Source organism: Streptomyces sp. NPDC055506, from assembly GCF_053643595.1.
Map to the genome: position 1 here is coordinate 1 of NZ_JBSHKH010000034.1, position 56,812 is coordinate 56,812.

Consider the following 56,812-nt stretch of genomic DNA (forward strand, 5'->3'; position numbering starts at 1 on the left):
CCCTTAAACGTCGGGTCCGGCCGTCCCCAACGGACCCGCCTCATACGGAGGTTCCATGGCCGACAACGTCACGTCGCTGTTCCGCAGTACCGCGGCACACAGCCCGTCGATGGCGGCTCTGACACGCGAGGGCGGCGAGGGAGCCGGCCCCGTGGACTTCTGTATCCCCTGCAACCCGTACTTCCCCACCCCGGCCATGTTCGACGACATGTCGGCCAGACTCCGCGACATCATCACGTACTACCCCAGCGGCGCCGACACCATCACGGCCGAACTGTGCAGCCTGCTCCAGCTGCCGCCGCAGTGCGTGGCCATGGGCAACGGCTCCACCGAGCTCATCACCTGGATCGACCACCTGCTGGTCCGCGAGTCCCTCGCCATCCCCGTCCCCACCTTCGGCCGCTGGACCGACCAGCCCATGGAGACCGGCAAGCGGGTCGACATGTTCCCGCTCCAGGAGTCCAGCGGCTTCGCCCTCGATCTCGCGCAGTACGCCGAGTTCATCCGCGCGAGGGGCACGCGCGTCGCCGTCATCTGCAACCCCAACAACCCCGACGGCGGCTTCCTCCACAAGCACGCCATCGTGCAGTTCATGGACGCCATGGCCGACCTCGACCTGGTCGTCATCGACGAGTCGTTCCTGGAGTTCGCGGACGCCGAGGCCGAGCCGTCCGTCGTCCAGGAGGCCATGCTGCGGCCCAACGTCATCGTGCTGCGCAGCCTCGGCAAGAACTTCGGCCTGCACGGCATCCGCTTCGGCTACCTCGTCGCCAACCCGGCGCTCGCGGGCCGCGTCCGGTCGATGCTGCCGAAGTGGAACCTCAACTCCTTCGCCGAGCACGTGGTGTTCATGCTCAAGGAGCACGGCGCCGAGTACGCGCAGAGCCTCCAGCAGGTGCGCCGCGACCGGCTCGACATGGCCAGCCAGCTCTCCGCCCTGCCCGGTCTTACCGTCTACCCGTCGCAGGGCAACTTCCTCTTCGTGCGCCTGCCCGTGGGCGCCGAGGGCACCGTGGTCCGGGACAGGATGCTCACCGAGCACCGGATCCTGGTCCGCGAGTGCGGCAACAAGATCGGTTCGTCCAGTCGCTTCCTGCGTCTCGTCGTGCGCCCCCAGGTGGACGTGCGTCGCCTGGTGTCCGGCCTGGAACAGGTGCTCTACGGGACGTCCAGGAGGGGAGCCGCCGTACCTGAGCTGGGCAACGGGACCAGCTACAGCTCGGGTACGGCGGCCGTGGACCGTCTGGTGAGCGAGACCAACGGGTCGGGCATGCGGGGGCTCGCCGCTCAGGCCACCGGTTTCGGTGGTCCGGGGCCCGCCGCGGCCCCGGCTGCCGCCGGCACCGGCATGCCGCTCCCCGCCACCGCGTCCGCCGCACCGGCGGGCCCGGGCGGAGGGATGCCGATGCCGGCGGCGGCCCAGCTGGGCCAGATGCCGCAGATGGGCCAGATGCCGCAGATGGGTCAGATGGGGCAGCAGCAGATGCCACAGGCGGTGCCGCAGCCCGTGCCCCAGCCGGTTCCGCAGCCCGCTCCGCAGCCCATGGCCGCACCGCTCCAGCAGCCACTGGCCCCCGCCGCCCAAGCCCCGACCCCCGCTCCGGCTCCGGTCCCCACCCCAGCCCCGGCGCCGGTCCCTGCTCCGGCGCCGGCTCCCATACCGGCCGCCGCCGGACCCACCCCGCCTGGCGTTCCCGCCCGGGGCGGCCTGACGGCCGCTCAGGTCAGGGGCACGAACGGCTTGTCCCCCGCCCCGGCCACTGGCTGGCCGGGCACCCAGGCGTGGCCCAACGCGGCGGGCATGGGGGCCGCGGGCTAGAAGCCTCTCGCCGTAGCGAGGTCAGTACGCGACGGGCCATCCGCTGCTCCAGTTCAGGAGGTTAATGCCCAGCTTGGGTGTGCCGTTGTCGTTGCCGTCGTAGTAGTGGTAGACGATCAGGTCGCCGTCGACGTCCTTCATGATCGACTGTCCGCCGGGGCCGATGACGTTGCCGTGCGACTCCAGGACGGGTGTGCCGCCGTTGTTCATCAGGTCGACGCCGTTCCTGTCGCGGTACGGCCCGGTGACGGCGGAGGCGCGCCCGACCTTGACCTTGTAGGTCGAGCTCGTCCCGTTGCAGCAGGTGTCGAACGAGGCGAAGAGGTAGTAGTAGCCGCCCCGTTTGACGATGAAGGGCGCCTCGACGGCCTTGGTCCCGGTGGGGCGGGAGGCGAGCGAGTAGCGGGTGGTGTTGGAGGAGAGCTGCTTCCCGGTGGACGGGTTGATCTGGATCATCTTGAGCCCGGTCCACCAACTGCCGAACGACAGCCACCACTTGCCGTCGTCGTTCACGAACAGGTTCGGGTCGATGGCGTTGAAGTCGCTGGACGAGCCGGATGTGTAGACGGTGCCCTGGTCGGTCCAGCTGCCCGGCTGGCCGGTGCTGGAGGTCGCGAGTCCGATGGCGGACGTGTTCGAGCCGAACTTCGAGACGGAGTAGTACATCAGGTACTTGCCGCCGTGGTACGAGATGTCCGGCGCCCAGGCCTCCGGCACGGAGGAGTAGTTCCGCCACCAGCTGGGCCTGCTGGAGAACGCGTCGCCGCCGTTCCTGAAGGCCGTACGGTCGCCGGACGTCTTGTTGGCGATGCCGCCGCCGGTGGCGTAGAGCAGGTACTGGCCGGACGAGGTGCGGATCATCGACGGGTCGTGGGTGACGATGTCACCGGTGACGCGGCCGGGGTTGGGATACGCGGACGCCGTGCCCGGGACGAGGGCGAGCAGGAAGGCGGCGGGGAGGGCGAGCAGGGCGGTTCTCTTACGCAGGACGGAGCGGCTCATGCGGATCCTCCTTGCGGTGGGGGTGCTTGCGGTGGGGGTGAGCACTGTTCGATATCTCGAATGGCGATCGCAAGTTCGAACGGGACCGTAGAATCGAACCCCTTGCGCGTCAATGGTCCGCGCAGCAAACAGGTGTGACCAGCCTGTGAGATCCGTTGAAGATCCGTTGATACGCCGTTTAGGCCCACGCCGGACGATCGAGGCTGGACAGGGGGAAGGACCAGGGCACTGCACGAAGGGGGGAGGCCCTGTGGAGTTCCGGTTGCTCGGGACCGTGGAGGCCCACCTGGGTGCGCGCCCGGCGGATCTCGGCCATGCCAAGCAACGGTGCGTACTGGCCGTGCTGTTGTGCGACGCGGGCCGGGTGGTGTCGGCGGAGCGGCTGATCGACCGGGTGTGGGGCGAGAACCCGCCGGGCTCGGTTCGCAACATCCTGTCGGGGTACGTCGGCCGGTTGCGTGCCGCACTGCGTTCCGCGGGCGCCCCCGGGGTGCCCCTGACGCGCAGCTCCGGCGGCTATCTGCTCGACGTCGACCCCGAGTCGGTCGACGTCCACCGCTTCCGCCGGCTGGTGGCCGAGGCCCGCCGTACCGCCGACGCCGGCCGGGCCGCCGAACTGCTGCGCGACGCCCTCGGCCTGTGGCAGGGGGAAGCCCTGTCGGGCCTGCTCGGCGCCTGGGCGCAGGAGACCCGCGCCGGACTGGGCGACGAGCACCTCACGGCGGAACTCCGGTACCACGAACTCGGATTACGGCTGGACCGCCACCCCCAGGCGCTGGAACGGCTACGGCAGCTCGCCGCGGCGCACCCCCTGGACGAGCGGGTCGTACGGCACCTGATGACCGCGCTGTGCCGCGGCGACCGCCAGGCCGAGGCGCTGGAGGCCTACGAGGACACCCGGCACCGCCTCGCCGAGGAACTCGGCGTCGACCCCGGACCCGAACTGCGGGCCCTGCACCGCCGGATCCTGCGGGGCCCGGCCGAACCGCCCGAGCCCGCCGGTGCCCGTGTGGCGCCGGAACCCGCCGCTGCCCGCGTCGTACCGGCCGAACTGCCCCACGACGTGGCGGGATTCAGCGGCCGTACGGAGGCCACGGCCCGGCTGGGCGCACCGCCGGCGGAGGACGGGCAGGCCGGGGTGCCGGTCGTGATCTCGGTGATCAGCGGCGCGGCGGGCGTCGGCAAGACCGCGCTGGCCGTGCACGTCGCGCACCAGGTGCGGGACCGCTTCCCCGACGGCCAGCTCTACGTCAACCTGCGCGGCTACGACCACGAGAGCGCCCCCATGGACCCGCAGCAGGCCCTCGGCCAGCTGTTGCGCAGCCTGGGCCTGACGCCGCAGCAGATCCCCTCCGACCCGGACGAACAGGCCCGCCGCTACCGCTCCCTGCTGGACGGGCGGCGGATGCTCATCCTGCTGGACAACGCCGCCTCGGTCCGGCAGGTCCGTCCGCTCCTGCCCGGCAGCCCCACCTGCCGCGTCCTGGTCACCAGCCGCCACCGGCTGACCGGCCTGGTCGCCCAGAACGGCGCCGAGCCGCTGCGCCTCGACGTCCTCGCCCCGCCCGAGGCCCGGGCGCTGCTGGCCGCGGTCCTGGGCGAGCGGCGCGTGGCCGCCGAACCGGAGGCGGCCGGGGAACTGGCCCGCCGGTGCGGGCTGCTGCCCCTGGCCCTGCGGGTGGCCGCAGCGCATCTGCTCGGCGACCGGGACCGCCCCCTCGCCGACCTGGCCGCCGAGCTGGCGGACGGCGACCGGCTGGCCACGCTGGAGCTGGACGACGACCGCTCCTCCGCCGTGAGCGCCGCCTTCGGCCTCTCCTACCGCGCCCTGGCCCCGGACGCCCGACGGCTCTTCCGCCTCCTCGGCCTGATCCCCGGCCCCGACCTCACCCGCCCGGCCGCCGCGGCGCTCCTCGACACCTCCGAGTCCCGGGCCGGGACCCTCCTCACCACCCTGGCGACGGCCCACCTGATCGAGTCCCCCGCACCCGGCCGCTACCTCTTCCACGACCTGCTGCGCGACTACGCCCGCGAGCGCGCCACGGCCGAGGAGCCCCCGCCGGAGCGGGCGGCGGCCGAGGAGCGCCTGTTCGCCTCCTACCTCCGCACCGCCGAGACGGCGGGCGGCGCCCTCCCCTGGCAGTACCCCCAACTCCCCCACGACCCGGCCGGCCCCGACGGATCCCCCGCCACCACCCCGGACGAGATCACCGAAGCCCGGAACCGGCTCGACTCGGAACGAGCCAATCTGCTGGCCGCCGTGGAACACACCGCCGACTCCGGCCCACGGCACATCGCCTGGCACCTGATGACCGCCCTCCTGCGCTACTGCTGGCTCGACCTGCCGCGCGGCGTCTGGCAGTCCGCCGCCCAGGCCGCGCTGCGGGCGGCTGAGGCCGACGAGGACAAGCGCGGCCAGGCCGCCATGCACCGCAGCCTGGGCATCGCCCACTGGGACATGGGCCACCACCCCCAGGCCATCGACCACCACACCCGTGTCCTGCGCCTGCACCGAGAGACCGGCGACCTGCTGGGCCAAGCCCTGGCCCTGGGCGGACTGGGCCTGGTGGACGCGGAGGCGGCCCGCCTCGACGACGCCCTGCGGCACTTCACCGAGGCTCTCAGGCTGTCCCGCGAGGCCGGACGCCTCGACGCCGAGGCACAGGCACTGACCGGCCTGGGCCTGGCCTACCGGGACCGGGGCCGGCTGGAGCTGTCCGCCGGACACCTGGAGCAGGCCCTGCGCACGCTCCACAGGGCCGGGGCCGATGACGAGCCCCACCGCCTGCCCGCGCTCAGCGCGGTGTACTGGGAACAGGGCAGGCTGCGGGAGGCGGCCAGGGCGCTGGGCGCGGCGGACGACGACAGCACCGGGACAGGTACCGGAGCAGGCATCGGGACAGGCACCGGGGCGGTGCCCTCCGAACCGCGGAACGCCAACCCCACGACCCTCGACATCACGGCCAGGATCGCGCTGGACCTCGGCCGCCACGAGCAGGCACTGGCGTACGCCGAACGCTCCCTCCGCCTCGCCGAGAACACCGGCCGGAACCGGCTGCTGGCGATCGCCCTCACCACACTCGCCGACGCCCGCCTGCGCACGGGCCACCCGGAGGAAGCCGCCCGCACCCACGAGCGCGCCCTGTCCATCGCCCGCGAGGTGGGCAACCAGCGCACAGAAGCCGAGACCCTGCTGGGCCTCGCCGAGGCCCACCGGGCACGTCGGCACGACCGCGAGGCACTGGCCCACGCCCGCCGGGCACTGGCCCTCGCCCACCGGGGCGGCTTCGACGTCGTCAAGGCCCGGACCCTGACGGAGCTCGCGGCGATCCACATCGCGCGGAACCGCCCCGTCGCCGGACGCACCCGCGCCCACTCGGCGATCACCCTCCACCGCCGCACGGGCCACCGCCTGGGCGAGGCCAGGTCCCTGGTCGTCCTGGGCCAGGCCCTGCACGCCCTGGGCGACCCCACCGCCGGCGCGGTCCGGCAGCGGGCCCGGGTCCTCTACGACGACACCGGCGCCCGCGCTCCCGGCGACCTCACGTGACGCCGGGAGGTACGGCAGCGGCGGTGGGGGCGGCGGCACCGGCCACCACCCCCACCGCGCTACCACCGGCAGGTCAGCACATCTCGACGCGAGGGCTGTACCTCTCACCGCCCGCGCTGTCCTGCGTGTAGGTGTAGTAGAAGCCCTTGCCCTTGCAGGTGCCGCGGGCGGTCAGGTCGACGTTGGCGGCGGACTGGGTGGCGGATCCGACCTTCACGTCGGAGCCGTTGTTGACCCACTTGTACGTCGTCACCGTGACGGTCTGGGAGTCGTCACCGGCACAGCCCCGGCGGCCTCCCGCGCCGGAGAGATCGTTTCCGGTCTGCACCACGTTGTCGGCGTACAGCTCGCAGGCCTTCACCTTCGTCTGCGGTGCCGAGGACGCCGCGGAGGACGGCGCGGCCGCGGCCATCGGGGTCGCCAGACCCGCCACCGCGACGGCGGCAAGGGTTCCGGTCAGAATCCGACGCTTGATCATGTTCAGCTCCCCGTGTCGTGTCGGGCTTTCACCGGGTACACGAACAGCGCCGCCGCCCCGCATGTCAGGCATCGCTGTGACGCCCGTCACTCACGAGGCCCGAGCAACCGACGGAGCCGCCGCACAGCCCGTGTCCGGTACCGGGCCGCGGTCCCCCGCCCTATCCCCAGGATCCGCGCCGCCTGCTCGGTCGTGTAGCCGTCCAGGTCGACGAGGATCACCACGCTGGCCTGCTGACGCGGCAGTTGATCGAGCAGCCGGACGGCCTCGATCTCGGCGGTACGCTGCTCGACACCGCCGTCCCAGACGCCGAGGGTTCCCCGGTGCGGCTCGCCTCCCTCCTCCCCGGTCGGCACCTGCCTGCGCTCACGCCGCCAGGCGTCCCGGGTCGTACTCGCCAGCGCGGAGAAGGCGTACGCGGCCGGCTCCGGATGCTCCAGGAACCTGCGCGGCCGCGAGGCCAGTTTCAGATACACCTCGTGGACGGCGTCCTCACCCCCCTGCGCGGCCCCACTGAGGGCGGCCGCGCGGGCGTACAGCTTGGGCAACATCCCACAGAACACCTCATCGAACGACGTGCTGCGGGCTTCGGCAGATGTCTGGCTCATTGATCCTGCAATCCCCGTGAGTACGTGCAGAGCGTTTGCAGGGGGACTCTTCTCCGCACTCGTGGAAGGGGGATTGAGGAAATGTTGAGCGCCGACTTCGGCGACTACGGGACGGCGCCCGGCAGATCGACCTCGGCGCGAACGGTCTTGCCGGGCTCCCGCCCCAGCACTTCCCACCGATCGGCGAGCGCGTCGACGAGAAGGAGACCCCGGCCGCTCTCGTCGAGCGGACGCGGAGGGCGCACTTCTCGCGGCCCGGGCGGGTGCGTCCCGGCCAACGAATCACTGACTTCCACCCGCACGCCACCGGTGCCGAGACTGAGTCGCAACTCGAAGTCCCGCCCCGGCACACGCCCGTGCGTCACGGCGTTTGTGGCCAACTCGGCGACGATCAGGACGACGGCCTCGGAGGCATCGGAGCCGTGGGGGATGCCCCAGCCGTGCAGCTGATGAGCGGCCAGACGCCGAGCGAGACGGGCGCCGCGCGGGGTGGCACTGAGACGCTGACTGAACACACGTACGGTAACCGGGGGTTGAGGCGAGGTTCTTGCTGTCATGCGCCCAATGTGGCGGGTGAGAGCCGAAGTTCTCCAGGTCGGCGCCGCGTACGCTGCGACAGCGTACGCGGTGACGGACTGGACAGTACTGGTGACGTCCCGTAACCATGCCTCCGGAGGTGACCGACAGTGGTCGATGAGCCGGAGTCGTCGGACAGTCTGCGGACGTTCGGAGCGGTGGTCCAGGGCTTGCGCGAACACGCGGGGCTGAGCAGGGAGGAGTTCGGAGAACTGGTGCGGTTCTCCAAACACACGGTGGCGTCCGTGGAGTTGGGGAGACGGATGCCGGATCCGGAGTTCGTTACTCGGGCGGAGGAGGTCTTCGGCAGGACGGGGGCGTTACGGAAGGCGGCGGGGTGTCTGGAGAGGCAGCCGGGGTTGGCGGCTTGGTTTCGGCGGTGGGCGCAGTTGGAGCAGGTGGCGATCACCCTCTATACCTACGAGTGCCGGATGATTCCGGGGTTACTACAGACGGAGGCGTACGCCCGAGCACTGTTCGCCAGTCAGTTGCCGCCGCTGGACGACTCACAAATCGACCAGCGCTGGGCCGCTCGGGCCGAGCGGCAGAGGCTGCTGCAGGAACGGCCGAACACCGCGTTCAACTTCATCCTGGAGGAGCACGTGCTCCTACGGTGCACAGGCGGGGTGGAGGTCACGAGGGAACTCATCGATCACGTTCTGGAGATCGCGGTGCTTCGGAACGTCGAGATTCAGATCATGCCGATGAGACAAGGGGCGCACGCCGGGTTGGCGGGACCCATGCAACTGCTGGAAACACCTGAGAACCGATGGTTCGCCTATAACGAAGGCCAGCGAGGCGGCCTCTTCATCTCCGACCCGAAAGAGCTCAGCGTTCTCCAAAGGCGTTATGCCAGGATGCGTTCACAGGCTCTCACCCTCGAAGACTCCGTGAGCCTGTTGCAGCGGATGCGAGGAGACCTATGAGCACCGTCGAACTCACCTGGTTCAAGTCCAGCTACAGCAGCAGCGGCGACGGCGACTGCGTCGAGATAGCCACCTGCCCCGAAGCCATCCACATCCGCGACTCCAAGAACAAGCAGGGCCCCCAGCTCACCCTCTCCCCCACCACTTGGTCGGCTTTCCTCACGCACGCCACCAAGTAACTGTCGGGGCCGCCCGCTTCTTTGGCAGTGTCGTGCTTCCACGGCCTGCCTCAAGGGCGCTTCGCGTCGCCTTCGGCGATGACCCTTCGGGTCCCCCTTGACCCAGTCCGTTCCAGCACGGGAGAGAAGCGAGCGAGCGGCCCGGAAAGACGGGTGGCCAGGGCGGTCGGACCCTACAGCCGACTCCATGGCCACTCGGCGATGCGGGACTACTCGTCCCCGCCACTCTGCTGTGAGCGGGAACCCCGGCTCGCACTACGGGTCAGTTCGCTGCCGAGCAGCGTCGCCTTGGCCACACCCCGTGCCCAGCGTGGGGCGTCGCCCCGTGCCGCCCAGAAGACGCAGACGCAGCCTCCGATGACGAGCAGAACGACGACCGACAGTATGAGCACGAGCATGCTCGACCCCTATTTCTTGTGATGGTTCCGCGCCATCCTCTCAGGCCACGCCACCGCCATAGGAGCACTTGGGCCTGCACCACCTCCACCCCAAGGCACCTGACCTGGCCTTTTCCCTCACAGGCAGCCCAAACGCTCCAACTGCCGCTCGCCCCGCCCCCTCCGCCCAGCCGGAGGCGCGCCACTGACCAAGAAGCGGGCGGCCCACCAGCACCTCACAACCCCCCTGTCCGACAAGGCACTTGACGGCCTATCACTTTGCCGAACTCACAGCTCATCAACAGCCTCCCCTTCTAATCTGCCGTGCTCATGACAGACAAAGACTCGGGCACCAACTCATCGGCACACACCCCCATCGGCCGCCGTACCGTACTGCTCGCCACCGGCGCCACCGCCGCCACCCTCGCAGTCGGTACCGCCACACCCGACAAGACGACCACCGCCCCCGCCCCCGTCGCCGCAGCAGCCGTCTGCACCCTCACCAAGGAGATGACCGAAGGCCCGTACTACCTCGACGGGCAGTACGTCCGCTCGGACATCAGCGAGGACAAGACGGGCATCCCCCTGAACCTGACGCTCACTGTCGTGGACGACGACACCTGCGTCCCGCTCAAGAGCGCCCTGGTCGAGATCTGGCACTCGGACGCGCTCGGCGAGTACTCCGGCTTCGTCGGCAACAACGGCCACGACGAGCCCGACAACGGCACGTTCCTGCGCGGCGGCGTCCTGACCGACTCCAACGGCATCGCGAAGATCACCACGATCTACCCGGGCTGGTACCGAGGCCGCTGCGTGCACATCCACATCAAGGTCCACACGGACGTGACCCTGACCCCCGACGGCTCCTTCACCGGCGGCGAGGAACTCCACACCGGCCAGCTCTTCTTCACCGAGACGATCACGACCAGGGTCGCGGCACTCGCCGCGTACAAGGTCAACACGGTCCCCCGCACCACCCTGGCCCAGGACTCCATCTACGACGAGGGAGGCGCCGCCTCAGGCCTCCTCACCCTCACACCCCTCGGCAGCACGACCTCCGCCGGTTACGCCGGCACGCTGACGTTAGGCGTGGAACAGGGCTGACGCCCGACGCACGGCCCCGGGCCGAAGAGGTCGGCAGTCCCCTGCCGGCCCGGGGCCACTCGTCACCGCCGCCCCCCGAACTCCCAAGCCCTCACCTCGACCTCCGCATACCGCCCTTCCCCCAGTACGCCACGCGCCGCCTCCGCATCCGAGGCCCGCACCAGCACCCCCGTACCCACCCACACCTCACCGTCGTCCGACAGCAGCGGCCCGTAAGCGATCAGCTCGTCCCGGGCCGCTCCAGAAGGCACTTCGAGGTCGATGGCCGGGTCCGGGCCGAGGCCGATGACCAGGTACCTGTTGCCGGCCGTCCGGCCGCCGGGGAAATCCCACATGGTGCGGCCCAGCAGGTTGCGCCAGCGGCGGAGCAGTACGTCCCGGTACACCCCTGCCTGGTAGTTGGGCTCGTCGAAGGCGAACGCCCGCGCGGCGGCGGAATCCGGCAGTTCCACGATGTGCACACTGCCGGTCGGTGTCTCCCCGTCATCCGCGAAGGTCGGGCCACGGGCGATCAACTCGGCCTCGTACCGGTCCATGTACGCCCAGTGCGCCTCCCCCAGTTCCTCACGGAGTTGCAGGGAGCCGACCCGGTCACGGTGGTAACAGAAGAACTCCATGACCCCAGAACCTTCCATCTCGACCGCTGGCTACGCTCGTCTCTCCACCTTGCTTGCCGGGCAGGGTGCCCGGTCCTTTAGGGCCGGGGTGAATGCCCGCTCCCGCGTAGCGGGGCAGGGGGGAAGCCGAATCGCCGTCAGGGCGACTCGGCGTCTCGGAAGAGACGGTGGTGAGGCCGGCCTGGAGCCGTTCGTGGTGCCGGCAGGTTGAGGGCCCGGTGGGCGGGGCGTCCTGGAAGGCAAGGGCGTGCCGGTCACTCGCACGGGTGATGTTGGTCGAAGTCGTGCGCGGGAGGGGAACGGGGTGTCTAGGTTCGTGGCATGTCACGTTTCCGGATGTATCCGTCGCGCGCGCAGGCCGAGCAGATGCTCACGCACTGCGCGCACGCCCGATACGTCTGGAACCTCGCTGTCGAGCAGCACGCGCACTGGCGCCGGTGGCGCACGTCGGCGCCCGGTTTCGCGGAGCAGTGCCGTCAGCTCACCGAGGCCCGGCGGGAGAACGAGTGGCTGGGTTCGGGGAACGCGGACGTGCAGCAGCAGGCCTTGAAGGACTTCGCCAGGGCCAAGAACGCCAGGTTCACGTCCGGGTTCGGTGAGCCGACCTGGCGCAGGAAGCACGTGCACGAGGGCTTCCGGGTCATCGGCACCGACCGTGTACCGGAATACCACGCGGACGGGTCGCCGAAGCTGAACGCGAAGACCGGCAGGCAGGTCATGGGCCGGTCGGTGGTCGTGCACAGGCTCAACCGGCGGTGGGCGCAGGTCAGGGTGCCCGGCTGCGGCTGGGTCCGCTTCCGCCTCAGCGCCCAGGGCAAAGGTGCGAAGCTGCCCGATGCCAAGACGTTCCGGGTCACCTTCCGCAACGGGCAGTGGCACATCGCGTTCGTCGTCATCCCCGATCCGGTCGAAGGGCCGGGCACGGGCGAGGTCATCGGCATCGACCGGGGCGTCACGGTCACCGCTGCCCTCTCCGACGGACAGAAGCTGAACTGTCCCCAGCTCACCACCCGCGAGCGGGCGCAGATCCGCAAGCACCAGCGGCGGGCTGCTCGCGCCCCCAAGCGCAGCAAGGCCAAGGCGGCCGAGTGCGCGAAGGCTGCCAGGCTCAAGGCGCGGGAGGCGAACCGGCGTAAGGACTGGTGCGAGAAGACCAGCACCATGCTCGCCCGCTGCTATGACCTTGTCCGGTTCGAGAAGCTGAACATCAAGACGATGACCCGCTCCGCGAAGGGAACCGTGGGGCGGCCCGGCCAGAACGTGGCGCAGAAGTCCGGCCTGAACCGGTCGATCCTGGCCCAGGGCTGGGGCCTGCTCCGACGACGCACCGAGCACAAAGCCCCCGGCCGGGTCGAAGACGTACCCGCCCCCTACACGTCTCTGCGGTGCAGTGCCTGTGGTTGGATCGACAAGAACTCGCGCAAGAGCCAAGCCGAGTTCGAGTGTTCCTCCTGCGGCTTCACCTGCAACGCGGACACCAACGCCAGTATCAACGTCGCGGCAGGACAGGGCGGGATCCCCCGCCCCCGGCGAGCAGCCGGTGCCGGAGGGACGACACCCCTCAAGGGGTCGAGCGTCCGTGAACCTCAGCCCGAATGGGCTGGAATCCCCCTCTTTTAAGAGGGGGAGGATGTCAACGATTCGTGACCGCAGGAGAACACGCCGTGCGCAGCGCCGCCGTAACGCCCGAGGGCGATCACATCCGCTGGGTCGAGTTGCCGGGGCAGGGGCCGCCGCGCGTCTACGTGCACGGGCTGGGCGCCACATCGCCCGCCTATTTCACGGAGGTCGCGGTCGATCCCCGGCTGGCCGGACGCCGGTCGCTGTTGATCGACCTGCTGGGGCACGGCATCAGCGACCGGCCGACCACCTTCGACTACACGCTGGAATCACACGCCGACGCCCTCGCCGACGCCCTGACCCAGGCCGGTGTCGAGGGCGCGGAGCTGATCGCGCACAGCATGGGCGGCTCCGTGGCCATCGTCCTGGCCGCCCGCCGCCCCCGCCTGGTGTCCCGGCTGGTCCTGATCGACGCCAACCTCGATCCGATCCCGCGTGTGCCCGGGTCGTCCGGCAGCAGCGGTATCGCCTCCTACACCGAGGCGGAGTTCACGCGGGGCGGCGGCTGGGAGGAGGTCCGCGACCGGGTCGGGGCGCACTGGTGGTCCACCATGCGGCTGGCCGGCCGGGAGGCCCTGCACCGCAGCGCGTCGCATCTCATTCGCGGCTCCGTCCCCACCATGCGGGAACTCCTGCTCGATCTGAAGATCCCGCGCGCCTTCCTGCTCCCCGAGGCCGACGGTCCGCTCCCGGGCGCGGACGCCCTCGTCGAGTCGGGGGTGTCCGTCGTCGCGATTCCCGACTGCGGCCACAACATCATGCTGGACAACCCGGAGGCCTTCGTGGAAGCCACCGCTGCGGCGCTCGAAGAGCGGTAGGAGCAGCCATAGAGGAGCAGACGAAGAGCGCGGCCCACCCCCACGGGTGGGCCGCTCCCGTCAGCGCGTCAGTCCGTCAGCCCGTCAGGACTACGGGCACTCCTTCCACGCCAGGTGGTACACCGTGCTGATGTCCCCGTCCGTCGAGTCCATCGTCATGAAGCTGACCTTGTCGGCCGACTGGGTGCCGGCGTTGACCCGGATCTCGGTGTTGATGTTGAAGTTGCGCTGGACTCCGCAGGGTGCGTAGACCAGTTGGGCCCAGTCCGTCTCGTCGGTGGCCTGCCAGTTGTCGTTGAGAGGGCCGCTGAAGGGGTGGTTCTTGTACACGGTGCTGGGCGAGCCCTGGAAGTAGTACGAGGCCCGCTGGGACGCGCTCGCGCCGCGCTGGAGGGAGGCGAAGCCTCGGTAGTCCGCGCTCGCGATGGCGTAGGTGAAGCCGCCGGGGACGTGGACCTTCAGGTTGAGCTGGCAGTTCCTGCGGAACGCGGTCGGGTCGGAGTTCCCGCCCGCCTGGGCGAGGTAGTCGCTGTAGGTCACCGTGAAGGCGGTGTTGTCCTCGGAGACGGCGACCGCCGCCGTGCCCTGCGGACAGCCGGAGCCGTTCACCGTGGCGACCTGGATGATGATCTTGTCCGGGGGCGGGTCGTCGAACCCGGAGGACGGGGATGTCGCGGGGAGTGCGCTGGTGAGGAGCGCGGCTACCGCGCCGCTCAGGAGCAGGCCACCGGCCATGGTTCTCCCATCGGTTCGTGGGGGGTGGATCATGAAGTGGGCATGCGCATGTCAAGATCGCATGTCAAGATCACAGCTGATGACCGCGCACGCACCCCCGGCCTGTGACCATTCCATGAAGGAGCTGTGAAGGCCGGGAGCGGTCGCATCGTACGCAGGGCGGGAGAGGTCGGCCAGGGCGCACTCCGGCCATTCACAGTGGCGGGATTTCGCACCGGGCGCGGGAGGGCGCATAGGGTGCCTTAGCCAGTGTCCAGTGCCTCAGCCCCAGGAGACTCCCCGAGGACGCGATGAGGATCATCCAGGGATTCGCCCACCGGAGCACCCGCGGACGCTGCCCGTCAGGGGTTCTCCCAGGCCGCCGGTTCCGCCGCCAGCCGCTCCACCTGCTCGGGCAGCGCGCCGGCCGCGAGGTCGGCGACCGTCACGCCCTCCAGGATCCTGCGCACATTGGCCCGCAGGGCGATCCACAGCGGCAGCAGCGGCTCGGCGGTGCCGCTGTAGGCGAGACCGGTCGGGCGCTCGCCGCGCACCGAGACGATCGGCCCGTCCACCGCCCGGATCACGTCCGCGACGGTGATCTCCGAGGCCTCCCGGGCCAGCCGGTAGCCGCCGCCCCCGCCCCGCCGGCTGTCGACGACTCCCCCGCGCCGCAGATCGCCGAGGATCCCCTCCAGGAACTTGTGGGGGATGTCCTGCGCGGTGGCGACGGCCTCCGCCTTGACCGGCCCTTCCTCCTGCCGGGCGGCCAGCTCCACGACCGCTCGTACCGCGTAGTCCGCACGTGCCGAGATCCTCATAGGACCATTGTCGCGGTCGGCCTGTGGACAATGACGCACAGCACCACCCGGGCACCACACACTCGGCACGACCCAGCCACCACGTAGGCACCACGCACGGCACGGCAGCACAACAGGAGGCGCTCCCTTGGAGCTCAGCAGGCGTACCTTCCACGCTCTCGCCGGCACGGCGGCGCTCGGCTTCGCGCTGACCGGCAGCGGGTCGCCGACCTCCGCCCATACGGCACGGACCGCGCCCACGGGCCCGCCGCCACCGGTGCCGAGCGCGGACGGCAAGCGGCACCGGATCGGCTTCGACCGGTACTCGCTGGTGGTCGACGGCCGCCGCCTGGTGCTCTGGTCGGGCGAGATGCACCCGTTCCGGCTGCCGAGCCCGTCCCTGTGGCGTGACGTGCTGGAGAAGATGCGCGCCCATGGCTACAACGCCGTCAGCGTGTACGTCGCCTGGAACTACCACTCCGCCGCTCCCGGCCGGTACGACTTCACCGGGGTGCGCGATCTGGACCTGTTCCTGCGGACGGCCGCCGAGACCGGCCTGTACGTGATCCTGCGGCCCGGCCCGTACATCAACGCGGAGGTCGACGCCGGCGGCTTCCCCGGCTGGCTGACCGCCACCGAGGCCAAGGCCCGGACCTCCGACCCGACGTATCTGAAGTATGTCGACGAGTGGCTGACCGCCGTCAACGCCGTCGTGGCGAAGCGCCTGTTCACCCGGGGTACGGGCACGGTCCTGCTCTACCAGATCGAGAACGAGTACGACGCGCACGTCGACGACCCGGCCGGGCGCGCCTACATGGCGTACCTGTACGAGAAGGTCCGCGCCGACGGCATCGACGTACCGCTGTTCCACAACGACAAGGGGAGGAACGGGTACTGGGCCCCGGGGTCGTTCGGCACCGGCGGGGAGAAGGGGCGCTGGCTGTACGGGTTCGACGGATACCCGGAGCCGGAGCAGGTGCCGCCCGACTGGGGGCACTTCGGGTCCGGCGGTGCGAAGGGCGGGGCCACGGCCAGTCCGCGCACGCCCGGGTTCGTGCCCGAGTTCGGCGGGGGCTGGTTCGACCCGTGGGGCGGGTCCTGGTTCGGCGGGAAGGGGTACGCCGAGTCGCGGCGGACCCGGGACGCGGCGTACGAGCGGCGCTTCTACCTCACCAACCTCGCCAACGGCATCACCCTGCACAACGTCTACATGACGTTCGGCGGCACCTCCTGGGGCTGGCTGCCCGCACCGGCCGTCTACACGTCGTACGACTACGGCGCGGCCTTCGACGAGGCCCGCAACGCCACCCCCAAGCTCGCCTCGATGCACCAGATCGGGCAGTCGGTGCGCCACCTGCCCGACCTCGCCAAGCTGAACCGGGCGAAGGCCGTGCGCGCCACCGACAAGCGGATCAAGGTCTACCACCTGACCAACCCCGACACCGGCGCCCACTTCTACGTCCTGCGCAACGACTCCGCCGAGGCGGTCTCGGTGACACTGCCGGACGCCGGGATCGACGTGCCGGTCATGGTCCCGGCGCGGGACGCCAAGCTGATCGCGGCCGATCTGAGACTCGGGAAGCGGACGCTGGTGCACGCCACCGTGCAGCCGATGCTGAGCCTGACCGCCGGACGGCAGGACATCGCGGTGTTCGCGGGCCGGCGGGGCGATCTCGCGCAGGTCGTGCTGGAGTGCGTCGACGAGCCGACACCCATGCGGCTGGACGCGGAGCCCGCGTGGTCCTGGAACCTCAACAAGCTGAACATCACCGCTCCGCTCGGCGCCGGCGGGCTGAGCCGGGTGCGGGTCGAGGGCGACGGCGTGGACACGCCGATGCTGGTGCTGTTCGCCGACGACGCGACCTCCCTGCGGCTGTGGCCGTACGAGACACCGTCCGGTCAACTCCTCGTCTACGGCCCCGCCCTGCTGCGGTCGGCGACCCTGCGCGGCTCGACGGCCCACCTCACCGGCGACACCACCGGCGCGACCGGCCTGGAGGTGTGGGGGCCACCCGGGATCACCCATGTGACGTGGAACGGGCGTGCGGTACCCACGCGGATCAGTGCCTCCGGAAGCCTGCTGGCGCTGAAGCCGCTCCCCGGGGTGACCCGGCCGGCCCTGCCATCGCTCGACAGCTGGCGGCGGCGGACCGAGAACCCGGAGGCCGAGCCCGGTTTCGACGACTCGGGCTGGACGGTGGCCGACAGGACGACCTCCTTCAGCACGACACCCGTCCCCGACGGGCAGCCCGTCCTGTTCGCCGACGACTACGGCTTCCACTACGGCGACGTCTGGTACCGGGGCGAGTGGAACGACGAGAACGGCGTCGAGTCCGTCTCCCTCGCGTACAGCACGGGCACACAGGGTCTGCTCATGGCCTGGCTGGACGGCGAGCCGCTGGGCACGCACCGGATGCCCGTACCGGACAAGAGCCGCGCCCGGCAGGGGACGTGGACCGCCAAGGCCACCTTTGCCCTGCCTGAGGAACTGCGGGAGCGGTTCCGTGAGGCGCGGGACGGGAGGCGCGACCGGCATGTGCTGTCCGTGCTCGTCCGGCCGATGCAGCACGACATGGACGGCAAGGCGCTCGACACGCACAAGGCGGCGCGCGGACTGACCGCCGTCACCTTCGAGGGCGCCTCCGCCGAGGTGAAGTGGCGTATCCAGGGTGCGTCCACGCCCGACCCCGTGCGCGGGCCGATGAACAACGGCGGGCTGTACGGGGAGCGCGAGGGCTGGCATCTGCCGGAGCACGAGGCCGGGGCCGGGGACTGGAAGGACGTCGAGCTCCCCCGGGCCGATCGGCGCCAGGGCGTCACCTGGTACCGGACGAACTTCCGGCTGGACGTCGATCCTGGCATCGACGCCTCGATCGGGCTCGTCCTCGACGACGAACCGGACCGGGCCTACCGCGTTCAGATCTTCCTCAACGGCTGGAACATGGGCCAGTACATCAACGACGTAGGTCCGCAGCACACCTTCGTGCTGCCGAACGGGATCCTCCGCACACGTGGGGCCAACACACTGGCGCTGGCGGTGCTGTCGGACGGCACCACACCTGCCGGGCCGAAGGACGTACGGCTGACCCTGCTGGGCGCGGCTGCGGGAGGAGTGCCGGTCAAGCCCGTGTGACCGGATCGAGCCGTCCGGGCGCATTGCCTTCTCCGGCGGGCTGGGCCACCGTGTTGCCTCGCATCCGCCGAAGAGGGAGGGGAACCTCGTGCGAAGACGGCGTTTCATCAGCGGATTAGCCGGTGCCGGAGTGGGGCTGGCACTCGCCCCGGCCGCGATCGCCCGGGACACCGGCGCGCCCCGTGAGTGGCAGGCCGTTCCGGTGCCGGACGGCACACCGGCCGCGCAGCTGCGGGACGTCGCGGCCGCCGGAGCCGGTCTCGCGTGGGCCGTGGGCGAGGAGGGCCGCAGTGGGAGCACGCTGGGTTCGCCGCTCGCCCTGGCCTGGGACGGCGCGGCATGGGCGCGCACCGGCCTCGGTCATCTGGGCTGGCGCGGGTATCTGCAGTCCGTCGCCGGTACGTGTGCCCGCTCGGCGTGGGCCGTCGGCACCGACACGGCCGGGGCCACGCACGTGCTGCGGTGGGACGGGCAGACCTGGCGGGAGACCGACTTCCCCGGCCGGGGCCAGTCCGGCACGTCCCTCACCGGCGTCGCGGTCGACCCCGGTGGCGGAGCCTGGTTCTCCGGTCGCGCTTCCGACGGCCGACTGCTCCTGCACCGGGACGGCGGCACCTGGACCTGGCTCCCCGCGCCCCCGAGCGCGACCGCCGCCACGCCTTCGGGTGTCCAGCTCACCCCGGCCGGTGACGTCTGGTTGTACGGCGTCGGGATCGTCGCCCGCTGGGACGGCTCCGCCTGGCGCGAGCTGCCCGCCTACCAGGGCATCCGGGCGAGCATCACCGGGCTGCTGCCGGTGGCGGACGACGACCTGTGGCTCGTCGGCTACGACTACGGTGTGGGCGGCCCGATCGGTAAGCCCCCCGGCGTCCTGCTGCTGCACGGCGACGGCAGCACCTGGCGGGGAGTGACCGGGCCGTTCGGCGTCGGCATGCTCAACGGGATCGTCGCCGACGCCCAGGGACAGCCGGACCGTATCGCCGGCTGGGACTTCTGGGACCAGACCCGGGCCCACTACCTGCGCTGGGACGGCACGGCCTGGGTGAGCGAGCGGGGGCCGGTGGCCACGACCCCCGTCGTCATGAACGCCCTTGCCTCCGTGCCGGGTTCGGCGGACGGCTACTGGGCGGTCGGCACGACGTCGACCTCGGCGTCCTCGGCCGCCCTGTTGCGGATCGAACGCTGATCCGCCCGTCCGGCTGTCACGCCAGCCGGATGACGTTCCAGGACAGCGGCTCCAGGACGGTGCTCAGCGTGCCGTCCTGGAGAGCCGTGCCCTCGACCTGGTGCGGCGCGACCCGCTCGGGGTCGTCGAGGGTGTTGCGGGCGTCGGGGTCGGCGTCCGCGAGGGCGCTGTGCTCGACGACCGTCGACAGGCCGAGCCCGCTCAGGGCGACCTCGAGCGGCAGCGCCTCGGTGCGGCCGCGGTTGACGGCGAACACGGTGACCGTGCCGTCGTCGGCGCGGACCGCCGTGGCGTGCAGGAGGTCCGCCTCGCCGTACTTCTTCGTCTCGTACGTGGGAGAGTCCACGCGGACGTCCAGGACCTCGCCGCGGCCGTACTTCGACGCCTGCGCGAACGGGAAGAACGTCGTCTGCCGCCAGGCCGCGCCGCCCGGCTCGGTCATGATCGGGGCGATGACGTTGACGAGCTGGGCGAGGCAGGCGACCGTGACGCGGTCGGCGTGCCGGAGCAGGGCGATGAGGAGCGAGCCGAAGACGACCGCGTCCATGACGCTGTAGTTGTCCTCCAGGAGGCGGGGGGCCTCCGCCCAGTCCCGCGCGCCGGAGTTCTCGATCTCGTGCCACTCCGAGATGTACCAGACGTTCCACTCGTCGAAGGAGAGGTTGATCTTCTTCTTCGACTTCAGCTTCGCGCCGATGTGGTCGGCGGTGGCGACCACGTTCTCGATGAAGGACTCCATGTCGACGGCGGAGGCCAGGAAGGAGTCGACGTCGCCGTTCTCGGGCTGGTAGTAGGCGTGCAGGGAGATGTGGTCGACGAGGTCGTACGTCTCCTCCAGGACCGTCGCCTCCCACGCGGCGAAGGTCGGCATGGACTGGCTGGAGGAGCCACAGGCGACGAGTTCGACGCCCGGGTCGATCTGCCGCATCGCGCGGGCCGTCTCGGCGGCGATCCGGCCGTACTCCTGGGCGGTCTTGTGGCCGGTCTGCCAGGGGCCGTCCATCTCGTTGCCCAGGCACCACAGCTTGATGCCGAAGGGGTCCTTGTCGCCGTGCGCGGCACGCAGGTCGGACAGGGCCGTGCCGGCCGGGTGGTTGGCGTACTCCTGGAGTTCGAGGGCCTCGGCGACGCCCCGGGTGCCGAGGTTGAGAGCCATCATGGGCTCCGCCTGGGGGCCGATCTTCTTCAGGAAGGCGATGTACTCGGAGAGGCCGAAGCGGTTGGTCTCGGTGGAGCGCCAGGCGAGGTCGAGGCGGCGGGGGCGGTCCTCGACGGGGCCGACGGAGTCTTCCCACTTGTAGCCGGAGACGAAGTTTCCGCCGGGGTAGCGGATGGTGGTGACGCCGAGTTCTTTCACGAGGTCCAGGACGTCCTGGCGGAGGCCGGCTTCGTCGGCTGTGGGGTGGTCGGGTTCGAAGAGGCCGGTGTAGACGCAGCGGCCGAGGTGTTCCACGAAGCTTCCGAAGAGGCGGGGGTTTACTTCGCCGATGGTGAAGGCGGGGTCGAGGGTGAAGCGGGCGGTGTTCATGCTTGCCTTTCGAGGTTCGGTTCCGGCTGCGGGTGATTCGTGGCTGGTCGCGCAGTTCCCCGCGCCCCTGGGTTGGGCTCCTACTGACCTGCCAAGCCTGTGTGGGCGACGCCCGCCACAATCTGGCGTTGGAAGAACACGAAGACGATGATCAGGGGCAGGCCCGCCATCAGGCCGCCGGCCATGAGTTGGGCCCATTGGATGCCGTAGGAGTTCATGACGGTCGCGATGCCGTTCGGCATGGTCATCAGGTCGGGGTTGTTCGTCACCATGTAGGGCCAGAGGAAGTTGTTCCAGGAGGCGATGAAGGTGAAGATGCCGACCGCCGCGAGCGACGGACGGGAGAGCGGGAGGACGATGGTGAAGAAGACCCGCCAGCGGCCCGCGCCGTCGATGAACGCGGCCTCCTCCAGTTCGCGCGGGATGCCCTGGAAGAACTTGTAGAGGATGTAGACCATCGCGGCGGGCGCGCACTGGGGCAGGATCATGCCCCAGTAGGTGTCCACCATGCCCATCTGCTGGACGGTGGTGAACAGCGGCACGCCGAGGACCGCCGGGGAGATCATCAGGCCCGCCATGACCAGCCCCATCAGGGCGTTCTTGCCGCGGAACTCGGTGCGGGCGAAGCCGTATCCGGCGAGGGCGCTCACCAGCAGGACGACGGACGTCACGCAGACCGAGACGACCAGGGAGTTCACGAACCAGTTGGTGATGTTGCCGGTCTCGAACAGGGCCCTCCAGGCCTGGCCCGTCCAGTCCTCGGGGAGCCAGTGCGGGGGGACCTCGACCGCCTCGGTCTCCGACTTGAGCGAGGTGAACAGGCCCCAGGCGAAGGGGGCCAGGAAGACGGCGGAGACGGCGGTGCCGAGGAGGGTGAGCACGATCTGGCTGGGCGTCCACGGCTTGCGGGGGTGCGCGGCTGTGCTCATCGGGCGGCCTCCTCACGGCCTCGCAGCAGCCACATCCGGGCGAGGGCGACGGCCGCGATGATCACGAAGAAGATGACGGAGATGGCGGAGGCGTAGCCCACGCGGTAGCTGGTGAAGCCCTCTTCGAGGGTGTACTGGACGAAGGTGCGCGTGGATCCCTCGGGCCCTGGGAGGAAGTCCATCATCACGACGGCCTGGTCGAAGACCTGGAGCGAGGCCAGGATCTGCAGGGCGATGACGAGCCCGGTGATGTTGCGCAGCATGGGCAGGGTGATGTGGACCATGCGGTGCCAGGCGTTGGCGCCGTCCAGTTTGGCGGCCTCGTAGAGGTGGCCGGGGATGCCCTGGAGCGCGGCGAGGTAGAGCAGGAAGCTGAAGCCGACCGTCCACCACAGGGTCTGGATGACGATGGCGAGCATCGCGTAGGACTTGTCGGTCAGCCAGGGCGTCTCGATGCCGAAGACGTGGTTGATCATTCCGGTGCCGGGGTTGAACAGCCACTGCCACAGGTTGGCCGCGACGGTGGACGGCAGCAGGAACGGGGCGAAGAAGCACAGTCGCCACAGCCACTTGCCGCGTTCGATGTGGTGGGCGAGCATCGCGAGGAGGAAGGCGAGGACCGTGATGCAGGGGACGACCAGGAGCGTGAAGTACGCGCTGTGGCCGAGGGAGTCCCACACCAGGGGGTCCTCGATGGCCTCGCGGTAGTTGTCGAGTCCGATGAAGCTCGCGCCTTCGCCGGAGATGTTGGCGTCGGTGAGGCTGAGCCAGACGCCGCGCAGCAGCGGCCAGATCACGAACAGGGCGAAGAGCGCGAGGAACGGGGCGACGAACCAGCCGCCGTGCTGGAAGCCCTGGCCGCGGCGGAGGCGGGCGCTGGCGGCGGCGGTCTTCACGCGTGCGGGTGCGGCGATGCTCTGGGCGCTGGTCGCCGTCATGCGGCCGCACCTCCCTCGGCGGCGGTGCGGCCGTCCATGGGGTTCTTCATGGCGAGCAGTTGGGTGAGCGCGCTGTTCATCCGGCGGGCGGCGGTCCCGGGGTCGGCGGAGCCCACCGTGGCGGAGACGACGATCGGGCCGACGCGCTGGGCGAGGATGCCGGTGGAGCCCGCGAACCAGACCTTCGGTTCGGTGGCCTGGTGGTCCATGGCCGAGGCGTACTCGCTCTGCGGTTTCAGCTCCTTGTACGTGGCCGTGGACAGGGTGGGCGTGTAGGCGGGGATGTGTCCGCCGGCCGCCCACTGCCGGGCGTGCCGGACGACGTAGGCGGCGAGTCGGTGGGCGGCCTCGTTGGTGGGGCCGCCGCGGTCGGACTGGTGCGGCAGGACGAAGGCGTGCGACTCGGCGTGGGTGGCCTGTTTGCCGAAGACGGGCGGCAGCGGGGTCGCGCCGTAGTCGAGCTTCGCTCCGGAGTAGACCGGGACCGACCAGTTGCCCTCCCAGGCGAAGGGCGCGCCGTTGACGAACTGTTCGGCGCCGACGGAGCCCATGCCGGGGTCGGCGTAGCCGTCGGCGGTGTGGCGGCGCAGGAACTCCAGGACCTGGGTGGCCTTGTCGGTGTCGAAGGTGACCTCGGTGTGGGCGGCGTCGAACCAGGTGCCGCCGAGCTGGGTGTAGAAGGCGACGAAGAACCACCACTGGAAGTTCTGGTCGTTGGCCCACAGGCCGATGGTCTGGAGGCCCTTCTTGGTGGCCTTTTTGGCCTCCTTGAGGACGTCGAACCACTCGTCGGGGGAGGTGACCGGCACGATCCGGCCGTCGTCGCCGAGCAGCCCCGCCTTCTTCAGCACGTCCTTGCGGTAGAAGCAGAGCTGGACGTGGATGTCGAGCGGGAGGGCGTAGAGCTTGCCGTCGATGACGGCGCGCTTCCACAGCGCGGGGTTGAAGTCCTCCTCCCGTACGCCGTACTCGGCGAGCAGGCCGACGTCCCAGGGGTCGAGGAAGCGGCCGGGCGAGAAGCCGGTGACCCGGCCGAGGTGCATGACGCCGAGGTCGGGTGCGCGGTTGCCCGCGGCGGCCATGGCGAGCTTGGTGTAGAAGGGGCTGCCCCACTGGAGCGTGGAGTCCTTCACCGCGATGTCCGGGTTGTCCTTACGGAAGGCGTCCAGCATGGCGATCATGTTGGAGCCGTCGCCGCCGCTGAAGAGGTTCCAGTACCGGACGCGGGTGTTCGCACTCGAGGCGAGCGCGTCGGCTCCGGTGCCGGCCGCGGCGAAGCCGAAGCTGCCCGCGACCAGGAGTCCTCCGAGTCCGCCCAGTAGCTGTCTGCGGTTCAGGTCAGGTCGTCCCATTCCCTGCCCTTACTGTCGGTGTGCCCTAACTGTCGACACGTTCGTTCGGTATTTCGAAACTCGCTCGTCACTTCGAACGGGACCGTAAGTTCGAAGCGCTTGCGCGTCAATGGCGCCGCCGGACTGTGGACACGACGTTCCGTACAAGAACGGTCGTTCTCCGTTGAACTACGGGCGTCGGATCGCATGACGTGGACACTTTCGGGCGCGTAGTCTCGGACCCGCTGCCAAGCCGTCGGCCGGCGGTGAGAAGGGGGAGCGATGGACATCGCGGGCGCGCGGACGCTGGCCGCCCGAGTCACCCGTGCGTTCGGGCGTTCGCGCAGGAGCTCGGCCATGCGCGGCCTGGCCGCCGAGCTCGTCACCGCGGTCCGGGCGAGACCCCGGCCCCCCACCGGCGTACGGTCGTTGTGCCGGGCACTGTGCGAGGAGATGAGCGTGCGGCGCGGCGGGCGTCCCGTCGAGCTGCGCTTCGAGCGCTTTCCCGAAGAGATCGAAGTGACCGGGCTGTGGGTGGAGTTCCAGGAATTCGACCTGGTCATTGTCGAGGAACGGGCCGAGGCGGTGCAGCAGTTGGTCATTCTCGGGCATGAGCTGTGGCATCTGCACGCGGGACACGGCCATCACCATGTCGCCGGTACGGCGGCGGTCCGGACCCTGGACCGCGAGCCCGGCTGGAAGTCCCTGGTGCTGACGGTGGCCGCCCGCGACGGCTCGCGTGAGCGGGACGAGGCCGAGGCCGACGCGTTCGGGCACCGGCTGGCGGCGGCGTTCCGCTCCTTCGCGGACGGCCCCCCGCGCGATGCGGACGCCGCTCTCGATCCGGTGCGGCGGTCGATGGGCTACCGGGGACGCGGAGGCAGCGCGCGATGACGAACGCCCGGGATGTCCTCGACGGCTTCTCCGTCTCCTTCTGGCTGCCGATCGGGGCGTTGACCGTCGCCCTGGTCATCAAGCTGCCCAGCCTGGTGAAGATGTGGCGGGACCCGATGCTGCGCGCGGTCGGCGGGCTGCTGCTGTTCGCCTGCGCCGTGTTCGTCTTCGCGTCCCCGGCCGTCATCGGCTGGACCAACCGCGTCACCGGCGTGCCCAACATCGCGGCGCCGCTGGTGTACTCGCTGCTCACCGCGTTGTGCGCGTCCTGGCTGCTGCTGATCGTCGCCTGGCGCAACGGCCTGTCCGACCGCTCGGACTCGACGCGCCGCGCCGCCCGGTGGGTCGTGTTCGCCTACGCGGGTGTGGTCGTCGCCCTGTGGGTGCTCTTCTGGCTCGCGGACGTCCCCGTGGAGCGCCGCCAGGACCTGGACACGTACTACGCCAACACGCCCTTCATGCGCGAGGAGATCCTGCTCTACCTCCTGGCGCACACCGTGGCCTGCTCGATCACGGCCCGGCTGATCTGGAACTGGGTCCGCACCGACGGCCTCGACGCCTGGCTGCGCTGGGGTCTGAGGTTCCTCGGCGTCGGCTACGCGACGAACCTGCTCTTCGACGCCGCCAAACTCACCGCCGTCATCGCCCGGTTGACCGGCAACGACCTGGACTGGCTGAGCACCTACCTGGCCCCCTCGGCCGCCTGTCTGTCGGCCACCATGGTCGCGATCGGCTTCATCATTCCGCACGGCGGCCAGTACCTGCACGAACGCTGGCGCATCCGGCTCGCCCACTGGCAGCTGCGCCCCCTCTACCTGCTGCTGCGCACCGTCAACGGCGGCGGCACCCCCTTCGCCCCGCGCGCCACCGGAGAACTGCGCCTGATCCGCCGCGAGACGTACATCCGCGACGTGCTCCTCCAGCTCTCCCGGCACCTCGACGAGGAGCTGCGGGAACGGTCGTACGACGCGGCCCTGGGCCTCGGCTTCGAGCCCGGCCGGGCGAAGGCGCTGGCCGCCGCCGTCATGATCCTGGACGCCGTCGCCGCCCGGGAACGGGCGCCGCGGAGCGACAGCGCCGCCTCCCCCTCCGGCCCCGACACCACCTATCTGCTGCAGGAGATCCAGGCGGTGTCCCTGGCCCTGCGGCACCGCGACCACATCGAGGCGGTACGCTCGCGCGCGGCCGCCCCCGGGAGAGAGAACGCCCGCGCATGACTGACAGCTCCACCCCCGCCAGAACCGCCGTCGTCCTGGGGGGATCCCACTCCGGCATGCTCGCGGCACGAGCGCTGGCCGATGTCGCCGACCGGGTCGTCGTCGTGGAGCGCGACGCTCTGCCCACCGCTCCCGGCCCCCGCAAGGGACTGCCGCAGGCACGGCACGCCCACATGCTCTGGTCGGGCGGGATGCGGGCCATGGAGGAGCTGCTGCCGGGGATCACCGTGGCGCTGAGGGAGGCCGGGGCGAACCGGCGGCCGGTCACGACGGACGTCGTCGCCCTGGGCACCCGGGGCTGGTTCCGGCGCTGGCCCGAGTCCCACCACGTGATCCTGGCCGGGCGGGACCTGCTGGACGCGACGGTCCGCGCGCGGGTCCTGGCCGACGAGCGGATCGAGGTCGTCGAGCGCGCGGAGGCGGTGGGCCTCACCGGCACGGACACGGCGGTCACCGGCGTACGGATCCGGCCCGACGACGGCCCCGAGCGGATCCTCGGGGCGGACCTGGTCGTAGACGCCTCGGGCCGCGGCTCCCAGGCCGCCCACTGGCTGGCCGACCTCGGGCTGCCCCTGGTGGAGCGGCGCGAGGTCGACGCGGGCCTGGCGTACGCCAGCCGCCTCTATCTCGCCCCCGCCGCGGCCCGCGACGGCTTCCCGGTCGTCAACGTCCAGCCCGACCGGCGGGACGGCGGACCCGGCCGGGCGGGGTTCCTGCTGCCCGTCGAGGAGGGCCGGTGGATCGTCACCCTGTGCGGCACGCGCGGCGGCCGGCCGTCCCGGGAGAACGGTGACTTCGTCCGCTTCGCCCGTGAGGACCTGCGGCACCCGCTCATCGGCGACCTGCTCGAACAGGCCGAGCCGCTGACCGACGTGTCCTTCACCCGCACCACCGTCAACCGCCGGCACTTCTACGAGCGGATGCCGGCGTGGCCCGAGAACTTCGCCGTCCTCGGCGACGCGCTCGCCGCGTTCAACCCGGTCTACGGGCACGGCCTGGCGGTCGCCGCGCAGAGCGCCCTGCTGCTGCGGGACACGGTACGGCGGCACGGCTGGGCCGCGCCCGGGCTGGCCCGGCGGATCCAGAAGGCCGCCTCCCGCCCGGTCGGCGCGGCCTGGGACCTCGCCATCGGCCAGGACGTCTTCTACCCGGGCGCGACGGAGCAGGGCCCCACGCTCCGGGACCGGCTGGTGACCGCGTACGTGGACCGGCTGATGTACACGGCGACGGGCAACGGCCGTATCGCCCGGCGGGTGACGGACGTGACGTCACTGGAGCGAGGGGCAGGGGTGTTGCTCACTCCGTCGGTGCTGCTGGCGGCGGCGGTGGGCCCGCTCAAGTCGTCCCTGAGCGGACCGCCGTTGACGGCAGCGGAGCGGAAAGCAGCGGGGCTGGAGTCCTAGCCGGCCGGAAAGTGGCCGGTTCGGAGCTCTAGCCCTCGAACGCGGGCTGTGCCACGCCCTTTCCTGCCCCCGGCACCACGAACACGGAACCCGCCAGGGCCGGCGGTTCCGTCAGTCCCACCCGGGCCGTCGTGATGTACAGGTCGCTCAGGCCGGCCCCGCCGAACGCGCAGGCCGTCACCAACGGCACCGGCAGCTCGATCACCCGGTCCAGCTCGCCGTCCGGTGTGTAGCGCCGTACCGCCGAGCCCTCCCAGAGCGCCACCCACACACAGCCGTCGGCGTCGACGGTCAGCCCGTCGGGAAAGCCCGCGCCGTCCTCGATCTCGGCGAGGGTCCGGCGGCCGGACACGCGCCCGTCCGCGTAGTCGAAGACGTCGACCCGCCGGGTCGGGGAGTCGATGTAGTAGAGGAGCCGGCCGTCGGGGCTCCACCCCGTGCCGTTGCTGACGGCCACGTCGTCCAGGACGACCTCGACCGTGCCGTCCCCGCCGACGCGGGACAGCGAGCCGCCGCCCGGTGCCTCGTCGTAGCGCATGGTGCCGGCCCAGAGCGTGCCGTCGGGTGCCACGGCGGCGTCGTTGGCGCGGCGGCCGGGCACGGGCTCGTGGTGCAGCCAGCGGAACCCGCCGCCGTCGGCGTCACCGTCCAGGAGGCCGATCCCGTCACGCAGGTTCAGGACCAGTCCGCCCCCGGCACGCGGCTTGACCGCGCCCACGTGCTGCTCGGTGCGGCGGACCGTGCGGCGGCCGGTGACCGGGTCGTAGGTGTGCACCCGGGAGCCGAGGATGTCGATCCAGAGCAGACGACCGGCCGCCGCGTCCCAGGTCGGGCCCTCGCCGAGCTCGGCCTCGGCCCGTACGGCGACCTCGTACGGCTTCGTCGTCATGCCACGCTCCGGTGGCCGAGGTGCTCGGACAGGTCGGCGGCGCCCTTGGCGGCGAGCTGCTCCAGCTCGGCGCGGCGCTCCTCGCTCCAGCGGATCATGGGCACGGAGATCGACAGGGCGGCGACGACCTGGCCGGTGCGGTCGCGGACCGGCGCGGCCACGCAGCTCACGTCCGGGTTGGACTCGCGGCTCTCCACGGCGATGCCCCGCTCACGGATCTCGGTCAGGGCCTCGCGCAGGACGGCCGGGTCGGTGATGCTGTTGGGGGTCATCGCCACCAGCGTCGCGTCGTCGGGGATCCGCGTGGCGAGTTCCTGCTCGGGAAGGGAGGCCAGCAGCATCTTGCCGACGGAGGTGCAGTGGGCGGGCAGCCGGCGGCCGGCCGCCGACACCATCCGCACGGCGTGCGTGGAGTCGACCTTGGCGATGTAGATGACGTCCGTGTCCTCGAGGATCGCCACATGCACCGTCTCGTCGCAGGTCTCGGCGACGGACCGGGCGACCAGCTGCCCCTCGGCGGCCAGGTCGAGCTGCTCGGCGTAACGGGCACCGAGCTGGTACGGGCGCACGCCGAGCCGGTAGCGTCCCGGCTGGCCGGGCACCTGCACGATGTACTTCCGGGCGGCGAGCGTGGTCACCAGCTCGTGCACGGTGGTACGCGGCAGCTGCAGCTTGCGCACGATGTCGGGGGCGGACAGCGTCCCGTCCCCGTCGAGGAAGAGCTCGAGAATGTCGAGAGCCCGGGTCACGGCTGGTACGAGTCGTCCCACGACCGGCCCCTCCCTATGTGTCTCAGGCGCCTGTGTTCGAGATACCAACAGGCGATCGGCATGACGAACACAGGCTAGCCATAGAGGTTTGGCCGGGCAATGGGCAAAGGCAGAGCGGGCGGAAACCGGCGAGCCCGCCCACGGGCACGTCGATGATCACCGGGCAGGCCGCCGGAGGCTCACCGGCGCCCCCGCGCCGCCCCCAGTTCCCCCCGTAGCCGCTGGGCGCGCAGGACCAGTTCCAGTTCGAAGCGGCGGTCGGGGTTGTCGATCTCGTCGCCCCAGAGTTCTCTGATCTGGCGCAGGCGGTAGCGGACCGTCTGGGGGTGGACGCCTAGGCGGGTCGCGACCTCTGGGGCTCCGCCTCTGGTCTCCAGCCAGGCCAGGAGTGTTTCCGCGAGGCGGCGGCCGTGGGTGGGGCCGCAGTGGGTCAAGGGGGCCAGGCAGCGGAGGGCCAGGTCGTCTATCAGTTCCTCCGGCTGGAGGAGGACCAGCGCCTCGGTGTGCTCGGTGCAGTGGAGGACCTCGCCGGAGGGGAGGAGGTTGCGTTCCATCAGGCGGACCGCCGCCTCCGCCCAGCGCAGGGACTTCGCCGCGTCGGTGAGCGGGACCGGCGGACCGATCGCGCCGGACCAGCCGGCCAGGGCCCGGTGCAACAGCTCGGGGCGGCCCGCCGCGCCCGGGTCGGGCACGACCATGCGGGGCTGCTCGTACTCCATGTCGAGCAGCACGCCCTGGCCGACCGCGGGGGCCATGGCCTCCCGGGCGGGGCGCAGCAGGACGCCGACCGCGACCTTCGCCGGTAAGGGCCAGCCGATGCGGGCGGCGCGTTCGGTGAGGGCCTCGGAGGGGTCGCCGCGGTGGTGCTCGGCGAGGAGCAGCTCCATCAGCCGGCGTTGCAGGCGCAGGCGTTCACCGGCCTGGCGGGCCGCCGCCTCGGCGTAGCCGCGTACGGACTGGTCGACGAGGCCGTCCAGGTACTCGTAGCCCGCGTCGACGAGTTCGTACATCGCCGGGGGCGGGATCTCCACGCGCTGGCCGATGTCGGCGAAGCGGCGCCAGGCCAGGCGTACGCCCATGCGGTAGATGGCCTGGAGGGAGTCGAGCGAGCGGCCGTTCAGGCCCTCGCCGCGGCCGAAGTCCTGGAAGACGCCGGGCGGGACGGTGGGCCGGCCCTCCGAGTGCTCCAGGTGCTGCACGAAGACCTCGATGGCGCGGCGGATGCCGACCAGGGCCATGGGCTCGCCGGAGTCGTCGAGGACGAAGGGCAGATGGGGGTACTCGCGCTGTATCTCGCCGAGGATCTCCTCGGCGAGCGCGGGCGCCTCGGCCATGGCGATCGCCGCGAACCGGCGCACCTGGAAGCGCGGTACGTCGTGCCAGGCCGAGCGTGTGGTGACGGTTCCGGTGCGGGCGGCCGTCACCGTCAACTCCCCTGGCCCGCTTGCTCGTACGTGATCAGGGGCGTGTTCGGCTGGTCGGGTGTGGCCTGGAGCAGCGCGACCACGCCCAGCGCGGCGCCCACAGCGAGGGCGGCGGCGAGCGCGACGGTCAGCGCGGCAGCGAGCAGTCTGGACATCGCAGGGTCAGCCTCTCTGTCCGGATTCGTCCGGCGTTCGTCCGGAGGTCGCCCCACCTTGGCGTCCCGTCCCTGCCTGTCGCGCCCAGTCTCGACAAGCATTGACACCCCGTCAAGAGCAGCCTACGGTTCCCGGCCCAACCGCATGCGCGCGCTTCGCCGCCGTGCCGGTCTTCTCGTACGTCGAGCCGTCCCAAGCCACTGGAGTGCCCGGATGCGCCGTACAACCTCTCCGTTTTCCCTGGTCCTGCTGGGTCTCGGCACGTTCCTGCTGGTGCTGGCGCCCCTGCTCGCCTGGTATGTGCAGCCGCGTGCCGCGGTGAATCCGATCGACATCGACACGACCGCCGTCTACACCGGCCGGGGCAGCGTCTTCGACACCGACCGGATCGAGACGGTTCCCGACCGGAAGATCACCGTGACCCAGCGGGTCCGGGGCAATGTCGAGGACAGCGAACGCAGCGGCAAGGCCGTCTGGGACGTGATCACCACGGTCGACACGGACAAGTCGCTGCCGGCCGCCGATCCGCACGACGCGCTGGACTTCACGCCGCACCGCTGGGTGATGGACCGCGAGACCAACCGGCCCGTGCACTGCTGCGGGGAGAAGCCGTACATCGAGGGCGAGGCCTATCTGAAATTCCCCTTCGACGTGCAGAAACGCTCCTACCAGTGGTGGGACAACACCCTCGGCGACACGGTCGTCCTACGCTACCGGGGCACCGAGAAGGTCCAGGGCTACACGGGCTACAAGTTCACCGGCTCGGTCCCCCCGACCAGGACCGGCACGCGCATGGTGCCCGGCAGCATCGTCGACCAGCCGGGCCGGCCGCAGGTGCTCGCCGAGGAGTGGTACTCCAACCACGGGTTCGAGCTGGTCGTCGACCAGGCCACCGGCCGCGTGATCTACGCGCAGACCGGGCCGAAGCGGACCCTGCGGGCGCCGGGCGGGAAGAAGGACGCGGCGGTGCTGCTGGACAGCCGGAAGGTCTCCTTCACGACCGCGACACAGAAGGAAGCGGTGCGGCAGGCGAAGCGGGACAGCGGCCAACTGCGGCTGGTGGGCGTGACGTTGCCGATCGGGGCGGGCGTGACCGGTTTTGTGCTCGTGGTGATGGGTGGTGTTCTCGTGGTGCGTGGGCGGAAGGAGCCGGAGCAGCCTGTTCCGTCCGAAACACCCGATACGCCCCAGCCCACCCTCACGATGTGATGTGACGTCAGCTCTAACAAAGCCCGAAATTGTCACGCCGGTGAGTAGCCCTGGCGATCGTCCGGGCGAAAACTGTCCAACCCCACCCGAGCACATCCCGTCCACACTCCCCTCCCAGGAAGAGCTCAGGCCCCCCACAGGCCGGCCTCTTCAAGACTCCCCTTCAAGACTCCCCTTCCAGACTCCCCTTTCGTACAGACCCCCCACGTTCTTCCCACGCTGAGTTCCGCACCCCGAGACGAGTTGGAGCACCCATGCCCCAGCACGTACCGTCCCCGCTGCGCGCCGCTTCCCAGGGCACGCAGCGACCCCTTCCGGCGCTCCCCCCACATCCGCGCCGGATCGTCTTCCTCGCCCATCGTGATCTGGACAACCCCTCCGCCGGCGGCTCCGAGCTGCTGGTGGACAAGCTCGCCGACGGGCTGACCCGGCTGGGCCACCAGGTGACCCTGCTGTGCGGAGGGCCCGCGGCCTTCCGTGACTACCGGGTCGTGTCGGCGGGCGGCCCGTACGGGCACTATCTGCGCGCCCGTTCCGCCTTCGCCCGCCAGATCGGCGACTGCGATCTGCTGGTCGAGGTGTGCAACGGCATGCCGTATCTGGCGCCGTTGTGGCATCGCGGTCCCACGCTGTGTCTGGTCAACCACGTCCATACGGATCTGTGGAAGATGCGCTTCGGCGGGCCGCTGGCCCCGGCGGCACGCATCGGCCGAAGACTCGAACACTGGGCGCTGACCGGCGCGCAGCAGGGCAGCCTGATGGTCGCCGTGTCCTCCTCGACGGCCCATGCGCTGCGGGCGATCGGGGTCGAGCGGGACCGTATCCGCGTCGTGCACAACGGGGTCGAGGAGCCGGGGCCGAGAGCCGAGCGCTCGCCCGAGCCGTTGTTCGTCGCCGTCGGGCGGCTCGTCGAGTACAAGCGGATCGATCTGCTGCTGCGGTTGTGGGAGCGGGTGCGGCCGGTGACCGGCGGGCGGTTGGTGATCGTCGGGGACGGGCCGGAGCGTGAACGGCTGGAGCGGCTCGCCGGGCCCGGTGTGGAGTTCACCGGGTATGTGTCGGAAGCCGAGAAGCATCGACTGCTGTGTGCGGCCTGGCTGTTGCTGCATCCCTCCGCCGTGGAGGGATGGGGGCTGGTCGTGACGGAGGCCGCGACGCGGGAGACGCCGAGTGTGGCCTTCGATGTGCCCGGGCTCAAGGACTCCGTCGTGGACGGTGAGACCGGAGTCCTCGCGCGGGGTGAGTCGTCGTTCGCCGCGGCGTGGTGTGCGCTGGCCCTTGCCGGGCGGGAGAGGGAGTTGATGGGGAAGGCTGCGCGGGATCGGGCCGCCTCGTATCGGTGGGATCGGACCGTGCGGCAGTTTCGGGTGGTGGCCGCGGAGGCGGTGAGGGGCTGGGGGTCGTGAGGCGGCAAGCGGTGAGTCGTGGTTCATCGCGCAGTTCCCCGCGCCCCTATGGCAGCGACCCTTCGTTTCGAAGATCTGTTGCCCTGTTCCGTGCCTTCCTCCGTGAGCAGGACGATCCCGAATACTGCTACTCGCTGCTCGCCCGTGACGCCGCCGACCAAGTCGAGGCCTACGACGGGCCCGTCCTCGGGCGTACGGTCCTGGACGTCGGCGGCGGCAGTGGCTACTTCACCGAGGAGTTCCGGCGTCGCGGTGCCCATGCCTATTTGTTCGAGCCGGACATGGCCGAGTTGGGTGAGAAGCCGCCCGGCGGCGCGGTGGTCGCCGACGGGTATTTGCTGCCCCTGCGGGACGGCATCGCGGACGTCACTTTCTCCTCCAACGTGCTGGAGCACGTGGCCGATCCGGAGACCTTTCTCAGTGAGCTGGCCCGGGTGACGCGCCCGGGCGGGCTGATCTATGTGTCGTTCACCAACTGGCTGTCGCCGTGGGGCGGGCACGAGTGGGCCCCGTGGCACTACCTCGGTGCCGAGCGGGCCCGGGCCCGCTATCTGCGGCGGACCGGCCGGCCCGCCAAGCACACGCTCGGCGAGAACCTGTTCGCGGTGCACATCGGCTCCACCCTGCGGCAGGTGCGTGCCCGCGACGACGTCACGGTCGTCTCGGCGCGCTCCCGCTACTGGCCCTTCCTCGCGGAGACCGTCGTCAAGGCGCCCGGCATCCGCGAGTTCGCCACCTGGAACCTCCTCCTCATTCTGCGGCGGTGTCCCACATGACAACCACGGTCCAGGCTCCTCCACCGGCGGCCGTTCCCACCACCGCGACCGCGGCGGGTCCCCCCGAGGGCCCGCGGTCGCGGCGCTGGCTGCTGGGTTTCTGGGCCGTGGTGTTCGTGTTGTTCCTGGTGGTGCAACCCGGGCGGCAGACCTTCGACACCAAGCTGGGCGTCACCGTCGATCCGGGGCAGTTCCTCGCCGACCTGGGCCAGTTGTGGCACGACCGGGCCGGGTTCGGCGGGATCCAGGACCAGTACGTCGGCTATCTGTGGCCGATGCTGCCGTTCTACTGGCTGTGCGATCTCGTACAGCTTCCGGTGTGGCTGGCGGAGCGGCTGTGGCTGTCGGTCGTCGTGTCCGTCGCCTTCTGGGGTGCGCTGCGGCTGGCCGAGCGGCTGCGGGTGGGCAGTGGGGCTTCGCGGTTGCTCGGGGCCGTGGCGTATGCGCTGTGGCCGGTGTTCACGACCGTCATCGGGTCGACGTCGGCAGCCGCGCTGCCCGGCGCGTTCCTGCCGTGGGTGCTGCTGCCGCTGACGAACGAGCGGTACGCCGCCCGGGTCGCCGCGCTGCGCTCGGCGCTGCTCGTGCCGTTCATGGGCGGGGTGAACGCCTCGGCGACCCTGGCCTCGCTGCTGCCGGTCGGGCTCTATCTGCTGTCCCGGCCGCCCGGGCCCCGGCAGCGCAAGCTGATCGCCTGGTGGGCCCCGGCGGTGATCGTGGTGACGGCCTGGTGGTGGGTGCCGCTGCTGCTCCTCGGGGTCTACGGCGAGAACTTCCTGCCGTACATCGAGACGGCGCAGACCACGACGGACACCATGTCGGCGACCGAGGCGCTGCGCGGCGCCGGGAACTGGGTCGCCTATCTGCACTTCGGTGAGGCGTGGCTGCCCGCGGGGTGGGCGGTGGCCTCGTCGGTCGTCGTGATCGTGAGCTCGGCGCTGGCGGCCGGGCTGGGGCTCGCCGGACTCGCCCGGCGGGACCTGCCCGAGCGGCGGTGGCTCGTGCTGACGGTGCTCGTGGCGGCGCTGGTGCTGCTCGCCGGGTACGGCGGGGCGTTCGGGGCGCCGTTCCACGGGGTGGTGCAGGGCTGGCTGGACGGGTGGCTGTCGCCGTTCCGGAACATCTACAAGTTCCAGGCGGGGCTGGCGCTGGCCCTCGTACTTGGCCTGATCCACTTGGTGGGTGTCGCCGCCGAGCCGCGCGGGGCCCGCCCGGTGCGCGGCCGGCGCCTGGCCCCGCTGGTCGCGGCGGTGCTGATCCTGCCGGGGCTGCTGCTGCCGTACCTCAACGGCTCGATCCTCAACCCGGGTTCCTTCCAGAAGCTCCCCACCTACTGGCAGGCCACGGCCGACTGGCTGGAGAAGTACTCCCCCGACTCCCGGGCCCTGGTCGTCCCGGCGACCGCGCACGGCATGTACACCTGGGGCTCCCCCATCGACCAGCCGCTCGACGTGCTCGCCGAGTCGCGCTGGGCGCAGCGCGACTACGTTCCCTTCGGCACGCCCGGCAACCGGCGCGCGATGGACGCCGTCGAGCAGGCGCTGCTGACAGGCAGCGAAGTCCCGGGGCTCGCCGACTACTTGAGCCGGGCCGGGCTGTACTACGTCGTCGTACGGAACGATCTCGATCCCGACCAGATCGGAGCGGTGCCGACCGCGACGGTCAAGCGGACGCTGGAGCAGTCCGGGTACGAGCGGGTGACGGGGCTCGGCCCGGTGATGACGGGCGGGCGGATCGCGCAGGACGCCCCGCTCCAGGTCGAGGGCCTGTACGCGCGGCAGCGGGCGGTGGAGATCTACCGGCCGGCCGACGCGGACGTGCTGCGGCCCGGCCAGGCGGGACTGGCCCCGGTCTCCGACACGGCCGTGGTGTCCGGCGGCCCGGAGGCGCTGCTGCCGCTGGCGTCCCGGCTGCGCGGGCGGGCGGCCGTCCTGACCGGCGACAACCATCCCGGGCTCGGCACCCCCGCCGTGCAGGTGGTGGGCGACGGGATGCGGCGCGCCGACACCCGGTTCGGCCTGGTCAACGCCGGTACGTCGTACACGTACACGCGGGACGAGCGCAACGCGCCCGACGCCCAGCAGGACCCGGGCGAGAAGCCGCGCCAGATCCTGCCCGCCGAGGGGACCGACCACCAGACCGTGGCCGAACTGCGCGGCGCCGACTCGGTGACGGCCTCCTCGTACGGCAACTGGCTCTTCCATCTGCCGCAGTACGACCCGGTGAACGCCTTCGACGGCAACCCGGACACCGCGTGGGCGGAGGGCGCGCCGGACACGCCGGACGGGCAGTGGCTGCGCGTCGGCTTCAACGGCCCCTACGACATGCCGTCCTCCTTCAAGGTCACGCCGTTGCCGCAGGAGAGCGTGCGCGCGGCGGCCACGAAGGTACGGGTGGAGACCGAGAAGGGCTCGAAGACCAGCTTCCTCCAGCCGAACGGCAAGACACAGCGGATCAAGGCGCCCGAGGGCACGAGCCGGTGGATGAAGCTGACGATCGTGGACTCGGTGGAGCGCCGGGCCGGTCTGACGGGCGCGGGCTTCTCCGAGATCGACCTGCCGGACATCCAGGTGACCCGGCTGCTGAAGCTGCCGGCCGACGCGGACAACGCCACCGCTCCCGCCACCCTGGTCTCCCTGCACCGCGCCTCCGACCCGACCGGCCTGTCCGCCGTCGGTACGGAGGCCGGCCTGCACCGCCGCTTCACGACACCGGCCGCCGGGACGTACGAGGTGAAGGCGAACGCGGTGCCGGTGCCGGGCGAGGAACTCGACCGGCTGCTCTACGAGGTCGCGCCCGAACAGCAGACCAGGATCGTCGCCACCGCCGACTCCACGGCGAGCCTCGGCGCGGGCCTGACGGCGCGCAACCTCACCGACGGCGACCTGACGACGGCGTGGATCGCGGGCGACCGGCCGACGATCCATCTGAGCTGGGAGGGCAAGCAGGCGGTGGGCGAGCTGGTGCTGGCCCCGGCGGGCGGCCTGTCCACCCGTGCCTCCCAGGTGCACATCAGCTCCCCGGACGGCGCGACGATCGCCGGGGTCGACGAGAACGGCTGGGTCCGCTTCCCGCCGATCACCACGGACCGGCTCGACATCACGGTCACCGAGACCGCCCCGCTGACCCTGCACAACCCGGTCGCCGACGAGGACCTGCGCCTCCCGGTGGGCCTGACGGAGGCGTATCTCCCGGCTCTCGACCAGTACCGCACCCCGCAGCCGGACGGCACCCGGAAGTTCTCCCTGCCGTGCGGCAAGGGCCCGGACGTGGCGCTGGACAGCGAGCTGTACCAGACGAGCGTCAAGGGGACGGTGCGGGATCTGGTGGAGCGGCGGGGTGTCGAGGTGACGCTCTGCCAGGAGGGCCGGGGCGACGCGGAAGTGCGGCTCCCCGCCGGCGAACACCGGCTGGAGGGCGGTGACGCGGGCCCGCTCGCTCTCACGGACGTGACCCTGAGCCGGGGGACGATTCCCGAGGCCGCGTCGGCCGGGCGTGAGCTGGAGATTCGGGACTGGCTGGGCGACCGGCGCGAGGTGACGGTCGGCTCGGGCGCCGCCTCGTACTTCACCACGTACGAGAACTTCAACGACGGCTGGAAGGCCACCCTGGACGGCAAGGAGCTGACCCCGGTGCGGCTGGACGGCTGGCAGCAGGGCTGGCGGATCCCGGCCGGGGCGGGCGGCGCGGTCAAGCTGTCGTACGAACCGGCCACCACGTACGACGCCGGGCTGATCGGCAGCGGGGCCGGTATCGCGGTGCTGCTGGGCCTCGCGCTGTGGCGGCGCCGCGCCCCCAACCCCGACGCGCCTCAGCCGGTCCCGCCGCTGCCCGGGCTGTGGCTCGGCACGGTGGCGCTGACGCTGGTCGGAGCGGTGATCGCGGGCTGGTTCGCGCTGCTGGTCCCGGCATTGGCGCTGCTGGCCTCGCGGCGGCACGCCCTGTTGGTGCCGATCGCGTTCGTGGCGCTGGCGGGGGCGGGGATCGCGGCCGCGTTCGGGGCCGGGGAGCCGGTGGGCGCGGGCGCGGGAGCGTTCGGCCGGGTGGCCCAACTCCTCGCACTGATCGGCCTGTTCGCGGGACTTGTGAGCCTGCGAGAACCGGGGAAGGACAAGCCCGCATGACGGCACCGGTACGCATCCCGTTTCCGGTGGTGGACGAGGTGTCCCGGCACTGCCTCCAGGAGGAGGAGCCGGAAACGGTCCACATCGAGGTCCACCTCCCCGGCCCCCTCGACGAGCCCCGCCTGCGCAAAGCCTTCACGGAGGCCCTGCACCGGCATCCCCGCATCCTGATGCGAGAGGCGAGGGGGGCGTGGTACCGGCGGCGCTACGAGTGGGAGCTGACGGGCGAACCGGACACGGAGGTGGTGACCTTCACGCCCGCGGGCCCGAGGGCGCTGCAGGACGCCAGAACCCGGGCCCTGGCCGAGGCACCGCCTCTGTCGATGTCGCCGCCGATCCGACTCGAAGCAGTGGGCTTAGCTGCGGGCAATCGTGCCGCTGAGGGCGGCACGGGTGGGCGCAGCGGCACTCCGCTCCGCCGGGCTGCGCACCCACCCGCCCCCAGCCCCAACACCAGCACCTACCAAGGCACAGTCCTCCTCCTCACCATCAACCACACCGCCCTCGACGGCCCCGCCTGCCTCCGCATACTCGCCACCGCCGCGGAGCTCTACGGCGGCAGGGACAACAACCCCGCCGCACCCCCGACCCGCCCCGCGGAGCCCGCACAAGAGCCCCCGGATACCCCGTCCACCTGGTCACCCCCCGCGCGGGTAGCGCAAGGCACACCCGACCCCTCCCCCGGCAACGGCATGCTCGTCACCGAGCTGCCCCTCCCGCACCGCCCCAAGGGCTCCCCCTACACCGTCAACGACCAGCTGATGGTGACCACGGCCCTGACCATCGCCCACTGGAACAGGGAACACGGCGCCCGCCCCCGCCCCCTGCGCATCACGATGCCCGTGGACGACCGCCCCCGCGACACCACGATGCCCATCGGCAACGGCACCCGCCTGGTCGAAGTACCGTTCGCGCCAGGTGAGTTGAAGGCCGAGATGCCCACCCTGCTCCGCCGCACCGCGGAGCGGACCCGCGCGCTGAAAGCCCTGCCCCGCCCCCAACTGGGCCACGGGGCCGCGCTCCTCACCACCCCCTGGGCCCCGGTCGCCGCCCGCGCCGCCCTCACCCGCGGGCTGCGCAGGGCGGCCGCACCCTGGACCTCGACGACCCTGCTCAGCAACATCGGCCGTATCCCGTACCCGCTGGACTTCGGCGAGGAGGCGGGCCGCGCGCACGCTGTGTGGTTCTCGGCCCCGGCCCGGATGCCGCGCGGTCTGACCGTCACCACCGCCTCCACGGCCGGCCGTCTCCATCTGGCCCTGCGCTGGTCCCGGGCCCTGCTCAGCCACGGTGACGGCGCCCACCTCCGCGACCTCTTCGAGCACTATCTGCACACCACGGAGGTCGCCCCATGACACAGACAACGGCAACGACCAGCACCGGACGACGCCCGCCCCGCGACCTGCGCGACTTCTACGAGAACCCCGCCGTGCCCGTCGCCTCCGGCACCCCCCGCAGCCTCCGCCAGGCCCGCATGCTGGCCCGGGCCCTCGGCCCGGCCGCCGAAGGCACCCGCACCGTCCTCGACATCGGCTGCGGCGACGGCACCGCCGCCGCCACCGCCGCGCCCCTCCTGCCCGGCCACCGCGTCATCGGCGTCGACTGGTCGCAGGACGCCCTCAGACGCGCCCGCACCCGCATCCCCCACGCGGTTCGCGGTGAACTCACCGGCGGTGGGCTGCCGTTCGCCTCCGAGTCGGCCGACGCGGTGCTGTTCAGCGAGGTGATCGAGCACCTCGTCGACCCGGACGCCGCGCTCGACGAGATCCGCAGGATCCTGCGGCCCGGCGGGCATCTCATGCTGTCCACCCCGAACCTGGCCGCCTGGTACAACCGCGCCCTGCTGCTCGCCGGCGTCCAGCCGGTCTTCTCGGAGGTCAGCCTGCGCGGCATCCACGGCCGCCCGGGCAAAGAGGTCGTGGGACACCTGCGTCTCTACACCGCCCGCGCGCTCACGGAGTTCGTCGCCGCGTCCGGATTCACGGTCGTACGGCTCGAAGGCGCTCCCTTCCACGGCGTACCGCGCCCGCTCAGGCCGCTCGACCGGCTCGCCTGCGCCCGGCCGCGGCTGGCGTCGATCCTGCTGCTGCACGCCAGGAGGACGTAGCCCATGTGGTGGGGAGTGGCCGCGGCCCTGCTGGCGAACGTCCTGTACAGCACCGGATTCGTCCTGGAGAAGCGCGCGCTCGCCGCCCTGCCGGAAGTAACGATCCGGCAGCCCGCCCGGCTGCTGCGCCTGGTGCTCGGCAGCCCGCTGTGGATCGGCGGTTCGCTCTCGCTCGCGGCCGGGTTCGCCGCCCAGCTCGCCGTGTACCGGACGCTGCCGATCGCCGCCGCGCAGGGCATCTTCGTCTCCGGCCTGGTGCTGCTGGTGCTGCTGTCGGCGCGGCTGCTCGGCGAGGAGACGACCGGCCGGGAGCGGTACGCGCTGGGCGCGATCCTGCTCGCGCTGCTGATGGTGGTGCTGTCCCTGCGCGAGGGCTCGGACTCGGTCAGCCAGGAGGCGCCCTACCCGCTGATCCTGCTGGTGTGCGTGCCGTCACTGGCGGCCGGGGTGTGGCTGTACGGCTCCGCCGAGCGGCGCACCCGCAACCGGCACCGGCGCCCGACGACCGGCGTCGAGTACGGCGTGGCCGTGGGCCTGCTGTACGGCGTCAGCTCGCTGGCCATCAAGGGCGTGTCGAGCCATCTGACGACCAGCGGGATCGGCGGCGCGGTCCTGGACCTGCTGGCCTCCCCGTATCCGTATCTGCTGCTGTTCACCGGCGTGTTCGGCCTGGTGATGTCGCAGGCGGCGCTGCAGCGCTGCCGGGCCTCGCTGATCGTGCCGGTGTGCACGACCGTGACCTGCCTGTTCACGGCGGTGCTCGGCACGCTGTCGTTCGGCGAGGCGCTGCCGGACGAGCCACTGCGGCTCGCGCTGCGGGTGGCGGGCACCACCCTGGCCGTCGCCGTACTGCTGACCATGCCCAAACACGACTCCGCTCCCCAGGAGCCCGCCCCAGCCAAGGAGTTGGCATCCCCATGAAACCCGACGACCCGCTGCTGAAGATCCTGGCGTGCCCGCTCGACAAGGGCCCGCTGCATCTGCTGGCCGAGGATGCCGAGCAGGAGGAGGCCCTGTACAACCCGCGGCTGCGCCGCCGCTATCCGATCCTCGACGGCATTCCGCAGCTGCTGCCGTCCTCGGGCGAGCAGGTGCCGGACGACGAGCACGAGGAACTCCTCAAGAGGATGGCACCGTGACCAGCCTGGCGGCCCGCCTCGCTCCCCTCCTGCCCACCCGGCTGGTGGCCGCGACGGCCCGGGCCCTGTATCCCCGCTTCGAACCGGAGCTGGCCCGGCTCGCCGAGCTGTGCCCGCCGGACTGCGGTACGGCGGTGGACGTCGGCGGCTGGTACGGCCCCTGGACGCACCGGCTGTCCGGCCGCGCCGAGCAGGTCGTGACGATCGAGCCGGTGCCCCATCTGGCCCGGCTGCTGGCCGCCGCCGTCCCGCCGAACGTACGGGTGGTGCGTGCGGCGGCCTCGGACCGCCCGGGTCTCGCCCGCCTGTGGCTGCCGTCGGACGACTCGGGCGACCGGGGCGTGTCCTCGCTGGTCCGCCGTGACATCCACGGCCGGGCGCTGGACGTCCCCTGCGTCACGCTGGACGAACTGGGGCTGCGCGACGTCGGCTTCATCAAGATCGACGTGGACGGCAACGAGCCGGCGGTCCTGCGCGGGGCGACGGGTCTGCTGGCCCGTGACCGGCCGGCCCTGTTCGTGGAGCTGGAGTCCCGCATCCAGCCGATCGCCCCGGTGGTGACCTATCTGGCCCTGCTGGGCTACGACGGCTGGGTGCTGCCGGGCGACACCTGGGTGCCGCTGGCGGACTTCCCGCTGGAGGACCACCAGGCCGACGCCTCCTACGTCGTCTCCCACGGCCTGCTCCGCCGCGTCCTGCCCACCCCCCTGCTCAGGGGCCCGCGCTACGTCAACTCCGTGCTCTTCCTGCCCGACGGCCGCCGCCCCGGAACGGCCCCCGTGGGCGACGATGGTTCCCATGCCCTCCGGAAAGCGCCCCGCTAGCCCCTTCACCCCGCTCGATTTCCAGCTGGTGCTGCTGCGCCGCATGGCCGACCACAACCCCGGCCTGGTGGAGGACGCCCGGCACGAGCTGGGGGTCTCCCTCGCGGACATGCGCGAGGCGAACAAACGCTGGCAGGCGATGATCCGCTCCCCGCGCTCCCGCCCGCCCCTGTCCCGCTACCGCTCGGTCCTCGGTGAAGCGGAGTCTTGGACGCCCCGCCGCATCGGCGACCTGGACTGCGAGGCGTGGCTGTGGCCCGTGCCGCTCTGGCCCGCCCTGCGCTTCGAGGTCCTGGCCGCCCCGAACGGCGCCGTGTGGAACGAGTGGCTGGTCCGCGCGCCGGGCGCCGAGGGCCCCGAGCTGCGCACCCTCGACGATCTCGCCCCCTGGTCGTGCACGGTCGACGAGGCGGCCCGCGTCTTCGCCCCGGCCCGTCCCCTGGAGGGCACGGCACCGACCCGGTGGGGGCTGGCGTTCACGGCGCCGGACGCGGCGGGGGTGCGGCGGGACGTCGTCGCCGAGTTCACCTGGGGGCTGCTGCAGCGGGTGGCCGTCACCGGCCGTCAGGACTGAGAGGGCTCCGGCCTCGGGGCCGCGCTCTTCGCGGGAACGCACCGCCAGGCGAGGCCCGCGGCGGCCAGATAGGCGAGGGCGCCGATGAGCATGCTGGTGCGGATCCCGGTGCCGTAGTCGGTGGCCGAGGCGAGCAGGCTGCCGCCGAGGGCCACGCCGGTGGCGCTGCCGATCTGGCGGGTGGTGTTGAACAGGGCGGAGGCGGCCCCCGAGTACGCCTCGGGGGCGGCGCCCATCACGGTGGTGGTCGAGCCGGTGAGGGCGAAGGACGTACCGAATCCGGCGGCCATCATCGGGGCCACCAGCAGCGCGTAGGCGGGGTCGGCGCCGGCCGCGGCCCAGCCGGCCAGCCCGAGTGCGGCCAGGAGCATGCCGGAGACCACCAGCGGACGGTCGCCGGTGCGGCGGGTCAGCCGGCCCGACAGGACGGAGGCGAACATGGTCATCGCCACCGCCGGGAACAGCGCGAGCCCGGTGCCGAGGGCGCTGAAGCCGCGCTGGTGCTGGAACTCCAGGCTGGCGGTGAACACCATGCCGTAGAAACCGAAGTTGAACAGCAGGCCGATGACGGCGCCGCCGCTCATGGCACGCGACCGCAGCAGGCCGAGGGGCAGCACCGGGGAGCGGGCCAGCCGCTCGCGCAGCGCGAAGGCCGCGGCGGCCAGTACGGCCAGGCCCGCACCGGCGAGCACGGCCGGGTCGGTCCAGCCCCGCCGTCCGGCCTCGTTGAGCGACGCCGTCAGCAGGGCCACCGCCGCCACGACCGCGCACTGCGCCGGCCAGTCCAGGGGCCGGTCGGCACGCCGGGGCGAGCGGCCGACGTGCCGGAGGGTCAGCGCCAGACAGGCCGCGCCGACGGGCAGGTTGATGAGGAACACCCAGCGCCAGCCCGCCGTGGAGACGAGCAGCCCGCCCAGCAGCGGCCCGGCGGAGGCCGCGATGCCCGCCATCGAACCCCACAGCCCGAAGGCCCGCGAGCGTACGGCCTTCTCCGGGTAGGCCTGCTGGAGCAGCGCCAGGGAACCGGGCACGATGAGCGCCGCCCCGAGCCCCTCGGCCAGCCGGGCCGCCACCAGGAAGGGCGCGTCGGGCGCCAGCGCGCACGCGGCCGAGGACAGGGTGAACACCGCGACGCCCGTGCAGAACACCCGCCGGTTGCCCAGCCGGTCCCCCAGCGCACCGCCCGTCAGCAGGAACCCGGCGAAGACCAGGGTGTACCCGTCGGTGATCCACTGGATGCCGGTCAGCGAGGCCGACAGCTCCCGCCCGATCACCGGCACGGCGACGTTGATGACGGTCACGTCCAGGATCACCATGAAGTACCCGGCACACACCGCCAGCAGCGGTGCCCAGGACCGTCGCTCGGAGGGCATGGCCCTACCAGTACACCAAAAGCCTCACTGTGGGATGTATGCCCCACGCGTCGCAGCGATCAGCCGGCGGCTGCGAGCACCGCCTCCACCACCCTCGGCAGCGAATCCGGGTGCAGCCACAGGAACAGATTCGGCTCGATCAGCTCCAGTTCCATCACGCACGGCTCCCCGTCCGGCCCGGTGACGAGGTCCACGCGCGCGTACAGCAGCTCCTGATCACCGGACAGGGGCACCGCGGCCAGGGCCCGCTCGGCGACGGCCCGTTCGGCGGGCGTCGGCTCCCAGGGCTGAAGGTCCGGGTGGGCGATCTTGTCTGCGTCGTACGGGGTTCCCGGCGCGAGGACGGCGCCCTTGCGGCTGGCGTGCAGCAGATGCCCGCCGAAGAACTGCAGGGCCCGCTCGCCGTGGGTGTCGATGCTGGTCAGATAGGGCTGGAGCATGACGGTGAAGCCCTCGGCGTGCATGCGCTCGACCTGGCGCAGGGCCGCGTCGCGCTCTCCGGCCGGGTAGCGGGCGGCGTAGCGGGCGCCGGCGCCGGAGGTGGGCTTCACGACGTACTCGTGGCCGTCGGGCAGGTCGACTGAGTCGCCGGGCGCGAAGTAGCGGGTGGGCACGGCCGGTACTCCGGCCTCCGCGAGCCGGCCCAGGTACCTCTTGTCGGCGTTCCACCGCACGACGTCCACCGGGTTGGCGAGCCGCGTCACCTTCGCGCACCGCTCCGCCCACGCCGTGAACTCCCCGGCCCGCCAGCTGTAGTCCCAGGTGGACCGTATGACGACGAGGCCGAACCCGGCCCAGTCCACCTCGGGGTCGTCCCAGTACACGACGGCGACCTCGGCCCCGGCCTCCCGCAGCGCGTCCGCCAGCACCGGCAGGTCCTGGTCCTTGGTCACCTCGCCGCCGGGGTCGTAGGTGACGAGCGCGATGCGCGGGGTGCCGGCCACGGCGACTCCATTCTCGGGCAAACGATCGATTCCGGAGCAGGCTAACAACGGCCGACGGAACCTCGGCACCCTGTTTGACCTTCACCTTCGGTGAAGCCCCAGCATCGGTGGCGGAACCAAGGAACACGACGAGCGCGACGAGCGCGAGGAAGGCGGGGGGACGCATGGAAATGCTGACGATCGGCGCGTTCGCGAAGGCGTGCCGGCTCTCGCCGAAGGCACTGCGCCTGTACGACGAGCTGGACCTGCTGCGGCCCGCCCGGGTGGACCCGGACACGGGATACCGGTACTACGCGGTGGCCCAGCTGGAGCAGGCCCGGCTGGTGGCGTGGCTGCGGCGGCTGAGCATGCCGCTGGCCGAGATCCGCCGGGTGGGCCGGCTGTGCGCACTCGACTCGACGGCCGCCGCCCGCGAGATCCGCGCCTACTGGGCGCGGGTCGAGGCGGAGACGGCGGTACGGCGGGACCTCGCCGCGTTCCTGGTCGATCACCTGACGACGGACTCGCAAGAGCCAGGAAAGGACACCGCCATGCTGGAACTGCGGTACTCCGCACACTCGGACACCGGACGCGTCCGCCCCGCCAACCAGGACACCGCCTACGCGGGCACCCGGCTGCTCGCCGTCGCCGACGGCTTCGGACCGGCGGGCGCGCCCGCGAGCAGCGCCGCCGTGGCGGCACTGCGCTCCCTGGACACCGACGAGATCCCGGCCGGCGGGGTCCTCAACCTGCTGGAGGACGCGGTACGGGGCGCGGCCCAGGCCGTCCAGGACGTGGCCGACGGCGCCGACGACATCGGCACGACCCTGACCGCCCTGCTGTGGACGGGCTCGCGACTGGCCCTGGTGCACATCGGCGACTCCCGCGCCTATCTGCTGCGCGACGGCGAACTGTTCCTCATCACCCATGACCACACCGTCGTCCAGTCGATGATCGACGAGGGACGCCTGACCGCCGATGAAGCCGTCTCCCACCCCCAGCGGGCCCTGCTCCTGAAGGCCCTGACGGGCGGCGGGACGACGGTGATCCCGGACCTCCGTCTGCACGACGCCCACCCGGGCGACCGCTACCTGCTGTGCTCCGACGGCCTGTCGAGTGTCGTCCCCGAGGACCGCGTACACGACCTGCTCACCTCGCGGACCAGCCCGGACGAGACGGTCCGGGCCCTGGTTGACGCGGCGAACGAGGCGGGCGGCCCGGACAACGTCAGCTGTGTGGTGGCGGACGTGGTGCAGCGGGCGGCCTGACCCGGGCCGCTACTCCTCCTCGCCCGGCTCCCAGTCCAGCAGCCGCACCTTCGCCACCGTGCGGACATGGCGGCGCATGGCCGTGGCCGCCTGGCGGGGCTGCCGCGCGGCGATCGCGTCGAGGATGGCCCGGTGCTGGGAGAGGGAGCGGGACGGACGGCCGGGCTGGCGGAGCGACTCGGTGCGGCTCTCGGCGATCTGCTCGGCGATGGAGCGCATGAACTCGGCGAGCAGACTGCTGTGGGCCGCCGCCGTCACGGCCGCGTGGAACAGGCGGTCGCCCTCCACGCCGTGACCGCCCGCCTCGATCTCCTCCGTCATGTGGACGAGCGCCGAGCGCATCGCCGCCAGATCGTCCTCCGTGCGCCGCTCGGCGGCCAGTTCGGCGAGCTTCGTCTCCAGCGCCTCCCGGGCCTCCAGGACATCCGGGAGGCGCCTGCGGCGTTCGACCATCCGCTCCACGGGCTCGGTGTCGAGACTGTCCCGCACGAGGTACGTACCGCCCCCGTGCCGGGCCTCCACCAGGCCCTGGACCTCCAGCACCACGATCGCCTGCTTCACCGAGGCTCGGCTGACCCCGAGCCGCTGCGCGAGATCACGCTCGGGCGGCAGCCGGTCGCCGGCGCGCAGCCCGCCCTCGGCGACGTACTGGCGCAGCCGCTCCAGCACCTGTTCGTAGAGGCGCTGTTTCGTCATGGGGCGCAGGGCGTCGGTCACGGAGTCCCCCTCTCGCCGGGAGCGTAGCACCGGGCCTGTCGCATTCACCCGACCCAGTGGCCAAGTGGCTGAACCAATTATCGCCCGACCCCTTGACGGGCGCCCGGGCCGCACCCACGCTTTCAGCCAACGCACCTCAAGTGGTTCAGCCACTCGGCCACTCCCAGGTGCTCCCAAGCCGCTCCGGGGCCCAACGACGGGAGCCCGTATGTCCCCCGAACTCATCTCGATCCTCGTCCTCGTCGTGGTGTTCGTCATCGCCACCACCCGTTCCGTCAACATGGGCGCGCTCGCCTTCGCCGCGGCCTTCGGGGTGGGCGGGCTCGTCGCCGACCTCGACGCGGACGGCATCTTCGCCGGCTTCCCCGGTGACCTGTTCGTCGTCCTGGTCGGTGTCACGTACCTCTTCGCGATCGCCCGCGCCAACGGCACCACCGACTGGCTGGTGCACGCCGCCGTCCGGCTCGTGCGGGGGCGGGTGGCGCTCATCCCCTGGGTGATGTTCGCGCTGACCGGCGCGCTCACGGCGATCGGCGCGGTCAGCCCGGCCGCGGTCGCGATCGTCGCCCCGATCGCCCTGAGCTTCGCCACGCGCTACGGGATCAGCCCGCTCCTGATGGGCGCGATGGTCGTACACGGCGCCCAGGCCGGCGGCTTCTCCCCGATCAGCATCTACGGCTCGATCGTCAACGGCATCGTCGAGCGCGAGAAACTCCCGGGCAACGAACTCGTCCTCTTCTTGGCGTCGCTGGCGGCGAATTTGGTGATCGCCGGGGTGGTGTTCGTGGTGTGCGGCGGTCTGAGGCTGGGAGCAGACCCAGCTGCGGGCAATCGTGCCGCTAGGGCGGCACCCGTCCCACAGAAAGCGGCACCTCGCCCCGCCGAGCTGCGGACCCACCCCGCCCCAGCCGCCCCCACCCTGAGCCCCGAAGAAACCTCCCTTACCCCACCCCGCATCGCCACCCTCACCTCCCTCCTGGCCCTGGTCGTCGCCGTCCTCGTCTTCGACCTGGACGCAGGCCTCACCGCGATCACCCTCGCAGTCATCCTCAGCACGCTGTGGCCCGAAGACAGCCGCAAGGCCACAACCCAGATCGCCTGGCCCACCGTCCTCCTCATCTGCGGCGTACTGACCTACGTAGGCGTCCTCGACGAGATGGGCACCATCACCTGGGCCGGCGAGGGAGTCGGCGGCATCGGAATCCCCCTCCTCGCCGCCCTCCTGCTCTGCTACATCGGCGCTCTGGTCTCCGCCTTCGCCTCCTCCGTGGGAATCATGGGCGCGCTGATCCCCCTGGCCGTCCCCTTCCTGGAACGAGGCGAGATCGGGGCCATCGGCATGGTCGCCGCACTCGCCGTATCGGCGACCGTCGTGGACGTCAGCCCGTTCTCCACGAACGGCGCCCTGGTGCTGGCCGCCGCGCCGGACGTCGACCGCGAGCGTTTCTTCCGGCAGCTGATGGTGTACGGAGGAATCGTGGTGGCGGTCGTACCGGCCGCGGCATGGCTGGTGATGGTCGTCCCCGGCTGGGGATAGCCGGCCGATGCCCCAGCAGAAGACAGACAGGCACAACAGCTAAGGAGACGGACGCGTGACCCCTCTCTTCCCGGCCCTGACCGAGGCCCCGGCCGACCGCCCCGCTCTCCGGTTCGGTGAGCGCTCGCTGACGTACGGAGAACTCGCCGCCGCGGCCGGCGCCCTCGCCGCACGCATCGGCGAGGCCAGGCGGGTCGCCGTCTGGGCGACGCCCACGATGGAGACCGCCGTCGCCGTCGTCGCAGCCCTGCTGGCCGGCGTCCCCGCCGTGCCGCTCAACCCGAAGTCGGGCGGGAAGGAGCTCGGCCACATCCTGTCGGACAGCGCCCCCGACCTGGTGCTCACCGCCCCGGAGGACCAACTCCCCTCCCCCGTGGAGGATCTGCCCCGGCTCGACGTGGACGTGCACGCCACCGGCCCTGCCCCCCAGGAGCAAGCCGATGAGTCCGACCCGGCCCTGATCGTCTACACCTCCGGCACCACCGGCCCGCCCAAGGGCGCCGTCATCCCGCGCCGGGCGATCTCCTCGACCCTGGACGCGCTGGCCGACGCCTGGCAGTGGAGCGGCGACGACGTCCTCGTCCACGGACTGCCGCTGTTCCACGTGCACGGCCTGGTGCTGGGCACGCTCGGACCGCTGCGGCGCGGCGGGTCGGTCCGGCACCTGGGCCGGTTCAGCACCCAGGGGGTGACCCGTGAGCTGGCCGGGGGCGCGACCATGCTGTTCGGTGTGCCGACGATGTACCACCGGATCGCGGAGGCGGTGACCGGTGACCCGGATCTGGTGAAGGCACTGACCGGGGCGCGGCTGCTGGTCTCCGGTTCGGCCGCGCTGCCCGTGCACGACCACGGTCGGATCGCGACCGCGACCGGACGGCGGGTGATCGAGCGCTACGGCATGACGGAGACGCTGATGAACACCAGCGTGCGTGCCGACGGCGAGGCCCGCCCGGGCACGGTCGGCGTGCCGCTGCCGGGTGTGGAGCTGCGGCTGGTCGAGGAGGACGGCTCGGAGGTCGGCGCGTACGACGGGGAGACCGTCGGCGAGATCCAGGTGCGCGGGCCGAACCTGTTCACCGAGTACCTCAACCGGCCCGACGCCACCGCCGCCGCCTTCACCGCCGACGGCTGGTTCCGCACCGGCGACATGGCGGTGCGCGACCCCGACGGCTATGTGCGGATCGTCGGCCGCAAGGCCACCGACCTGATCAAGAGCGGCGGTTACAAGATCGGGGCGGGTGAGATCGAGAACGCGCTCCTGGAACACCCGGGAGTGCGGGAGGCCGCGGTCACCGGGGAGCCGGACCCCGACCTGGGCGAGCGGATCGTGGCGTGGATCGTGCCCGCTGACCCCGAGTCGCCGCCCGCCCTGGCCGAGTTGGCCGACCATGTGGCCGAGCGCCTCGCACCGCACAAGCGCCCCCGGGTCGTCCACCACCTGAACGCGCTGCCCCGCAACGACATGGGGAAGATCATGAAGCGGGCGCTGACCCATGAGTGACCGGCACTCGGCGCGCGAGATCGTCGCCCTCGTCGCCGACGACTTCACCTTCGCCGAACTCCCCGCGTCCATAAGGGACCCCAGGCCGGACGGCCCGCTCGGATGGCCGGGCTACGACGCCTCCCGCGCCCGTGCCGCCGAACGCACCGGCGAGCAGGAGTCCGTGGTCTGCGGCACCGCCCGGATCGGCGGCGCCCGGGCCGTGCTGATCGCGTTCGAGTTCGGCTTCCTCGGCGGCTCCCTGGGACAGCGCACCGGGGACCGGCTGGAGGCGGCGTACACGTACGCCCGTGAGCACCGCCTCCCGGTCGTGCCGCTGGTCGCCACCGGCGGCAGCCGGATGCAGGAGGGCATGCTCGCGCTGACCCAGCTCCAGCGGGTGGCCCGCCAGTCGGCGCTCACCAGGGAGGCCGGTCTTGCCCAGGTCGCGGTGGTGCGCGACCCGACGACCGGTGGCGGCTGGGCCACCCTGGGCGCGGGCGCCGACGTGGTCCTCGCGCTGCCCGGGGCGCAGATCGGCTTCGCCGGCTCCCGGGTGCGGCCGGCTGACGCGGACCCGGCGGCGTACACGGCCGAGGCGCAGCTGGCGGCGGGCGCGGTGGACGCGGTCGTACGTCCGGAGGAGCTGCGTGAGGCGCTGGGGCGGTGGCTGCCGCTGCTGACGTCCCCGTCCGGTACGCCCGCCCCGCCGCCGGAACCGCTGGGCGACAGCGCGGGCCTGCCCGGCACCGGCTGGGACGCCGTCCGGCGCGCCCGCTCGCCCCGGCGGCCGCGCGCCGCCGCCTATCTGGACGCCTACTTCACCCATCGGGTCGCGATCAGCGGCGACCGCTGCGGCGGCACCGACCCGGACGGGATGCTGTGCGGGTTCGGTGAGCACCGGGGCCGTACGGTCGCCTACGCGGCGCAGACCGGGACCGCGACCCGTCCCGCCGGCTACCGCACCGCCGCCCGGCTGATCCGGCTCGCGGACCGGCTGGGCATTCCGGTGCTGACCCTCGTCGACACCCCGGGCGCGGCCAACGACGCGGAGGCGGAGCGGCAGGGCGCGGGCGCGGCGATCGCCGACCTGTTCGTGGCGGTGGCGGGCGCCCGTACGCCGGTGACGACCCTGGTGATCGGCGAGGGCGGCTCCGGCGGCGCGCTGGCCCTGGCGGCGCCCGGCAACACCTGGGCCACGCCCGACAGTTACTTCTCGGTGATCGCCCCGGAGCTCGCGGCGGCCATCCTCAAGCGGCCGCCGCGCGAGGTGGAGCCGACGGCGGACCAGCTCCGCATCAGGCCGCAGGATCTGGTGGAGCTGGGGGTGATCCGGGGGACCGTGGGACCGTAGATCCGGTGGATGCCCCACGTGACATCAAGTACCGTCCGTCACAATGAAAATGCTCAGTGCAGTGGGACGACGGGGGTGCCGTGGACGGGTTGGTCGAATTCAGGACCGGTGACGGTGCCGTGGTCGCGGTCGAGGGGGTGGAGGAGCGGTCCGGCTCCCGCCTGGTCTCCCGCGGCGACGGTACGGTCCAGGCGACCCGCACCTTCGAAGGTGCCCTGGACGGGGTGCGCGCCGCCGCCGAGTCCGCGCTGCGCGTCTTCCGGGACGGCTCGCTGAAGCCCGACGGCGTGGAGATCGAGTTCGGGGTGAAACTGTCCGCCGAGACGGGCGCGTTCATCGCCAAGGGGACCGCCGAGGGCCATCTGGTGGTCAAGCTGTCCTGGTCCCCGTCCGCGCCGGAGGCCGGTGCGCAGGGGGCCGGTGCGCAGGGGGCCGGTGCTCGGGAGGCCGGCGCCGCGTCATGAACAGCGCCGTGGGCAGCGCCCTGGAGACCACCCTGAACAGCGCCGAGTGGCACGCCCGGATCGAATTACACGGCCGGGTGGCCGGAGCGGGCTTCCTGGTCACCCCCAGCACGGTGCTGACCTGCGCCCATGTCGTGCGGGACGGCGACGGCCTGACGGTGACCTTCACGGAGCGGCCCGGCTCCCCGGCCGTGCCCGCCCGGGTCGTCGCGCACGGCGGCTGGACCGGCTCCGGCACCGACCTCGGTGACCTCGCCGTGCTGGAACTGGACCGGGAGATGCCCATCGCCCCGGCCGCGCTCGCGCCCGTCGACGCCGCGCACGGCACGAGCCCCCGCAAGCTCGTCGTCTACGGCTTCCCGGCCGGCTTCGACGAGGGCACCCTCGCCGAATACCGCGTCACCGCAACCCAGTTGATCAAACGGGAGTGGCTCCAGCTGGAGGCCTGGCACCTGGGAGGCCAGCCCCTGGCCCCCGGCTTCAGCGGGGCCGCCGTCACCCTGGCCGACACCGGCGAGGTCGTCGGCATGGTCACGGCGGCGGCCGGCGGCCGGGACGTGCGCAACGGCCGGATGATGCCCACCCAGGTCATGGCCCGCTACTGGCCCGGCCTGCAGAGCCTCGTCCCCACCTCGGACCACGCCGGTGCCGACCGGGCCCGGCTGCGCGCCCTGGTCGAGAAGGCGGCCCGCGCGGGCGTGGACTGCGACCCGGCCCGGCTCTACACCGCGGCCGCCGACCCGTTCGACCCGCCGCCGCCCGAGGAGGGGTTCGACTCGCTGTGGTCGGCGGCCCTGTTCGTGCTGTGCGAACTCGACGGCCCGGGCGCCGCGCGGACCGTGTCCCGGTTCGCCGACCGGCTCGAAGCCCTGCTGCACACCCCGGCGGTGGAGCCGTCGGCGCCCGACTGGTCGCCCATCCTCGTGGAACTGGGGCACAGCGGAGCGGGCGACGGCCTGGTCCGGGTCGAGGTGTCCGCGTACAGCGAGGGGCGACGGCACCCGGTGGACTCCGGCACGGTCGAAGAGCACCGGCTGCACGCCTACGTACGGGACCGCATCGAGGCGGCCTTCCGGTATCTGACGCCCGGCGCCGACGAGTTGGTCGCGTTCGCGCTGCCCCGGGACTGGCTGGACTGGCCCGTCGACCTCTGGGAGAGCGCCCCCGACGACGCGACCCCACTCGGCTGCGTCTACCCGCTGGTCGTCACCGACCACGCCCGGCGCAAGGCCAGCACCCGGCATGTCCTGACCCGGGCCTGGAAGCGCCTGGACTCCCTGCCGGGCGCGCGGATGCACCGTGTGGAGTGCGGCGGCCCGGAGGAGCCCGGGCGGCTGCGGATGCGGATGCGGCGGCCGGACGCCTGCCTCGCCGGGTTCGGCACCGCCCCGGCCGCCTCCCGTACCCGGCCGCACTTCGACACCTCGCTCACCGCGCCGGCCCCGGTCATCGTGTGGTCGCGCGGCGGCTGCGACTCGGGGCAGGAGGAGTGCGCGGGAGCGGACGGCTGCACGGGCAAGGCCTTCCTCGACGCGCTCGACGCCTGTGTGACGGCCGTACCGCCCGCCGAACTCCCGCGCCACATCCTGGCCCTGCGCGAGGAGGCCGAGGCGGAGGAGGACCACTGGGCCCACGGCATCCAGCTGCTCTGGGACGACCCACGCGTCTTCACCGACCCGCACGCGGCCGTCGCCGCGCACGCGGGGTCGCCGGTGTCCTGACCCACCCGGACGCGGTCCGGGGCGCCTTGAGAAACACCAGCACGAAAACGGAGAGCGGAGACCACCCCCCATGCCGCACTGGTCGGTCTACACCGGCAGGAACGAGCCGCACGACGGCATCGACCACCTCCCCGACCCACCGCCCTGGCGCGCTTTCGACGGCGGGCCCGCCCTGCCACCGCCCGACGACACCGACGACGCGACGGCCGTCTCGCCCGACCGTGTGCACCGGGCCAAGTCGTACGTGGCCACCCCGGAGAGCGTCCGGCTCGTCAACGCCGCGCTCTGTCTGCGCCGCCCCCTGCTCGTCACCGGCCCGCCCGGCACGGGCAAGTCCTCACTGGCGTACGCGGTGGCGCGCGAGCTGCGCCTCGGCCCGGTGCTGCGCTGGAACATCACCAGCCGCAGCTCGCTGGCCGACGGCCTCTACCAGTACGACCCGCTGTCCCGGCTGTACGCGGCCCGGGAGCGGCAGGACCGGCAGGAGCAGGACCGGCAGGGGCGGGGCCGGCCGGCCGCCGGCGACGTCGAGGACCATCTGCGCCTGGGCCCGCTCGGCACGGCCCTGCTCCCCTACGGCCGGCCCCGGGCCCTGCTCGTCGACGAGATCGACAAGAGCGACCTCGACCTGCCCAACGACCTGCTGAACGTCCTGGAGGAGGGCCAGTACGAGATCCCCGAACTGGTCCGCGCCGCCCGCCACTCGGACGACGGGGCGGCCGAGGTCCTGGCCGACGGCACGGACACCCCGGTCGCCGTCCACCGCGGCCGGGTCCGCTGCCGCGCCTTCCCCTTCGTCGTACTGACCAGCAACGGCGAACGCGAGTTCCCGCCGGCCTTCCTGCGCCGCTGCGTCCGGCTGAAGCTGCGCCGCCCCGACCGGGACCAGCTCACCGACATCGTCCGCGCCCACCTCGACACCCCGGACGCCGCAGCGGACCGTCTGATCACCCGCTTCCTTGAGCGGGCCAACGGCGGCGAACTCGCCACCGACCAGCTCCTGAACGCCCTCTACCTCACCGGAGTCTCCGGCCTGGACGCCGAGTCCCGCGACGACCTCGCCGAGCAACTGATGCCGTACCTCAGCGCGACGGCCGACGGCGATGGATTCTGAGCACGAGGGGGAGCGCCCTCGGGCGGACCGGGCAGGCGCTCGCGGCGCGGGCCGCGTCCCCCCGGCCGCCGCGCTGTCGGCCGACGACGCCGACTCGGGCGCCCCCGGTGACGGCCTGTCGGCGACCAGCCGCCGCGCGGCCGGGGCTCGACACGGGCTCACGGGTCGCGCGGCGAGGCAGTCCCCGGTCGCCCGCCTGGCCGCGGCCCTGTCCGCCGCGGGTGGGTCACCGACGCCCCGGGAGCTCGCGGAACTGCTGTGGCTGGCGGGCCGGCTGGAGGCGGACGAGCCGTCCGCGCGGGAGCCCCGGACCGTCGGTCTCGCCACTCCGGAAGGGACAGCCGAGGCCCGCGCGCCCGAGGGCGACACCCCACCCGCCCCCGTACCACCACGTTTCCCGGAGCCGCCACCGACGGCCCCGGCACCCACGCCCGACCACCGGGTCCCGCTGCGCCTGCCCGCCCCGCGCTCCCCGGGCCCCGCACCGGGGGACGGAGCAGGCGGCGGTTCCCCCCTCCTCGCCCCCGCACCCCCGATGCTGCCCCACCCCCTCGCACTCCAGCGCGCCCTGCGCCCGCTGCAGCGCAAGGTGCCCTCCCCACACCTGCGAGTGCTGGACGAACGGGCCACGGCCGACCGGATCGCCCGGCTAGGCGCCCACCCCGACGTGTGGCTCCCGGTACTGCGCCCGGCCCCCGACCGCTGGCTGCGGCTGAACCTCGTACACGACACAGGCCCCACCATGCCGGTCTGGCGCCCCCTGGTGAGCGAACTGCACACCGCCCTCGCCCAGTCGGGCATCTTCCGTACCGTCACCCTGCATCCGGCCACCCCGGACGGCCGGGCCCGCCAGGTCCCCGTCCTCGACGACGGCCGTACGGTCACCCTCGTCATCAGCGACTGCATGGGCCCGCAGTGGCGCCCGGGCGAGGCGGGCGACCGCTGGTACCGCACCCTGCGCCGCTGGGCCCGCCATATGCCGCTCGCCGTGGTCCAGCCCCTGCCGGAACACCTCTGGCCCACCACGGCACTGCCCGCCGAACCGGGCCTGCTGACCGCCCCGTCCACGGCGGCGCCCTCGGCGGCACTCGCCTTCACCCCGTACGAGGCCACGCCGCCCCCCGACCGGGCCCTGCCCCTGCCGGTCCTGGAACCGGGCGCCCCCTGGCTCGCCCACTGGGCGGCCCTGGTCGCCGACCCGGGCGGCGTTCGCACCCCGGGCGCGGCGGCCTGGCTGCCGCCCGCCCCCGCACCGCCCGCCGAACCGGCCCCCGACCTCGCATCGGCGTCCCCGGAGGACCTGGTGCTGCGCTTCCGCGCGACCGCGTCCCCCGAGGCCTTCCGCCTCGCCGGGCATCTCGCCCTGGCGGTCCCCTCGGTGCCCGTGATGCGCCTCGTCCAGCGCACCGTGGACCGCGACCCGCACCCCCGGCACCTCGCCGAGGTGATCCTCAGCGGCATGCTCGCCGCGGCCCCCGGCCCGCCCGGCTCCTATGAATTCCGTCCCGGCGTAAGGGAGTTGCTGCTGCGCTCCCTGCCCCGCACGGCCCGTGGCCGGACCCGGGAGTTCCTCGAGCGCGTCGGCGGCCTGATCGACGAACGGGCGGGGCTCGCGGCCGGGGAGTTCCGGGCCGAGACGGACGGCGGACAGCACAGCTCGGGGCCCGCGTTCGCGACGGTGCGCGAGGAGACGGTACGGCGGCTCGGCGGGGAGGG

49 protein-coding genes (1 of these 49 cut by a window edge) are annotated in these 56,812 nt (G+C 72.0%); 30 read left to right on the forward strand and 19 right to left on the reverse strand.

Annotation, left to right across the window (positions count from 1 at the left end):
• Positions 1–55: 55 nt before the first annotated feature.
• Complete coding sequence (locus tag ACWIF2_RS15590; RefSeq protein ID WP_454360810.1) at positions 56–1,819, forward strand: pyridoxal phosphate-dependent aminotransferase; 1,764 nt, start codon at positions 56–58, stop codon at positions 1,817–1,819.
• Between the two features lie 21 nt (positions 1,820–1,840).
• On the opposite strand, the gene ACWIF2_RS15595 is transcribed toward ACWIF2_RS15590, so the two are convergent.
• Entirely contained in the window at positions 1,841–2,821 is a 981-nt protein-coding gene (locus tag ACWIF2_RS15595; protein ID WP_454360812.1) for an arabinan endo-1,5-alpha-L-arabinosidase, read from the reverse strand.
• Positions 2,822–3,071: 250 nt separating this feature from the next.
• On the opposite strand from ACWIF2_RS15595, the gene ACWIF2_RS15600 reads away from it, so the two are divergent.
• Positions 3,072–6,371: a BTAD domain-containing putative transcriptional regulator gene (locus ACWIF2_RS15600; RefSeq protein ID WP_454360813.1), complete on the forward strand. Its 3,300-nt coding sequence runs from the start codon at positions 3,072–3,074 to the stop codon at positions 6,369–6,371.
• A gap of 73 nt (positions 6,372–6,444) precedes the next feature.
• On the opposite strand, the gene ACWIF2_RS15605 is transcribed toward ACWIF2_RS15600, so the two are convergent.
• From ACWIF2_RS15605 to ACWIF2_RS15615, 3 genes are all read right to left on the reverse strand, one after another.
• Positions 6,445–6,849 carry a hypothetical protein gene (locus ACWIF2_RS15605; protein WP_382493070.1) on the reverse strand — a complete coding sequence of 135 codons (405 nt, stop codon included), beginning with the start codon at positions 6,847–6,849 and terminating at the stop codon, positions 6,445–6,447.
• Between the two features lie 86 nt (positions 6,850–6,935).
• Positions 6,936–7,457: an RNA polymerase sigma factor gene (locus tag ACWIF2_RS15610; protein ID WP_454360815.1), complete on the reverse strand. Its 522-nt coding sequence runs from the start codon at positions 7,455–7,457 to the stop codon at positions 6,936–6,938.
• 104 nt (positions 7,458–7,561) lie between these two features.
• Positions 7,562–8,014: an ATP-binding protein gene (locus tag ACWIF2_RS15615; RefSeq protein ID WP_454360817.1), complete on the reverse strand. Its 453-nt coding sequence runs from the start codon at positions 8,012–8,014 to the stop codon at positions 7,562–7,564.
• 129 nt (positions 8,015–8,143) lie between these two features.
• Between ACWIF2_RS15615 and ACWIF2_RS15620 the strand changes: the two genes are divergently transcribed.
• Together ACWIF2_RS15620 and ACWIF2_RS15625 are read left to right on the forward strand one after the other, a co-directional pair.
• Entirely contained in the window at positions 8,144–8,959 is an 816-nt protein-coding gene (locus ACWIF2_RS15620) for a helix-turn-helix domain-containing protein (RefSeq protein WP_454360819.1), read from the forward strand.
• Entirely contained in the window at positions 8,956–9,138 is a 183-nt protein-coding gene (locus ACWIF2_RS15625; protein WP_454360821.1) for a DUF397 domain-containing protein, read from the forward strand. Before ACWIF2_RS15620 ends, ACWIF2_RS15625 begins: the two co-directional genes overlap by 4 nt.
• A 209-nt stretch (positions 9,139–9,347) precedes the next feature.
• Here the strand turns inward: ACWIF2_RS15625 and ACWIF2_RS15630 are convergent, their stop codons facing one another.
• The gene (locus tag ACWIF2_RS15630; protein WP_454360823.1) at positions 9,348–9,536 is read right to left on the reverse strand and encodes a hypothetical protein; all 189 of its coding nucleotides are present in this window, start codon (positions 9,534–9,536) and stop codon (positions 9,348–9,350) included.
• 309 nt (positions 9,537–9,845) lie between these two features.
• Here ACWIF2_RS15630 and ACWIF2_RS15635 point away from each other — a divergent pair, with 309 nt between their 5' ends.
• Positions 9,846–10,619, forward strand: coding sequence for an intradiol ring-cleavage dioxygenase (locus ACWIF2_RS15635; RefSeq protein ID WP_454360825.1), 774 nt, complete (start codon positions 9,846–9,848; stop codon positions 10,617–10,619).
• A gap of 62 nt (positions 10,620–10,681) precedes the next feature.
• On the opposite strand, the gene ACWIF2_RS15640 is transcribed toward ACWIF2_RS15635, so the two are convergent.
• On the reverse strand, positions 10,682–11,236 hold the full coding sequence (locus ACWIF2_RS15640; protein ID WP_454360827.1) for a YciI family protein: 555 nt from the start codon (positions 11,234–11,236) through the stop codon (positions 10,682–10,684).
• A gap of 321 nt (positions 11,237–11,557) precedes the next feature.
• On the opposite strand from ACWIF2_RS15640, the gene ACWIF2_RS15645 reads away from it, so the two are divergent.
• Positions 11,558–12,856 (forward strand): RNA-guided endonuclease InsQ/TnpB family protein, encoded by a 1,299-nt coding sequence (locus ACWIF2_RS15645; RefSeq protein WP_454360828.1) that lies wholly within the window; start codon positions 11,558–11,560, stop codon positions 12,854–12,856.
• 44 nt (positions 12,857–12,900) lie between these two features.
• Positions 12,901–13,674: an alpha/beta fold hydrolase gene (locus tag ACWIF2_RS15650; protein WP_454360912.1), complete on the forward strand. Its 774-nt coding sequence runs from the start codon at positions 12,901–12,903 to the stop codon at positions 13,672–13,674.
• A 90-nt stretch (positions 13,675–13,764) separates the two neighbouring features.
• Here the strand turns inward: ACWIF2_RS15650 and ACWIF2_RS15655 are convergent, their stop codons facing one another.
• Together ACWIF2_RS15655 and ACWIF2_RS15660 are read right to left on the reverse strand one after the other, a co-directional pair.
• On the reverse strand, positions 13,765–14,409 hold the full coding sequence (locus ACWIF2_RS15655) for a DUF4360 domain-containing protein (RefSeq protein ID WP_454360830.1): 645 nt from the start codon (positions 14,407–14,409) through the stop codon (positions 13,765–13,767).
• A 341-nt stretch (positions 14,410–14,750) separates the two neighbouring features.
• Positions 14,751–15,209 carry an RrF2 family transcriptional regulator gene (locus ACWIF2_RS15660; protein WP_184592257.1) on the reverse strand — a complete coding sequence of 153 codons (459 nt, stop codon included), beginning with the start codon at positions 15,207–15,209 and terminating at the stop codon, positions 14,751–14,753.
• 127 nt (positions 15,210–15,336) lie between these two features.
• Here ACWIF2_RS15660 and ACWIF2_RS15665 point away from each other — a divergent pair, with 127 nt between their 5' ends.
• The gene (locus tag ACWIF2_RS15665) at positions 15,337–18,321 is read left to right on the forward strand and encodes a glycoside hydrolase family 35 protein (RefSeq protein ID WP_454360832.1); all 2,985 of its coding nucleotides are present in this window, start codon (positions 15,337–15,339) and stop codon (positions 18,319–18,321) included.
• 130 nt (positions 18,322–18,451) lie between these two features.
• Positions 18,452–19,507 carry a hypothetical protein gene (locus ACWIF2_RS15670; protein WP_454360834.1) on the forward strand — a complete coding sequence of 352 codons (1,056 nt, stop codon included), beginning with the start codon at positions 18,452–18,454 and terminating at the stop codon, positions 19,505–19,507.
• A gap of 16 nt (positions 19,508–19,523) precedes the next feature.
• Here the strand turns inward: ACWIF2_RS15670 and arfA are convergent, their stop codons facing one another.
• The 4 genes from arfA to ACWIF2_RS15690 form a co-directional block, all read right to left on the reverse strand.
• The gene (gene arfA / locus ACWIF2_RS15675) at positions 19,524–21,035 is read right to left on the reverse strand and encodes an arabinosylfuranosidase ArfA (protein WP_454360836.1); all 1,512 of its coding nucleotides are present in this window, start codon (positions 21,033–21,035) and stop codon (positions 19,524–19,526) included.
• Between the two features lie 80 nt (positions 21,036–21,115).
• A complete protein-coding gene (locus ACWIF2_RS15680; protein WP_454360838.1) occupies positions 21,116–21,964 on the reverse strand; it encodes a carbohydrate ABC transporter permease in 849 nt (282 codons plus the stop codon).
• Positions 21,961–22,902 (reverse strand): carbohydrate ABC transporter permease, encoded by a 942-nt coding sequence (locus tag ACWIF2_RS15685; protein WP_454360840.1) that lies wholly within the window; start codon positions 22,900–22,902, stop codon positions 21,961–21,963. The genes ACWIF2_RS15680 and ACWIF2_RS15685 overlap by 4 nt, the downstream gene beginning before the upstream one ends.
• Positions 22,899–24,254: an extracellular solute-binding protein gene (locus ACWIF2_RS15690; RefSeq protein WP_454360842.1), complete on the reverse strand. Its 1,356-nt coding sequence runs from the start codon at positions 24,252–24,254 to the stop codon at positions 22,899–22,901. The genes ACWIF2_RS15685 and ACWIF2_RS15690 overlap by 4 nt, the downstream gene beginning before the upstream one ends.
• 261 nt (positions 24,255–24,515) lie before the next feature.
• Between ACWIF2_RS15690 and ACWIF2_RS15695 the strand changes: the two genes are divergently transcribed.
• Genes ACWIF2_RS15695 through ACWIF2_RS15705 form a run of 3 tightly spaced genes read left to right on the forward strand, consistent with a single transcriptional unit; the run spans position 24,516 to position 27,747 of the window.
• Complete coding sequence (locus ACWIF2_RS15695; RefSeq protein ID WP_454360844.1) at positions 24,516–25,127, forward strand: toxin-antitoxin system, toxin component family protein; 612 nt, start codon at positions 24,516–24,518, stop codon at positions 25,125–25,127.
• Positions 25,124–26,344, forward strand: a complete 1,221-nt coding sequence (locus ACWIF2_RS15700) for an MAB_1171c family putative transporter (protein WP_454360846.1) — start codon at positions 25,124–25,126, stop codon at positions 26,342–26,344. Before ACWIF2_RS15695 ends, ACWIF2_RS15700 begins: the two co-directional genes overlap by 4 nt.
• The gene (locus ACWIF2_RS15705) at positions 26,341–27,747 is read left to right on the forward strand and encodes an NAD(P)/FAD-dependent oxidoreductase (protein WP_454360848.1); all 1,407 of its coding nucleotides are present in this window, start codon (positions 26,341–26,343) and stop codon (positions 27,745–27,747) included. The genes ACWIF2_RS15700 and ACWIF2_RS15705 overlap by 4 nt, the downstream gene beginning before the upstream one ends.
• Before the next feature lie 28 nt (positions 27,748–27,775).
• On the opposite strand, the gene ACWIF2_RS15710 is transcribed toward ACWIF2_RS15705, so the two are convergent.
• The 4 genes from ACWIF2_RS15710 to ACWIF2_RS15725 form a co-directional block, all read right to left on the reverse strand.
• The gene (locus ACWIF2_RS15710; protein WP_454360850.1) at positions 27,776–28,636 is read right to left on the reverse strand and encodes an SMP-30/gluconolactonase/LRE family protein; all 861 of its coding nucleotides are present in this window, start codon (positions 28,634–28,636) and stop codon (positions 27,776–27,778) included.
• The gene (locus ACWIF2_RS15715) at positions 28,633–29,406 is read right to left on the reverse strand and encodes an IclR family transcriptional regulator (protein WP_454360852.1); all 774 of its coding nucleotides are present in this window, start codon (positions 29,404–29,406) and stop codon (positions 28,633–28,635) included. Before ACWIF2_RS15715 ends, ACWIF2_RS15710 begins: the two co-directional genes overlap by 4 nt.
• Positions 29,407–29,585: 179 nt before the next feature.
• Positions 29,586–30,830 carry a PucR family transcriptional regulator gene (locus ACWIF2_RS15720; RefSeq protein WP_454360854.1) on the reverse strand — a complete coding sequence of 415 codons (1,245 nt, stop codon included), beginning with the start codon at positions 30,828–30,830 and terminating at the stop codon, positions 29,586–29,588.
• Positions 30,831–30,832: 2 nt separating this feature from the next.
• A complete protein-coding gene (locus ACWIF2_RS15725) occupies positions 30,833–30,985 on the reverse strand; it encodes a hypothetical protein (RefSeq protein ID WP_215121635.1) in 153 nt (50 codons plus the stop codon).
• A gap of 214 nt (positions 30,986–31,199) precedes the next feature.
• On the opposite strand from ACWIF2_RS15725, the gene ACWIF2_RS15730 reads away from it, so the two are divergent.
• From ACWIF2_RS15730 to ACWIF2_RS15775, 10 genes are all read left to right on the forward strand, one after another.
• Positions 31,200–32,195 carry a DUF3068 domain-containing protein gene (locus ACWIF2_RS15730; RefSeq protein ID WP_454360856.1) on the forward strand — a complete coding sequence of 332 codons (996 nt, stop codon included), beginning with the start codon at positions 31,200–31,202 and terminating at the stop codon, positions 32,193–32,195.
• Positions 32,196–32,449: 254 nt separating this feature from the next.
• Positions 32,450–33,601 carry a glycosyltransferase family 4 protein gene (locus ACWIF2_RS15735; protein WP_454360858.1) on the forward strand — a complete coding sequence of 384 codons (1,152 nt, stop codon included), beginning with the start codon at positions 32,450–32,452 and terminating at the stop codon, positions 33,599–33,601.
• Between the two features lie 11 nt (positions 33,602–33,612).
• Positions 33,613–34,377: a class I SAM-dependent methyltransferase gene (locus ACWIF2_RS15740; protein WP_454360859.1), complete on the forward strand. Its 765-nt coding sequence runs from the start codon at positions 33,613–33,615 to the stop codon at positions 34,375–34,377.
• Positions 34,374–38,501, forward strand: a complete 4,128-nt coding sequence (locus ACWIF2_RS15745) for an alpha-(1->3)-arabinofuranosyltransferase domain-containing protein (protein WP_454360861.1) — start codon at positions 34,374–34,376, stop codon at positions 38,499–38,501. Before ACWIF2_RS15740 ends, ACWIF2_RS15745 begins: the two co-directional genes overlap by 4 nt.
• Positions 38,498–39,856, forward strand: a complete 1,359-nt coding sequence (locus ACWIF2_RS15750; protein ID WP_454360863.1) for a condensation protein — start codon at positions 38,498–38,500, stop codon at positions 39,854–39,856. Before ACWIF2_RS15745 ends, ACWIF2_RS15750 begins: the two co-directional genes overlap by 4 nt.
• Entirely contained in the window at positions 39,853–40,608 is a 756-nt protein-coding gene (locus ACWIF2_RS15755) for a methyltransferase domain-containing protein (protein WP_454360865.1), read from the forward strand. The genes ACWIF2_RS15750 and ACWIF2_RS15755 overlap by 4 nt, the downstream gene beginning before the upstream one ends.
• Before the next feature lie 15 nt (positions 40,609–40,623).
• Complete coding sequence (locus ACWIF2_RS15760) at positions 40,624–41,529, forward strand: hypothetical protein (protein ID WP_454360913.1); 906 nt, start codon at positions 40,624–40,626, stop codon at positions 41,527–41,529.
• Entirely contained in the window at positions 41,526–41,747 is a 222-nt protein-coding gene (locus ACWIF2_RS15765; protein ID WP_454360867.1) for a Trm112 family protein, read from the forward strand. Before ACWIF2_RS15760 ends, ACWIF2_RS15765 begins: the two co-directional genes overlap by 4 nt.
• The gene (locus tag ACWIF2_RS15770) at positions 41,744–42,571 is read left to right on the forward strand and encodes an FkbM family methyltransferase (RefSeq protein ID WP_454360869.1); all 828 of its coding nucleotides are present in this window, start codon (positions 41,744–41,746) and stop codon (positions 42,569–42,571) included. The genes ACWIF2_RS15765 and ACWIF2_RS15770 overlap by 4 nt, the downstream gene beginning before the upstream one ends.
• Complete coding sequence (locus ACWIF2_RS15775; protein WP_454360871.1) at positions 42,537–43,145, forward strand: hypothetical protein; 609 nt, start codon at positions 42,537–42,539, stop codon at positions 43,143–43,145. Before ACWIF2_RS15770 ends, ACWIF2_RS15775 begins: the two co-directional genes overlap by 35 nt.
• Here ACWIF2_RS15775 and ACWIF2_RS15780 read toward each other — a convergent pair.
• Together ACWIF2_RS15780 and ACWIF2_RS15785 are read right to left on the reverse strand one after the other, a co-directional pair.
• On the reverse strand, positions 43,136–44,518 hold the full coding sequence (locus ACWIF2_RS15780) for an MFS transporter (protein WP_454360873.1): 1,383 nt from the start codon (positions 44,516–44,518) through the stop codon (positions 43,136–43,138). The genes ACWIF2_RS15775 and ACWIF2_RS15780 overlap by 10 nt on opposite strands.
• A 59-nt stretch (positions 44,519–44,577) precedes the next feature.
• Positions 44,578–45,462 (reverse strand): ATP-grasp domain-containing protein, encoded by an 885-nt coding sequence (locus ACWIF2_RS15785; protein WP_454360875.1) that lies wholly within the window; start codon positions 45,460–45,462, stop codon positions 44,578–44,580.
• Between the two features lie 164 nt (positions 45,463–45,626).
• Between ACWIF2_RS15785 and ACWIF2_RS15790 the strand changes: the two genes are divergently transcribed.
• Positions 45,627–46,709 carry a MerR family transcriptional regulator gene (locus ACWIF2_RS15790; protein ID WP_454360877.1) on the forward strand — a complete coding sequence of 361 codons (1,083 nt, stop codon included), beginning with the start codon at positions 45,627–45,629 and terminating at the stop codon, positions 46,707–46,709.
• Between the two features lie 9 nt (positions 46,710–46,718).
• Here ACWIF2_RS15790 and ACWIF2_RS15795 read toward each other — a convergent pair whose 3' ends face one another.
• The gene (locus ACWIF2_RS15795; protein WP_454360879.1) at positions 46,719–47,426 is read right to left on the reverse strand and encodes a FadR/GntR family transcriptional regulator; all 708 of its coding nucleotides are present in this window, start codon (positions 47,424–47,426) and stop codon (positions 46,719–46,721) included.
• A gap of 208 nt (positions 47,427–47,634) precedes the next feature.
• On the opposite strand from ACWIF2_RS15795, the gene ACWIF2_RS15800 reads away from it, so the two are divergent.
• The 7 genes from ACWIF2_RS15800 to ACWIF2_RS15830 all read left to right on the forward strand — a co-directional run.
• Complete coding sequence (locus ACWIF2_RS15800) at positions 47,635–48,963, forward strand: SLC13 family permease (protein WP_454360881.1); 1,329 nt, start codon at positions 47,635–47,637, stop codon at positions 48,961–48,963.
• A gap of 55 nt (positions 48,964–49,018) precedes the next feature.
• Positions 49,019–50,464: an acyl-CoA synthetase gene (locus ACWIF2_RS15805; RefSeq protein ID WP_454360883.1), complete on the forward strand. Its 1,446-nt coding sequence runs from the start codon at positions 49,019–49,021 to the stop codon at positions 50,462–50,464.
• A complete protein-coding gene (locus tag ACWIF2_RS15810; RefSeq protein WP_454360885.1) occupies positions 50,457–51,797 on the forward strand; it encodes a carboxyl transferase domain-containing protein in 1,341 nt (446 codons plus the stop codon). The genes ACWIF2_RS15805 and ACWIF2_RS15810 overlap by 8 nt, the downstream gene beginning before the upstream one ends.
• Positions 51,798–51,877: 80 nt before the next feature.
• On the forward strand, positions 51,878–52,261 hold the full coding sequence (locus tag ACWIF2_RS15815) for a CU044_2847 family protein (protein ID WP_454360887.1): 384 nt from the start codon (positions 51,878–51,880) through the stop codon (positions 52,259–52,261).
• Complete coding sequence (locus tag ACWIF2_RS15820) at positions 52,258–53,982, forward strand: VMAP-C domain-containing protein (RefSeq protein ID WP_454360889.1); 1,725 nt, start codon at positions 52,258–52,260, stop codon at positions 53,980–53,982. Before ACWIF2_RS15815 ends, ACWIF2_RS15820 begins: the two co-directional genes overlap by 4 nt.
• A gap of 70 nt (positions 53,983–54,052) precedes the next feature.
• Complete coding sequence (locus ACWIF2_RS15825; protein ID WP_454360891.1) at positions 54,053–55,096, forward strand: AAA family ATPase; 1,044 nt, start codon at positions 54,053–54,055, stop codon at positions 55,094–55,096.
• Positions 55,086–56,812, forward strand: partial view of an SAV_2336 N-terminal domain-related protein gene (locus ACWIF2_RS15830; RefSeq protein WP_454360893.1) — the start only. The gene runs 2,782 nt beyond the window's last position; only the first 1,727 of its 4,509 coding nucleotides appear in the window; its start codon is at positions 55,086–55,088; its stop codon lies off the right edge, out of view. Before ACWIF2_RS15825 ends, ACWIF2_RS15830 begins: the two co-directional genes overlap by 11 nt.

Coding starts and splice junctions, on each gene's coding strand:
- ACWIF2_RS15790 (WP_454360877.1), top strand. CDS start 45,627: ATGGAAATGCTGACGATCGGCGCGTTCGCGAAGGCGTGCCGGCTCTCG.
- ACWIF2_RS15755 (WP_454360865.1), top strand. CDS start 39,853: ATGACACAGACAACGGCAACGACCAGCACCGGACGACGCCCGCCCCGC.
- ACWIF2_RS15710 (WP_454360850.1), bottom strand. CDS start 28,636: ATGACGACGAAGCCGTACGAGGTCGCCGTACGGGCCGAGGCCGAGCTC.
- ACWIF2_RS15750 (WP_454360863.1), top strand. CDS start 38,498: ATGACGGCACCGGTACGCATCCCGTTTCCGGTGGTGGACGAGGTGTCC.
- ACWIF2_RS15625 (WP_454360821.1), top strand. CDS start 8,956: ATGAGCACCGTCGAACTCACCTGGTTCAAGTCCAGCTACAGCAGCAGC.
- ACWIF2_RS15590 (WP_454360810.1), top strand. CDS start 56: ATGGCCGACAACGTCACGTCGCTGTTCCGCAGTACCGCGGCACACAGC.
- ACWIF2_RS15730 (WP_454360856.1), top strand. CDS start 31,200: ATGCGCCGTACAACCTCTCCGTTTTCCCTGGTCCTGCTGGGTCTCGGC.
- ACWIF2_RS15775 (WP_454360871.1), top strand. CDS start 42,537: ATGGTTCCCATGCCCTCCGGAAAGCGCCCCGCTAGCCCCTTCACCCCG.
- ACWIF2_RS15825 (WP_454360891.1), top strand. CDS start 54,053: ATGCCGCACTGGTCGGTCTACACCGGCAGGAACGAGCCGCACGACGGC.
- ACWIF2_RS15595 (WP_454360812.1), bottom strand. CDS start 2,821: ATGAGCCGCTCCGTCCTGCGTAAGAGAACCGCCCTGCTCGCCCTCCCC.
- ACWIF2_RS15800 (WP_454360881.1), top strand. CDS start 47,635: ATGTCCCCCGAACTCATCTCGATCCTCGTCCTCGTCGTGGTGTTCGTC.
- ACWIF2_RS15615 (WP_454360817.1), bottom strand. CDS start 8,014: ATGACAGCAAGAACCTCGCCTCAACCCCCGGTTACCGTACGTGTGTTC.
- ACWIF2_RS15700 (WP_454360846.1), top strand. CDS start 25,124: ATGACGAACGCCCGGGATGTCCTCGACGGCTTCTCCGTCTCCTTCTGG.
- ACWIF2_RS15655 (WP_454360830.1), bottom strand. CDS start 14,409: ATGGCCGGTGGCCTGCTCCTGAGCGGCGCGGTAGCCGCGCTCCTCACC.
- ACWIF2_RS15630 (WP_454360823.1), bottom strand. CDS start 9,536: ATGCTCGTGCTCATACTGTCGGTCGTCGTTCTGCTCGTCATCGGAGGC.
- ACWIF2_RS15695 (WP_454360844.1), top strand. CDS start 24,516: ATGGACATCGCGGGCGCGCGGACGCTGGCCGCCCGAGTCACCCGTGCG.
- ACWIF2_RS15610 (WP_454360815.1), bottom strand. CDS start 7,457: ATGAGCCAGACATCTGCCGAAGCCCGCAGCACGTCGTTCGATGAGGTG.
- ACWIF2_RS15645 (WP_454360828.1), top strand. CDS start 11,558: ATGTCACGTTTCCGGATGTATCCGTCGCGCGCGCAGGCCGAGCAGATG.
- ACWIF2_RS15635 (WP_454360825.1), top strand. CDS start 9,846: ATGACAGACAAAGACTCGGGCACCAACTCATCGGCACACACCCCCATC.
- ACWIF2_RS15640 (WP_454360827.1), bottom strand. CDS start 11,236: ATGGAGTTCTTCTGTTACCACCGTGACCGGGTCGGCTCCCTGCAACTC.
- ACWIF2_RS15660 (WP_184592257.1), bottom strand. CDS start 15,209: ATGAGGATCTCGGCACGTGCGGACTACGCGGTACGAGCGGTCGTGGAG.
- ACWIF2_RS15685 (WP_454360840.1), bottom strand. CDS start 22,902: ATGACGGCGACCAGCGCCCAGAGCATCGCCGCACCCGCACGCGTGAAG.
- ACWIF2_RS15810 (WP_454360885.1), top strand. CDS start 50,457: ATGAGTGACCGGCACTCGGCGCGCGAGATCGTCGCCCTCGTCGCCGAC.
- ACWIF2_RS15605 (WP_382493070.1), bottom strand. CDS start 6,849: ATGATCAAGCGTCGGATTCTGACCGGAACCCTTGCCGCCGTCGCGGTG.
- ACWIF2_RS15690 (WP_454360842.1), bottom strand. CDS start 24,254: ATGGGACGACCTGACCTGAACCGCAGACAGCTACTGGGCGGACTCGGA.
- ACWIF2_RS15725 (WP_215121635.1), bottom strand. CDS start 30,985: ATGTCCAGACTGCTCGCTGCCGCGCTGACCGTCGCGCTCGCCGCCGCC.
- ACWIF2_RS15820 (WP_454360889.1), top strand. CDS start 52,258: ATGAACAGCGCCGTGGGCAGCGCCCTGGAGACCACCCTGAACAGCGCC.
- ACWIF2_RS15745 (WP_454360861.1), top strand. CDS start 34,374: ATGACAACCACGGTCCAGGCTCCTCCACCGGCGGCCGTTCCCACCACC.
- ACWIF2_RS15680 (WP_454360838.1), bottom strand. CDS start 21,964: ATGAGCACAGCCGCGCACCCCCGCAAGCCGTGGACGCCCAGCCAGATC.
- ACWIF2_RS15765 (WP_454360867.1), top strand. CDS start 41,526: ATGAAACCCGACGACCCGCTGCTGAAGATCCTGGCGTGCCCGCTCGAC.
- ACWIF2_RS15735 (WP_454360858.1), top strand. CDS start 32,450: ATGCCCCAGCACGTACCGTCCCCGCTGCGCGCCGCTTCCCAGGGCACG.
- ACWIF2_RS15705 (WP_454360848.1), top strand. CDS start 26,341: ATGACTGACAGCTCCACCCCCGCCAGAACCGCCGTCGTCCTGGGGGGA.
- arfA (WP_454360836.1), bottom strand. CDS start 21,035: ATGAACACCGCCCGCTTCACCCTCGACCCCGCCTTCACCATCGGCGAA.
- ACWIF2_RS15780 (WP_454360873.1), bottom strand. CDS start 44,518: ATGCCCTCCGAGCGACGGTCCTGGGCACCGCTGCTGGCGGTGTGTGCC.